Origin of the sequence: Streptomyces atratus (assembly GCF_040655115.1) — a bacterium.
GTDB lineage: Bacteria > Actinomycetota > Actinomycetes > Streptomycetales > Streptomycetaceae > Streptomyces > Streptomyces atratus_D.
In genome coordinates, this window is the sequence record NZ_JBFAJH010000001.1 from 338,493 (window position 1) to 396,163 (window position 57,671).

The window sequence follows — 57,671 nt, forward strand, 5'->3', positions numbered from 1 at the left end:
CGTGCTCAAGGCGCTCGGTGCCAACGCCCCGTTCCTGGGCCCGGACCACGCCCTCGCCGCCGCGTACGACATGGCGATGCTGGACTTCTTCTACGGCAGCATGGCGGGACTGGTCCATGCCTTCGCGCTGGCCAGGGCCGAGAACATCCCCGCTGCCGCCCTTGCCCCGTATCTGCAGACCATCGTGGGCATCCTGCCGCCGATCGTGACCGGGACGGCGGCCGACATCGACGCGCGGAAGTACGACGGCGTGGGTGCCAACCTCGCCATGATGACCGCCAGTGTCGACCACCTTCTGCACGCCGCTCGTGACAAGGGACTGGACACGTCGCAGCTCCAGGCGATCAAGTCCGTCTCCGACCGCGCGATCGCACAGGGGCACGGCGCCGACTCCTGGGCCAGCACGGTCGAGGCACTTGGCGGCTGAGGCATCCGGTCGGCGGCGGCGCCGGGCTCGCGGGACATCCCCCCGCAAGCCCGGCGGCTGCGTCACACCGGCTGCAGCCACACCGTCGCCAGCGGCGGCAGGGTCAGAAGAATGCTGCTCGGCCTGGAGTGCGCGCCCGCCGATTGGGGCTTCAGCGGCCCGGCGCTGTGGATGTCGCTGCCGCCGTACCTGGCCCTGTCCGTGTTGAGGACCTCTGCCCACGCCACCGGATCACCGAGCACGTCCGGGACCCCGATCCGGTAGTCGTGGCGCACCACCGGGCCGGTATGGTCAACGCCATCACCGGGTCCGACGAAGCGGCCATGTTCGGCGGGTACATGCGGAACGGCGCCTTCTTCATGCCGTCGGCGGCGGAGGCCAACCTCGTCAAGGTCGCGCAGAACGGCGGCCTCGCGAACGCCGCGAAGGCCGCCGGATGGATTCGGGGCGCGGGTGTCGTCGGCGGTGTCGCGGCGACCGCCTACGGCGTGGCGAATATGGCCACGTACGACGCGGTCATGATCAAGGCCAATCCCTCGAAGTTCGCCACAGACCTCAGCGGAACGGCGTTCAGCGCGTCGATGACCGCGCTGACCGTGGCGCCAAACCCGGTCACGGCCGGACTGGCCATCGGCACAGGCGTGTTTCCAGTCGGCTTGTTCGGCGGTGAGGCTGGTGACGGCGTGGACGGTCGGCAGCCGTTGACGTGGTTGTCAGGTTTCAGACACTGCCGGTTCCGGTCAGCCGGAAGGTATTCACAGCCTGCAACGGGGCTTACACACTGGGTTTGCCCGCGGATACACCTGCGGGTGCCTCGAAAAGGAGCCCCTGTGAAGAAGACCCTCTCCCTGGCGGCCAGTCTGGCAGTCGCCGCGACCTGTGCGCTCGGTGCGGCGCTTCCTGTGCACGCCGCCGACAGGATCCCGACGACGAGCGTCGCCAGCCAGGCACTTCAGTCGGCCATCGACAGCTCCACGGCGACCCCGCGGGCCAAAGCCCTTGCCGAGCAGATCCTGGCCGAACTGCCGGCCGACTGGGAGTCCCGCGCCCAGGCAGCCGCTGCGAAGTACGGCATCGACGACTCGCGGTGGAGCGCGATCCGCGACAGCGTGATCAACCCCGACGACCACCAGTGCCAGTCGACGGAGCTCAAGACCTGGGCTCGCAGCCTTCTCATGGGCGCCGAAGACCCGTTCACCATCTTTATGCTCTCGATCTTCGACGGCTTCAACCTCCCGACCTACGACGCGCTGATCTTCGGCGAGGAGTCAAGCTCGAACACCTTCGGTGTCAACGGCGAGTACACCCAGAAGCTCCCCACCGAGATGAAGAACCTCAAGCGCTTCTGGGACATCAACTCGGCGGACATCCAGCTGGTACCTCTGCACGGGGCCGATATCTTCTCCAGCCCCGAGCGGGTCGCCCGTACGCTCGCCGTGCTGTACGGCGGGACCCCCGAGGACAAGCTCGACCTTGCCAACATGTTCATCGAACTGGTCAACATGGAACCGATCCTCAAGGGCGGCGCCAACCCGATCTTCAGCTTCAACGCATTCGCCTACACCGAGGAGCGCGAGCCGGAGCCGACCGGCATCTCCGACCGGATCATCGTGGGCGACGGCATCCTGCAGGGCATGGACGCCGTGGGACTGGGCGATGTCGCGCCGCGGGCGATCGTGGGCCACGAGTTCGGCCACCACGTGCAGTATGAGGACGACCTCTTCGCGGGCGACCTCAACGGCCCCGAGGCCACCCGCCGTACCGAGCTCATGGCAGATGCCTTCGGGACGTACTACGTGACCCACGCCCGCGGCGAGGCGCTCAACACCGACCGCGTCCTGAAGGCCCAGAAGTCCTTCTATCAGGTCGGGGACTGCGGCTTCGACAACCCGGGCCACCATGGCACGCCGAACCAGCGGCTCGCCGCGTCCACCTGGGCGGCTGACGTGGTCAAGGACGCCCCGAACCAGGGCCACATCCTGCCGTCGCTCAAGTTCGCCGGGATGTTCGATGCCAAGCTTCCCGACCTGGTCAAGCCGGACGCCGTCGGCTGACGCACGGTCCGGCGGCAGTACAGCGGGGCACTCGTCCGAGTGCCCCGCCACCCGCCCGGGGCGGGTCGGCCCGCCCCGGGCGGGTGGCGGGCGAGAGCGGCATGCCGGCACAGAATGCGAGGGAGCGCTTCGCCAGGGCTGCGGTCCCTGGACAGGGCTGCAGTTCAGAACCAGCCGCGGCGGCCGGCCTGGACACCGAGCTGGAACCGGGTCTGGGCGCCGAACACCTCCTGCAGTCGGGCGATGCGTCGGGACACGGTCCGCTCGCTCACCCCGAGCTCACGGGCGATCGACTCATCGGTCAGCCCGGCACCGAGGTAGTTCAAGAGCTGTCGCGCGTCGTTTCTCCGACTGGTCTCGAGGTCGACGACCTCGCGGACGGAAGGAAGCGGGACGGCCATCCGCCAGTACGACTCGAAGACTCCGATAAGCCCGTCCAACAGGCCCGACCGGTGGACGATCACGCTGTGGTGTCCCACCCGGTCCGGTGCGGTGACGGACAGCACGGCCAGACGGTCGTCGCAGACCAGTGCGTTCAGCGCGACATCGTGGAAGACCCGTGCCTGCTCCCCGCGGGCGACGCACGCGTGTGCCGCCTCCAGCGCCTTGGGCACCTGCAGGATGTTGGCGCTGTATACCACCCGGTAGACGATCCCGCGGGACATGGCGTCCAACGCTTCCGTGTCCACCTCCGGTACACGCTCGCCTCCACCCGCCGGCCCGATTGACAGAGCGCGCACCTCCGACGCGGCCTCGCGGTGGATCCGCCGCTGGATCGCATCGGGTCTGGAGGAGGTGTCGACGACCTCCACGTAGTCCGATCCCGAGGTGTGGTCGAACCAGAACCGCGACAGGAGCGTCGCACTCTCGTAGGCGTTCCGGGCTTCGCGTGCGCGCCGTTCGGCGACGGCCTCGAGCGTCGCGCGCGGTGGCTGCGCGGTCAGTCTGTCGCCGGCGCGCGACACCAGGCCGATGCGGGTGAGTTCGTCGATCGCCTGCGGGAGCTCTTCGACGGGCGACCCGACCGGTCCCCACCGTCCGACGAGCTCGGCCAGGGTCTGCGGACCGTACTCCACGAGCGCGAGGTAGGCGGCTTCGGCGGTCGCGGAGAGTCCGAGGGACTGCAGTGGGCGCATCCTGAGTATGTCGCCGTGCGCCCCAGGGGCAGTGACGGACACGCAGCCTCCCACGGGCCGGTCGGCGGTCTCTTACGGATCCGCACGGGGCGGATCGCCGGAAGGCCCGCCGCCAACGTTCAGCGGATCAGGGCGAACCGTGACGATGAACGGCCGCGACACGCACCCCCACTGGCCCATCCCAAGGCGCTCCGCGCATCCGCTGAGGCGCCGCCAGCGTAGCACCGTGTGATCATGCGACCGGGAAGGGCTCCTGCCGCCCATCGTGGCCGGGACGGCGGCCGACATCGAAGCGAAGCAGTACAACGGCGCCGGCGCCAACCTCGCCGTGACGACCGCCGACGTCGATCACGTGCTTCACGCGACCCGCAGCAGAGGATTGGACACCTCCCAGCTGGAGGCGATCAAGGCCGTCTCCGACCGTGCGATCGCCAAGGGCCACGGTGCCGACTCCTGGGCGAGTGCGATCGAGGCGCTCGGCGGCTGAGCGGGCATGGTGCGGGGCCCGCAACCTGGAGCCGGCCGCGGGTCCCGGGGGTGGACTCAGACCGGCTTGAACCAGACCGTCGCCAGCGGCGGCAGCGTCAGCAGGATGCTGCCGGGCCGGCCGTGCGCGGCCACCGGATCGGGCTTCAGCGGACCGGGATGGTGTACGTCGCTGCCTCCGTACCGTGCGGCGTCCGTGTTGAGGACTTCCACCCATGCGACCTGATCACCGAGGACGTCCGGGACGCCGATGCGGTAGTCGTGCCGCACCACCGGGGAGAAATTGCTGACGGCGAGAAGCGGCGAGCCATGCGCGTCGTAGCGCAGGAAAGCGAAGGCGTTGTCCTCGGCCGCACCGCCGTCCACCCAGTCGAAGCCTTCCGGGACGGTGTCGCGCTGCCAGAGCGCGGGGGTGCTGCCGTACACCGTGTTCAGGTCGCCGACCAGGGTGCGTACGCCCCGGTGGTCGCTCTCCGCCGCGTACGACGGGTCGAGCAGCCACCAGTCCGGACCGTGCCTCTCCGACCATTCCGCGCCCTGGGCGAACTCCTGCCCCATGAAGAGGAGTTGTTTGCCCGGGTGGGCCCACATGAAACCGAGGTACGCCCGGTGATTGGCGCGCTGCTGCCACCAGTCGCCGGGCATCTTGCTGACCAGCGACTGCTTGCCGTGCACGACCTCGTCGTGCGAGATCGGCAGCACGTAGTTCTCGCTGTACGCGTACACCATCGAGAACGTCATCTCGTTGTGGTGGTACTTGCGGTGCACCGGTTCCTTCGACACGTACTCCAGGGAGTCGTGCATCCAGCCCATGTTCCACTTCAGCCCGAAGCCGAGTCCGCCGAAGCCGCCGGGGCCGACATGATGTGTAGGGCGCGTGACGCCGTCCCAGGCCGTGGACTCCTCGGCGATCGTGACGACGCCCGGATTGCGCCGGTAGACGGTGGCGTTCATCTCCTGGAGGAAGGCGACGGCATCCAGATTCTCCCGGCCGCCGTGCTGGTTCGGAGCCCAATCACCGTTCTCGCGCGAGTAGTCCAGGTAGAGCATCGAGGCGACGGCATCGACCCGCAGCCCGTCGATGTGGAACTCCTCGCACCAGTACGTGGCGTTGGCGACCAGGAAGTTGCGCACCTCGGTGCGGCCGTAGTCGAATTCGAGCGTGCCCCAGTCGGGGTGCGCGGCCCGGGCCGGGTCCGAGTGCTCGTACAGCGGACGGCCGTCGAATTCGGCAAGTGCCCAGTCGTCACGCGGGAAGTGCGCGGGCACCCAGTCGACGATGACGCCGATGCCGGCCCGGTGCAGTGCGTCGACGAGATACCGGAAGTCGTCCGGCGATCCCATCCGCGAGGTCGGGGCGAAGAAACCGGTGACCTGATAGCCCCAGGAGCCGCCGAACGGATGCTCGGAGACCGGCATCAGCTCCACATGCGTGAATCCCAGATCCCTTACATAGGCGGGGAGCTGCTCGGCCAGCTGGCGGTAGGTGAGACCCGGCCGCCAGGACGGAAGATGCACCTCGTACACCGAGAACGGCGCCTCATGCAGGGGTACGTCCCCGCGGTGCGCCATCCAGTCCTGATCCCGCCACTCATGGTGCGAGGCCGTCACGATCGAGGCGGTGGCGGGCGGGACCTCGGCGCGGCGGGCCATCGGGTCGGAGCGCACCGTGTGGGAACCGTCCGGCCGGCAGATGTCGAACTTGTAGAGCGCGCCTTCCCCGATGGCGGGAAGGAACAACTCCCAGACGCCGGTCGAACCGAGCGAACGCATCGGGAAGCCCGTGCCGTCCCAGTAGTTGAAGTCCCCGACGACCCGGACCCCGCGGGCATTGGGCGCCCAGACGGTGAACCGTGTTCCGGTGACCCCCTGGTGCTCCATGGGCCGCGCACCGAGGGCCGTCCACAGCTCCTCGTGCCGCCCCTCGCCGATCAGATGCAGATCGAGATCGCCGAGCGCGGGCAGGAAGCGGTACGGGTCCTGGACCTCGATCTCGTTGTCCTCGTAGCCGACCAGGAGCTGGTACTCGGGGACGGCGGGCATCGGCAGCAGCCCGGAGAACAGCCCGTCGCCGTCGTCGTGAAGCTCCGCCCGCAGCCCCTTGGCGAGCACGGTCACGGAACGCGCGAACGGACGCAGCACCCGCAGCGCCACACCGCCGCGGACCATGTGCGCGCCGAGCAGATCGTGCGGTGCGTGGTGCTCACCGGCGAGCAGCCGACCGCGGTCCCCGTCGTCGAGGGCACGCACCGGCCGGACCCCGCGGCCCCCACCGCCGGCGCGCCGCGGACGGGGCGGTGCGGCAGCGGTCCGCTTCTCCGTGGTCTTCTTCCGCTTGGTGGGGGCAGCCGTTGACGCCGAAGGGCCCGCAGATGCTGACGGTGCCGCGGGCGCCTGAGTCGCTTCCGGTGTCGATGGGGTCGCGGCGGCCGCGGCGGGGGCAGAAGTCACGGCGGCTGCGGGTGTCGCGACGGGCTCCGGCGGCGCGGGCTCGACGGGCGGGGGCGCCGCGGCCGCGGCGGGATCGGGCGCGTTGTGGGACGGCTTGCGGGCGGTCACAGGGACAGCCTCCTCGGGGGGTGTGGGTGAATCGGGGCGGGCGGGGCGTGACGGGTGGGGGAACGCCGCAGTGGCCGGAAGCGGGCGGTGTGTGGCGCATCAGTCGACGGCGGCGGCCAGACGTTGGATCGCGGCCATCGGCACCGGCAGCCAGTCGGGCCGGTGCCGGGCCTCGTACAGCACCTCGTACACGGCCTTGTCCGTCTCATGGGCCCGCAACAACTCCGGTTCGCTGCGCGGATCGACGCCCGCGGCCTCCGCGTACCCGTCGCAGTAGGCAGTCCGGCAGTGTGCCGCCCACTCGGCGTTCCAGGGCCGGTGGGAGCGGGCCGCGTAGTCGAAGGAACGGAGCATGCCCGCGATGTCGCGCACCGGAGGCTGCGGACGGCGGCGCTCCATAAGGGGGCGCGTCGGTTCGCCCTCGAAGTCGATCAGTGACCAGAAGCCGTCGGCCGCGCGCAGGGTCTGGCCGAGATGCAGATCGCCGTGCACACGCTGTGCGGCCCAGTCGCGGCCCCTGTGCCCCGGTGCGGCAACGGCGTCGAACGCCGTACGCAGTCCGGGAACGTACGGCATCAGCGCCGGTACGGCGTGGGCAGCCGCCTCCAGCCGCTCCATCATCCCGGCGGCGAGATGCTCGGTCTGGGAGCGGCGCAGCACGGGCGTCGGCAGCGCGGTGGCGAGTGCCGTGTGCACCTCGGCGGTGGCGCGTCCGAGTGCGCGTGCCTCACGGGTGAAGTCATGGCCCGTGGCCAGGGCCCGCAGCGCGAGCTGCCAGCCGTCCTCCGCGCCCCGCAGGAACGGCTGGAGAACGCCGAGGGTGAGCGGCTCCGATGCTGTCGCCTCGAACCAGGCGACGGGTTCCGGCACCCGACCGCAGCCCTCCCGGGAGAGGGCGAGCGGCAGTTCCAGATCGGGATTGGTCCCCGGGAAGACCCTGCGGAAGATCTTCAGGATGTAGGCGTTGCCGTAGACGAGCGAGGAGTTGGACTGCTCCGCATCGAGCACCCGCGGGGCGAGCCCGGCGGGGATGGGGGCGGCGCCCCGGTCGAAACGGAGGGGGCCGAGGGTCCCGGGGGTGCGCAACCGTTCCAGCAGAAGTTCGGCGAGCCGCGGATCGTGCAGCCCCTCGTAGACCGCCAGGCCGGCCAGTGGACCTCCCTTCACATGGCCGATGAGGGCGGGGGCGAGCCGTGGTGGCAGCGTGGCCCGCACCCCGAGCAGCATCTGGTAGCAGTCGTCGGGGGGCTGGGTCGGCACGGACGGCTGATGGACCCGGACCAGCAGATGGAGCAGCCCGGGCCCGCTGCCGGAGCTGTTCCCTGCGGATTCGGTATCCACCGGCAGTATTTCGGTCGCCGAGACGAGGGAGAAGGCCGTGACCGGCCGTCCCTTGCCTGCGAACCACCGCTGCCGGGGCAGCCACTCATGCAGCAGTGGGGCGAGTGACGGGAGTAGTGCTGTGCTGTTGGCGAGGGCGACCCGAGTGGATGCAGCCTTCGACATGGCATCGCGTCCTTTCCCCGGGCACACCACAGGATGCGAAGAGTGTCCCGGATTGCGGCAATAGCTGTCCGGCTGTGCGGGACGTGTCGGGTCAGGAAGATTTGTACGGACTCGACGTGCAGGGCTCCAGAACCCCCGAAGCCCCCTGAGGCCCCCGTCGGACTCCGAAGAACTCCGACGAACTTTGAAGCGCCTTGGCGCATTCGGGGAGAGAATCCCTGAAGAGCTCGATGTGGGGGAGATTGCCCCGTGCGGGGCGGCGGAAACCGCCCCGCTGGGTATGCGCGAAAGTGCCGCCGCATCAGATCGGTGGCGTGTCCTTCCGCAACCTGAACCAGTAGAACCCGTGTCCGGCGAGAGTCAGCAGGTAGGGCCACTGACCGATGGCGGGGAAGCGCACCCCGCCGATCAGCTCCACCGGATGACGCCCGTTGAACGACCGCAGATCGAGCTCCGTCGGCTGCGCGAACCGCGAGAAGTTGTGCACGCACAGCACGAGATCGTCCTTGTACTCACGGGTGAAGGCGAGCACCGCGGGGTTCGAGGAGGGCAGTTCGTTGTACGACCCCAGACCGAAGGCCCGATTCTGCTTACGGATCTCGATCATCCGCCGTGTCCAGTGCAGCAGCGACGACGGCGAGGCCATCGCCGCCTCGACGTTGGTCACCTGGTAGCCGTAGACCGGGTCCATGATCGTGGGGAGGTAGAGCCGCCCCGGATCGCTGGAGGAGAATCCCGCGTTCCGGTCGGGCGTCCACTGCATCGGGGTGCGTACGGCATCCCGGTCGCCCAGCCAGATGTTGTCGCCCATTCCGATCTCGTCCCCGTAGTACAGAATCGGGGAACCCGGCAGCGACAGGAGCAGGGCTGTGAACAGCTCGATCTGGTTGCGGTCGTTGTCCAGGAGGGATGCGAGCCGCCGCCGGATGCCGATGTTGGCCCGCATCCGTGGATCCTTGGCGTACTCCGCGTACATGTAGTCGCGCTCTTCGTCCGTGACCATCTCGAGCGTGAGCTCGTCGTGGTTGCGCAGGAAGATGCCCCATTGGCAACCGGAGGGAATCGCCGGGGTCTTCGCCAGGATTTCCGAGACCGGATAGCGGCTCTCGCGGCGCACGGCCATGAAGATGCGCGGCATCACCGGGAAATGGAACGCCATATGGCACTCGTCGCCGCCGGCCGGGAAGTCACCGAAGTAGTCGACGACGTCTTCCGGCCACTGATTGGCCTCGGCGAGCAGCACGGTGTCCGGGTAGTTCGCGTCGATCTCCTTGCGCACCCGCTTGAGGAACTCGTGGGTCTCCGGCAGGTTCTCGCAGTTGGTGCCCTCCCGCTGGTACAGATACGGCACGGCGTCGAGGCGGAAGCCGTCGATACCGAGATCCAGCCAGAACCGGAGGGCGGAGATGACCTCCTCCTGCACCGCCGGGTTCTCGTAGTTGAGATCCGGCTGGTGGGAGAAGAACCGGTGCCAGTAGTACTGCTTGCGCACCGGGTCGAAGGTCCAGTTGGACGTCTCCGTGTCGACGAAGATGATCCGCGCGTCCGGGAACTGCTTGTCGTCGTCGGCCCAGACGTAGTAGTCGCCGTACGGCCCGTCGGGATCGCTGCGCGACTGCTGGAACCAGTCGTGCTGATCGCTCGTGTGGTTCATGACGAAGTCGATGATCACGCGCATCCCGCGTTGGTGAGCGGCATCGACGAACTCCACGAAGTCGGCGAGATCGCCGAACTCCGGCAGCACGGCGGTGTAGTCGGAGACGTCGTATCCGCCGTCGCGCAAAGGCGACTTGAAGAACGGCGGCAGCCAGAGGCAGTCGACGCCGAGCCACTGCAGATAGTCCAACTTGGCGGTGAGGCCTTTGAGATCGCCGATGCCGTCGCCGTTGGAGTCCTGGAAGGACCGGACGAGGACCTCGTAGAAGACGGCGCGTTTGAACCAGTCGGGATCGCGGTCCTTGGCCGGGGTGTCCTCGAACAGGTCGTGGACGGGCTCATTGACAATCATGGTGTGGGTGACCCTCCGGTCGGCGGGGACGGTCGCAGGACGACGATGTGCGCGGGCGTGACGCCCGGCTCCAGACGCACATAGCAGGTCCTGCCCCAGTGATAGGTGTGGCCGGTGAGCTCGTCGCGCACCGGCACGGTCTCGTGCCAGTCGAGGCCGAGGTGCGGCATGTCCAACGAGACCGTGGCCTCCTGGGTGTGGTGAGGGTCGAGGTTGACGACCACCAGAACGATGTTCGAACCCGAACGCTTGCTGTACACGATCAGCGCGTCGTTGTCGGCGGCGTGGAAGTGCACGTCGCGCAGCTGCTGCAGTGCGGGGTGACGGCGCCTGATCCGGTTGAGCGAGGTGATGAGCGGAGCCAGGGAACGGCCCTCGCGCTCCGCCGACTCCCAGTCCCTGGGCCGGATTTCGTACTTCTCCGAGTTCAGGTACTCCTCGCTGCCGGCCCGCACCGGGGTGTTCTCGCACAGCTCGTACCCCGCGTACACGCCCCAGGACGGCGAGAGTGTCGCGGCGAGCACGGCCCGCGCCTCGAAGGCCGGGCGTCCGCCGCCCTGGAGATAGCCCGGCAGGATGTCCGGGGTGTTCACGAAGAAGTTGGGCCGCATGTAGGAGGCCGCGTCACCGGCCAGCTCGGTGACGTACTCCGTGAGCTCCTGCCTGGTATTGCGCCAGGTGAAGTACGTGTACGACTGCTGGAAACCGACCGTGGCGAGCGCGTGCATCATCGCGGGGCGGGTGAACGCCTCGGCCAGGAAGATCACGTCGGGGTCGGTGCGGTTGATGTCGGCGATCACCTTCTCCCAGAAGATCACCGGCTTGGTGTGCGGATTGTCGACGCGGAAGATCCGTACCCCGTGGTCCATCCAGAACCGCAGGACGCGGACGGTCTCCGCGACCAGCCCCCGCGGATCCTTGTCGAAGGCGATCGGATAGATGTCCTGGTACTTCTTGGGCGGGTTCTCCGCGTGCGCGATGGTGCCGTCCGGGCGGTGGTGGAACCACTCGGGATGTTTCTCCACCCACGGATGGTCGGGGGAGCACTGGAGCGCGAAGTCCAGCGCGATCTCCATGCGGAGGGCGCGGGCGGTTTCGACGAAGTGGTCGAAGTCGTCGAGCGTGCCGAGTTCGGGGTGGACGGCATCGTGACCGCCCTCGGCCGAGCCGATCGCCCACGGCACCCCCACGTCGTGGGCATCGGCTGACAACGAGTTGTTCGGGCCCTTGCGATGGGTGGTCCCGATGGGGTGGATGGGTGGCAGATAGACGACGTCGAACCCCATGGCGGCAACCGCGGGAAGCCGCTCGGCGGCAGTACGGAACGTGCCGCTGACCATCCTGCCCCGGTGCCCCTGCGGATGCTCCGCCGCCTTCCCCGCCCTGCCCTTCTTCGTCGCTCTCACCGGCTCGGCCGGCTCGAACCTGGCGCCCTCCGACCGCGGGAACAGTTCGTACCAGGAACCGAACAGGGCCCGTCGGCGCTCGACGACGAGAGGGAGCGGGCGAGCCGCGGTCACCAGCTCGCGCAGAGGGTGGCGGGCGAGCGCGGCGGTGGCCTCGTGAGCGAGCGCGGCGGCCAGCCGGGCGGCGGCCGGACGTGACTCGTCGCGCAACGCGTCGGCCGCGGCCAGCACCGCCTCACGCCCGTCCCGTTTGGGTACGCCCCCGGCGGCCCGCTCGTACAGCTCGGCGCCCTCCGCCAGGACGAGCGTGGTGTCGATCCCCGCAGGGATCTTGATCTGTGCGTGCCGGTGCCAGGTGGTCACCGGATCGCTCCAGGCCTCGACCGTGTACGTCCAGCGCCCTTCGGAGTCCGGCGTGACATCGGCGCCCCAGCGGTCGGTGCCGGGAGCGAGCTCACGCATCGGCGTCCACGGACCCGGGCGGCCGCTCGGATCCCGCAGAACGGCATTGGCGGCGACCGCCTCATGCCCCTCACGGAAGACGGTGGCCGTGACCTGGAAGGTCTCACCGGCAACGGCCTTGGCGGGCCTTCTGCCGCAATCGACGAGAGGACGGACGTCGAGGACGGGAATGCGACCGATCATGGAATCACCTGGGGACTGGAGCTCGGGCTGCACGGGGCGCGGTGCGGGCGTGGAGAGATGAGTGCGTACGCCGCGTCTGTGGGGGTCCGTCCTTTCTAGCTGCTCCGTTGACGGCTGATGGGGTGTGAGCATGGCCGCTCCTGTCCGCGTTCACTCGAATGGCACTCGAATGGCTGGGGTGCGGGTGTGGTGCGCGGGTGAGTACCGGATGCACACCGGACGTGTACGGACTGCGTACGAGCCGCTGCCGGATCGCAGATGATCCGCATTCGTGCCGGATTCGGGCTGTGTACCGCAGAAGCCTTCCCACGGTTGTCGGGGGGCCAATCCGGTGGTTTGTTAACTACTCGGGCGTAGCGGTGAAGGTCTGAAGGCGCCGGGCTCCGCCCCGTGCGCGGAGGCTCGTGGAGACCGTCCTCACCCGTCTTCGAGGCAGCGCCAGGGCGCCTCGACTGTGCCTGTCCGCATCGTCCTGTGCCGGTCGTGGGCGTTGCCGTGGCGGGCCCATGAACCGAAACCTCCTCCTCGACGTGGTGCGCGTCGCGTGGAGTCGCGTCGAAGGCCGGCCGGTCCTTCCCCGACCCGACCCCCGTACACGCCACTGGGCAGCCTTCCCTGTGCCGTGAAGGGCCACAAGGCTGCCCGAGGGGGTGGAATCGGCCATAACGCCCGTGGCGGATGAGCACCGATCTACCGAGAGGGGGCGGTGGGGCGGACGGTACGCAGGGGGCCGCTGATCCGGCGCCGGAGCCGCGGTGGGCGACGGCGCCGGAACCAACGGTGGGGGACGGAGCCGGGGGCGGGCGGCTCACCGGGTGCCGATCGCTGTGAGCCGGTCGCGCGCCGTGGTTGCGGAGCAGGGCACACCGTTACCGTCGAGGGTGACGGAGCGGCGCACACCGTGGTGCGTCCCCTCGGATTCGCAACTCCCCTGCAAAGGTGGAATACGTGAAGGCCATTCGTCGATTCACCGTGCGTCCTGTCCTCCCCGATCCCCTTCAACCGCTCAGCGACCTCGCCCGCAACCTGCGCTGGTCCTGGCACACCGAGACACGTGAGCTCTTCCAAGCCGTCGACCCGGAGGGCGGGCGGGCGGCGGACTCCGACCCCGTACGTCTGCTCGGCGCCGTTTCCGCCGGGCGCCTCGCCGAGCTGGCCCGGGACCAGCAGTTTCTGCACCGGCTGACCGAGGCGTCCGCCGCCCTCCAGGAGTATCTCGACGGTCCGCGGTGGTACCAGGAGCAACTGGCGCGGGGTGCGGAACTGCCCGCCGCCGTGGCGTACTTCTCGCCCGAATTCGGCGTGACCGCAGCCCTTCCGCAGTACTCCGGCGGACTCGGCATCCTCGCCGGGGACCATCTGAAGGCCGCCAGCGACCTGGGCGTGCCCCTCGTCGGGGTCGGCCTGCTCTACCGGCACGGCTACTTCCGGCAGAGCCTGTCGCGCGACGGCTGGCAGCAGGAGCACTATCCCCTCCTCGACCCGAACGAACTGCCGCTCACCCTGGTGCGCGAGGCAGACGGATCACCGAGCCGAGTGGTACTGACCCTTCCCGGCGGCCGCTCGCTCCACGCCCACATCTGGCAGGCCCAGGTCGGCCGCGTCCCGCTCCTCCTGCTCGACTCCGACGTGGAGGAGAACGCGCCCGGCGAGCGCGAGGTCACCGACCGGCTGTACGGCGGTGGCAGCGAACACCGGCTGCTGCAGGAGATACTGCTCGGCATCGGCGGCGTACGAGCGGTGCGGACCTACTGCCGGCTCACCGGGCACGCGGCCCCGGAGGTCTTCCACACCAACGAGGGGCACGCCGGTTTCCTCGGTCTCGAACGCATCCGTGAACTCTCCGGAACCGGGCTGGATTTCGACTCCTCGGTCGAGGCGGTCCGGGCCGGCACGGTGTTCACCACCCACACCCCGGTGCCTGCCGGAATCGATCGCTTCGACCGGGAGCTCATCGCCCGTCACTTCGGCGACGACGGCGAACTGCCGGGTGTCGGGGTCGAGCGGATCCTGCAGCTCGGTATGGAGACGTATCCCGGCGGCGAGCCCACCCTCTTCAACATGGCGGTCATGGGCCTGCGGCTCGCTCAGCGGGCCAACGGCGTCTCCACCCTGCACGGGGCGGTCAGCCGGAGGATGTTCGCCGGACTGTGGCCGGGCTTCGACGCCGCGGAGGTGCCGATCACCTCGGTGACCAACGGTGTTCACGCACCCACCTGGGTCGCCCCCGAGATCTTCGGGCTGCGAGCCCGGTACGGCGGCACGCCGGGACGCTGGGACGCGGCGGCCGGAATCCCGGACCGCGAAATCTGGGATCTGCGGCGGACGCTGCGCGAACAGCTGGTGACCGAGGTCCGCACGAGGCTTGCCGCCTCCTGGCGCACGCGTGGTGCGGAGCCGGCCGAACTCGGGTGGATCGACGGCGTGCTGGACCCGGATGTGCTGACGATCGGCTTCGCCCGCCGCGTGCCCTCGTACAAGCGGCTGACCCTGATGCTTCGTGACCGCGACCGGCTGATGGAACTGCTCCTCCACCCGACGCGGCCGATCCAGATCGTCGTCGCAGGCAAGGCGCACCCCGCCGACGACAGCGGAAAACGGCTGGTCCAGGAATTGGTCCGGTTCACCGACGACCCCAGGGTCCGCCACCGCATCGTCTTCCTGCCCGACTACGGGATGGCCATGGCGCAGAAGCTCTACCCCGGCTGCGACGTCTGGCTCAACAACCCGCTGCGGCCTCTGGAGGCGTGCGGCACGAGCGGCATGAAGGCCGCGCTCAACGGCTGTCTCAACCTGTCCGTGCTCGACGGCTGGTGGGACGAGTGGTTCGAACCCGACTTCGGCTGGGCGATCCCGACCGCCGACGGGTCCGCGACGGACGAGGACCGTCGTGACGAGCTGGAGGCGAATGCCCTCTACGAGCTGCTCGAGGAATGGGTGGCACCGCGCTTCTACGACCGGGGGGACGACGGACTTCCCGGGCGCTGGGTCGAGATGGTCCGCCGCACCGTGGGCACGCTCGGCCCCAAGGTCCTCGCAGGACGCATGGTGCGTGAGTACGTCGAGCGGCTGTACGCCCCCGCCGCGCTCGCCCATCGCTCCCTGGACGCCGCCACGGCGCGGGAGCTCGCGGACTGGAAGGCCAGGGTCCGTGCCGCCTGGCCACGGGTCGCAGTCGACCACGTGGAGGCCGTGGCGCCCAGTACGGTCGGCGGTTCGGCCGAGCTGGGGGCGACGCTGTCGCTGCGTGTCCGGATCGCTCTCGGAGCACTGGAGCCGGACGATGTGGAGGTGCAGGCGGTGGCCGGGCGGGTCGACTCCGCCGACGCGATCTCGGACGCGCAGGTCTTCCCGCTGAAGCCGGCCGGAGGCCAGGACCTGGAGGGCCGCTGGCTGTACGAGGGACTGCTCGCCCTCGACCGGACGGGCCCCTACGGCTACACGGTGCGGGTGCTTCCCGCTCACCCGCTCCTGGCAACGAGCGCGGAGCTCGGCCTGGTCGCGCTGCCGACGGAGGCGACGGGCGACGGCGCGGGCGTACTGATGCGCTGACCACCCGTCCTTTTCCGGGGCCCGGCAACCTGCGAGGTGCCGGGCCTCTTCGTCCTCCGAACGCACGCGTTGTCGTGTTCATGAGGTGAATGGAGGTTTCTCACCCATTGCGGAGACCACACGCAGCTCACCGCACGGCGAACCGCCCGGGAGGAATGGGGGCTCCTCCCGGGCGGGACTACCGCATCACGTGCGCGGAACGCGGTGCTGGGTTCAGAAGGTCAGCTTGAAGCTGTTGATGGTGCCGGTGTCACCCGCGTAGACGTCCTGGACCTTCAGCTTCCAGGTGCCGTTGGCGACCTCGGACGACGCGTTGACGGTGTACGTCGTCTGGACGTTGTCCGCAGAATCGGAGATCGAGGAGTTCTTCAGCCGGTAGGCCGTGCCGTCCGGTGCGACGAGGTCGATGACGAGGTCACCGCGCCAGGTGTGGGTGATGTCCACACCGACCTGCAGGGTGCTGGGTGCGTTGCCCGTGACGCCGGTGACGTTGACCGAGCTGGTGACGGCCGCGCCGCCGTCCGGGATGGCGATGCGGGTGGTGTTCTCGAAGACCGTGCCACCGGTGCCACCACCGGAGCGCGAGCCGACGCTGACGCCGGCCCAGGCATCGGCGACCGCCTTGTACTCGGCGCTCGTCGTGCCGTACAGGTCACCGGCCGCGGCGAGGGTACCGGTACGAGCGGCCGCGTAGTTCGTCGTGGAGCTGAACTTGGTGGTGAGCGCCTTGAACCAGATCAGCGCCGCCTTGTCGCGGCCGATGCCGGTCACCGGCAGGCCGTCGGAGGTCGGGGAGTTGTACGAGACGCCGTTGACGGTCTTGGCGCCGCTGCCCTCGGAGAGGAGGTAGAAGAAGTGGTTCGCCGGACCCGAGGAGTAGTGGACGTCCACACTGCCGATGCCGGAGTACCAGGCGTCCTTGGACGCGCCGTCCTTGCTCGGCTTGTCCATGTAACGCAGCGGGGTGCCGTTGCCGTTGATGTCGATCTTCTCACCGATCAGGTAGTCGCCCTTGTCGGTGGTGTTGTTGGCGTAGAACTCGACCGCGCTGGCCATGATGTCACTGGTCGCCTCGTTGAGACCGCCGGACTCCCCGCTGTAGACCAGGCCGGCGGTGACCGAGGTGACACCGTGCGTCATCTCGTGCGCGGCCACGTCGAGGGAGGTCAGCGGCTTGGCGTTGCCGCTGCCGTCTCCGTAGGTCATGCAGAAGCAGCTGTCGCTCCAGAACGCGTTGACGTAGTTGTTGCCGTAGTGGACGCGGGAGTACGCGCCGACGCCGTCGCCCCGGATACCGGTGCGGCCCTGCACGTTCTTGTAGTAGTCCCAGGTCAAGGCCGCGCCGTAGTGCGCGTCCGCTCCGGCGGTCTCGACGTTCTGCGGAGTGCCGTCGCCCCAGACGTCGTCGGAGCCGGAGAAGAGCGTTCCGGTGCCGGACGTGCCGTGGTTCAGGTTGTACGTCTTGTGGTTGCCGCGTCCGGTGTCGGTCAGCGTGTACGACGGCGCGGTGCCGAGCGTGACCTGACCGCTGTACTGGGTGTTGCCGGTACCGGTCTCGATGGCCTGCCACTCGTAGAGCTTCGCACCGGTGGACGCGTCCGTGACGACGTGCAGCTCGTTGGGGGTGCCGTCGTCCTGGAGCCCGCCGACGACGGTCTCGTAGGCGAGCTGCGGCTTGCCCTGGGCCATCCAGACCACCTTGCGCGGTGCCCGGTCGGCGACGGTCTTCTTGGAACCGGCGGCCTTGGCCGCGCCGAGAGCCTGCGTCTCGGCCTTGGCCGGGGCGATGTCGGCCGCGGTGCCGACGGCCTTCAGCTGCGCAGAGGTGACCTTGGACGCCTTGGTGACGCTCTCGGTCCTACCGGCCTTGGACTCCTGGACGATCAGGTCGCCACCGAGGACCGGAAGCCCGCTGAAGGTCCGCTCGTAGCGCGTGTGCGTGGTGCCGTCGTTGTCCTGGATGACATCCCGGACGACGAGCTGCTCCTGAGAGCCGAGACCGAGCTCCTTGGCCGTGGCCGCCTTGCTCGCGTTGGCCTCGCGGATCAGTTCGGCACGCGCGGAGGGGGAGAGCTGCTTGGCCAGCGCGCCATGCTTGGCGTTGGTGGCGACCGGGGCGGGAGCGGCGGAGCCGCCGGCTGTGGCAGTTGCCGTGCCCGTCTGGACTCCTACGGCGAGGAGGGCTGCTACGGCTATCAGAGCGCCGGTCGCGGTGGCGCGACGGCTGGGCGTGGAACTCACGCGGACTCCTTCTGCGAGGGGGGTACCGGCGGCTGGGTGGGCCGACCGGGCAGAGCAGGCGGTGCGCAGAACGGGGGAAGAGTGGCAGCAGATGGACTCTCCTGTCAGGACCGCGTCAACAAGTTGGCCAGAATTCGTCCGTTGCCAGAAAGGTCATGTCCGTTAAGCGGACGTTTCATCGGTTGTCACCGTGGAGGTGTCCAGGGCCCGGAGCGGCCGATTTCGGGGAGCAGGCCCGAGTTGAGCACGAACGCACGGGGTTCGAACGGCCAGTTCGGCACGGGGTCGTGGCCACCGGCCGAAAGTGTCTTGAAATGTGGCTTGTTCTGAACGGTCCAGTCCGTGTCGTGCAGTAAAGGCCAAGTAAAGCGCCGCGCGGTGGCCGAGTCGCGGCAGCTTCCGACCGGTTCGCAAGGACGGGAAGGAGGAAGCGGAAGCGGCTCGCCGTGCGAGGGATGCCGGAGGGCGGTGCGGGTGCCGTCGGGCGCCACCGGGTTGTCGTGGCGGCCGAGTTCGGTGACGCGGCCGTCCGGCATGACGGCCACGCGGGCCGCGTCGGAGGCGGCGCGCGACGGTGGGGACGCTGCACCCTTCGGGGTCGGCCGATCCGCACAGCCACCGGCGGGCGACGTCGGTCAGTTACTGCCCGGAGTCATGGCGCAGCACATCCTGGAATTGCGCATCGTGTGCGCATCAGGCCAGGCTTTCCCGCCAGGCGCGGTGGAGTCCGGCGAACCGGCCCGTACCGCCGATGAGTTCGGACGGGGAGCCGTCCTCCACGATCCGGCCGTACTCCATCACCAGCACCCGGTCCGCGATCTCCACGGTCGACAGCCGGTGGGCGATCACGACCGCGGTGCGGCCGTGCAGCACCGTGTCCATGGCCCGCTGCACGGCGCGTTCGCCGGGGATATCGAGGGAGCTCGTCGCTTCATCGAGGATCAGCACCGCCGGATCCGCGAGCAGGGCGCGGGCGAAGGCGACCAGTTGGCGCTGGCCCGCCGAGATCCGCCCGCCCCTCTTGCGTACATCCGTGTCGTACCCGTCGGGCAGTCCGCTGATGAAGTCGTGCGCGCCGATCGCCTTCGCGGCCCGCTCGATCTCGTCGCGAGAGGCCTCCGGGCGGCCGATGGCGATGTTCTCGGCGACCGTCCCCGAGAAGAGGAACGCCTCCTGGGTCACCATCACGACACCGCGCCGCAGTTCGGGCGTGGCCAGATCACGCAGATCCGTCCCGTCCAGCAGCACCCGGCCGTCGGTCGGGTCGTAGAACCGGGCCAGCAGCTTGGCGAGCGTCGACTTCCCGGCGCCCGTGGAGCCGACCACGGCCACGGTCTGCCCGGCCGGGATCTCGAGATCGAAGCGGGGCAGCACTTCGCCGCCCGTGCGGTAGGCGAATCTCACCGAGTCGAAGACGACATCCCGCCCTGGGTACTGACCCGTGCGGGCAGGCAGCTCCCGCGGGTTCGTCGCCTCGGGGACGGTGGGGGTCTGGGCCAGCAGCCCCGCGATCTTCTCCAGCGAAGCCGCAGCCGACTGATAGGAGTTGAGGAACATGCCGAGCCGGTCGATCGGGTCGTACAGCCGTCGCAGGTAGAGCACGGCCGCGGCCAGCACGCCGAGCGCGAGTGTCCCGGAGGCGACTCGGTACGCACCCCACAGCACGATTCCGGCGACGGCCGTGTTGGCGACCAGCCGGGAACCGACCACGTAGCGCGCCATCTCCAGCAAGGCGGCGCCGTTCGTCCGGCAGTGCTGCTGATTGAGCCGCTCGAATTCTGTGTCGTTGATGCGCTCGCGACGGAACGCCTGGACGGGACGGATCCCGTTGATCGTCTCCGCGAACTTCACGATGACCGCTGCGATTGCTGTCGACCGGGCGGCGTAGATCACCCCGGCGCGCCGCTGGTAGAGCCGCACCAGCAGATAGAGCGGCACGAACGAGAGGACGGCGACCGCACCGAGACCGACGTCCAGCCACAGCAGCATCAACGAGATGGAGAGGAAGGAGAGCACGACGCCGATCAGTTCCTGCAGCCCCTCGCTGAGCAGCTCCCGCAGCGACTCCACATCCGTGGTGGACCGGGAGATCAGCCGGCCCGAGGTGTAGCGCTCATGGAAGTCCACGCTCAGCGCCTGCGCATGACGGAAGATCCGCCCCCGGAGATCGAGCAGCACGTCCTGGTTGATCCGGGCGGAGGCCTGGATGAACGCGTACTGCATGCTTCCCGCGCCCGCCGAACACAGTGCGTACCCGATGGCCACGGCGATCAGCGGTCCGTAGTCCTTGTCGCGGAACGCGGGTACGCCGCTGTCGATCGCGTACGCGACGAGCAGCGGGCCCGCCTGGACCGCGGCCTGCTGGATCAGCAGGAACAGCGCGGCCACCACCACCCTGCCCCTGAGCGGGCCGAGCAGGGACAGCAGCAGGGCGCGGGTCGCGCCACGCGGAGTGGGCAGGCTGTCCTGGTCGAAGGGGTCCTGGGCGCCGGAGCCGGGTTCGGGAGCGGCCCCGGGCGCCTTCCGTGTGGTGCCGTCCGGTCCTGTTGCCGGCCGGTCGCGGGTCAGGGTGTCCGTGCCCCTGGCCGCGTCCGCAGTGCCGGTGGTTGCGTCGGAGCCGCTCAGGGGCTCGTTCTCGTCGCTGCCGCCTGCTTCCGCGGGGCGTCCGGTCGTCGCATCGGTCATCGGGTGCTGCCCTTCTCGGCAGGGACGTCCATGGCAGGCATGCCGTCGGTGGAGACGAATCCGGGCGCGTCCCCGGCGCCGGACATCAGCCAGGCGTACTCGGCGTTGCTGCGCAGCAGTTCCTGGTGGGTGCCGACGGCGCTGATCCGGCCCTCGGACAGCAACGCCACCCGGTCCGCGAGCATCACGGTGGACGGCCGGTGGGCGACCACGATGGCCGTGGTCGACTCGAGCACGCGCCGCAGGGCGGCCTCCACCAGCGCCTCCGTATGTACGTCCAGGGCCGAGAGCGGGTCGTCGAGCACCAGGAAGCGCGGCTGCCCGACGACGGCACGGGCCAGCGCGAGGCGCTGCCGCTGACCGCCGGAGAGACTGAGCCCCTGCTCGCCGACCTGGGTGTGGATGCCTTCCGGCAGGTCGTACACGAAGTCGGCCTGGGCGATCGAGAGCGCCCGCCGCAGCTCGTCCTCGCCGGCGCCGTCGGCCCCCATGAGGACGTTCTCCCCGACGCTCGCCGAGAAGAGCGTCGGCTCCTCGAACGCCACGGACACCAGCTCACGCAGCTGTTCGCGCCGCAGGGTGGTGATGTCGGTGCCGTCCAGCGTGATCCGCCCGGCGGTGGCGTCGTGCAGCCTCGGTACGAGGGCGGTGAGCGTCGTCTTCCCCGATCCCGTGGCCCCGACCAGAGCCATCGTCTCGCCGGACCGGATCCGCAGATCGATCCGGGTGAGTACGGGTACGGAGTCCGGCTCCGCGTCGGGGTAACGGAACTCGACGCCTTCGAAGACCATTCCGCCGTCCGCGTGCTGCTGCGAGGTCGCCGGGGAAGACCCCGCGGCGGTCTCGCGCTCCTCCTCCACATCCATCACCTCGAAGAACCGCTCGGTCGCCGTCGCCGACTCCTGGCTCATCGCCAGAAGGAAGCCGATCGACTCGACCGGCCAGCGCAGCGCGAGCGCGGTCGACAGGAACGCCACCAGCGTGCCCGCCGAGAGATCCCCGTCGGCGACCTGGATCGTGCCGAGAACCAGCGCCGCACCGATCGCCAGCTCCGGGATCGTGGTGATGAGGGCCCAGATGCCGGCCAGCAGCCTGGCCTTGTCGAGTTCGGTGCCACGCAGTCGCTGGGAGAGGCCGCGGAAGGCCAGCGCCTGGCTTCGGTGCCTCCCGAAGCCCTTGATGATCCGGATGCCGAGGACGCTCTCCTCGACGACCGTTGTCAGATCGCCGACCTGGTCCTGGGCCTTGCGCGCCACCACCGCGAACTTCGTCTCGAAGACGGAGCAGAGAATCACCAGCGGCACGACCGGGACGAGCAGCACCAGGCCCAGCGTCCACTGCTGCGCCAGCAAAATGATGAAACCGACCAGGATGGTGCTGGCGTTGACCAGGAGAAACGTCAGTGGGAATGCCAGGAACATGCGCAGCAGCATCAGGTCCGTGGTTCCGCGCGACAGCAGCTGCCCGGACGACCAGCGGTCGTGGAAGGCCACCGGCAGCCGTTGCAGATGCCGGTACAGGTCGGCCCGCATCGATGCCTCGACGCCCGCCAGCGGCCGCGCCACGAGCCATCGCCGCAGCCCGAAGAGCAGTGCCTCGGCGATGCCCAGCAACAACAGGTACAGCGCACCGAGCCAGACTCCGCCCGGGTCACGATGCGCGACCGGACCGTCCACGATCCACTTCAGTACGAGGGGTATCACCAGGCCGAGACAGGAGGCGACGATCGCCACGGCCGCCGCCGCGGACAGGCGGATACGTACAGGCTGCACGTAAGGCCACAGCCGCAGCAGGGAGCGCGCGGCGGACCGGTCCTTGGGCTCTACATGTGTTTCGGGCATCAGGGGCGAGCCTACGGTTCACCACTGACATCGCTCATCCGGTTTTCGTCGCTCTGTCGACATCCCGTCCCCCGATGGCCCGTGACCGCCCGGTCGTACCCCGGAGTCAACCGATCGGCTGATGTCGTTTCGAGCGTGATGGCCGATGCCGCCCGGCCCCGCCCGACGGGACCCTCGTAGCCATGGCAATCATCGAAGTGAACGCGGTGCACAAGGCCTACGCCGGGCGCACCGCGGTGGACGGAGTGACGTTCGCCGTCGACGAGGGGGAGATCTTCGGGATTCTCGGCCCCAACGGCGCGGGCAAGACCACGACCGTCGAATGCGTCGAGGGTCTGCGGATCCCCGACTCCGGTACGGTCCGGGTCGCCGGACTCGACCCCGTCGCCGACCACGGACGAGTGACGCAACTGCTGGGCGCCCAGCTCCAGGAGAGCGAGCTGCAGGCGAAGCTCACGGTCCGCGAGGCGTTGGAGCTGTACAGCGCCTTCCATCCGAACCCCGCCGACTGGCGGACCCTGGCCGAACGGCTCGGTCTGCACACCAAGCTCACCACGCGCTTCGCCAAGCTGTCGGGCGGTCAGAAGCAGCGGCTTTCCATCGCCCTCGCCCTGGTCGGCAACCCACGGGTCGTGGTGCTCGACGAGCTGACCACCGGACTTGATCCGCGGGCCCGCCGTGACACCTGGCAGCTGATCGAAGAGGTACGGGACAGTGGTGTGACCGTCCTCCTCGTCACTCATTTCATGGAGGAGGCGCAACGACTCTGCGACCGGATCGCGGTGATCGACCAGGGGAAGGTCGTGGCCCTCGACACCCCGTCCGGTCTGATCAGCAAGGCGGGCAGCTCCACGGTCATCTCCTTCACGCCGTCTCAGCCGCTCGACGACACCGAGCTGTGCCTGCTGCCCGAGGCGGTCTCCGTCGAGCAGATCGACGGCCGGATCGTCATCAACGGCACCGACGAGACGGTCAACGCGGTCATCTCGCTGCTGGCCCGCCACCGCATCACCGCACACCGACTCCGCGTCACCGAGGCCACTCTGGACGACGCCTTCCTCGACCTCACAGAACAGGCGGCCTGAGATGACCACGGCGAACCCGGCCAAGGCACGGACCGCGACCAGCCCATGGGCAGCGGTACTCAGGACCGAGACACGGCTCTTCCTCCGCGAACCCGGCAGCCTGTTCTGGATCCTCGTCTTCCCGACCGCGCTGCTGACGATCCTCGGCCTGATCCCGTCCTTCCGGGACCCCGACGACGCGCTCGGTGGCCGCCGCGTCGTCGATCTGTACGTACCGGTGTCGGTGCTGCTCGCCATGATCATGGCCGGGATCGGGGCCATGCCGCCCATTCTCACCGGCTACCGCGAGCGCGGGATCCTGCGCCGGATGTCGACCACTCCGGTGCCGCCGTCCGCCCTGCTCACCGCGCAGATCGCCCTGCACGGCGCCGCGGCCCTCGGCTCCGCCGCGCTGGTGACGGCCGTCGGCCGCACCGTCTTCGGCGTGAGGCTGCCCGGACAGCCTTTCGGCTACGTCCTGGCGCTGCTCCTGGCGACCGCGAGCGTCCTCAGCCTCGGCGCGCTGCTCTGTGCGCTCTCCCGCACCACCAAGGCCTCCGCCGCCATCGGCTCGGTCGCCAACCTCGTGATGATGTTCACCGCCGGGGTCTGGATCCCGGTGCAGACCATGCCCGACACCCTTCGGCGCATCGTTCAGGTCACCCCGTTCGGCGCGGCCTCCCAGGCGCTGGACCGGGCGGCGTCCGGCGGCTGGCCCGGCTGGGCCCAGCTGGGCGTGATGGCGCTGTGGGCGGCCCTGGTGACCCTGCTCGCGACCCGTCTGTTCCGATGGGAGTGACCGGTTCCGGGGGAGACTTCACCCATGAACGCGGGGGACATGGCTGAGGCGACCACAACCGGACCGACGACGGCCGCGCAGTTGGGGGATCGGTTCTTCCGGTACGGGCCGTACGGTCTGCTCGGCCTGGGCACCGCGGTCTCGGCCGTGGCCGCCGACCTCATCATGTCCCGCGCGGACGTGTACGCCGTCGCGGTACTGGTTCCGGTGGCGCTCGTCCTCCAGCTCTGGTGGGGGCGGGTGCGGCCGGGTGTTACCCCGAAGTCGCGGGCGGCGCAGTTCTACTTTGTCGCCCGCACCCTGCTCGCCTTCGCCCTGACCTGGTGCAACCCGTTCTTCTCGATGTTCGCGGTGCTCGGCTACTTCGACGCGGGCCGGCTGCTCCCGGATCGGGCCGTCCGGGCCGGCCTGCTCGCCACCGCCGTCATCATGGCGGGCTCGCAGTGCGGCAGTGGTCTCCCGCCGGACACTCTCATGAACTGGATTGCCTTCGGCATCCTCCTTGCCCTGCATGGGACTCTCACGATGGTGTTCGCCCAGATCGGCGACCGGGAGGCCGAGCACGCCCGCAACCAGGTCGACACCATCGCCGATCTGGAGTCCGCCAACGCCCGTCTCGAACAGGCCCTCGCGGAGAACGCGGGCCTGCACGCCCAACTTCTCGTCCAGGCGCGCGAGGCGGGCGTCGCCGACGAGCGGCGCCGCCTCGCCGTCGAGATCCACGACACGCTCGCCCAGGGCCTGACCGGCATCATCGCCCAGCTCCAGGTGGTGACCTCGGTCGCCGACACCGATCCCGCTCTGGCCAGGCAGCACCTCGACCGTGCCGCCGCACTGGCCCGGCACAGCCTGGGCGAGGCGCGTCGCTCGGTGCACGATCTGGTCCCCGCCGCACTGGAGCACGACGACCTTCCGGGCGCGCTGAAGAAGACGGTCACCGGCTGGGCCGAACGCCACGGGGTCCGGGCCGAGTTCACGGTCACCGGTACCGCCGAGCCGGTCCACGACGAGATAGCCGCCACCTTGCTCCGTATCGCAGAGGAAGCCCTCGCCAACGCCGGCCGCCATGCCCGGGCCGCACGGGTCGGCATCACCCTGTCCTTCATGGGCGACGAACTGACCCTGGACGTACGGGACGACGGCTGCGGCTTCGACCCGGCCGCCCTGCCGCCGTACAGCGGCGCGGGCGGTTTCGGGCTCGGCGGCATGCGGGCCCGCGCCGAACGCATCGCGGGCACCGTCGAGGTGGAGACGGAGCCGGGCCGCGGCACGGCGGTCTGCGCCCGGGTGCCACTGGTTCAGCACAGCCGATGACCAGTACGGTTGGCCTGCCATGGCTGAGGATTCCGCACGCGTCATCACGCTCGTCGTCGTCGACGACCACCCCGTCGTACGGGACGGTCTGCGCGGCATGTTCGACTCGGCCCCGGGCTTCCGGGTCCTCGGGGAGGCGTCGAACGGGGTGGAGGGCGTCGACCTCGTGGCCCGGCTCGACCCCGATGTCGTTCTGATGGACCTGCGTATGCCGGGCGGGGGCGGAGTCGCCGCGATCGCCGAACTGACCGGGCGCGGCACCCGGTCCAAGGTGCTCGTTCTGACCACGTACGACACCGACTCCGACACGCTGCCCGCGATCGAGGCGGGCGCGACCGGCTATCTGCTCAAGGACGCGCCCCGCGACGAGTTGTTCAACGCCGTTCGCGCCGCCGCCGACGGACGTACCGTGCTGTCGCCCGCAGTCGCCTCCCGGCTCGTCTCGCGGGTACGTGCCCCCGGGACCGCGGGCCACGAGGCGCTGTCCGCTCGCGAGCGCGAGGTGCTCGAACTGGTCGCCAAGGGCACCTCGAACCGGGAGATCGCCGCCGAACTGTTCATCAGCGAGGCAACGGTGAAGACCCATCTCACGCACATCTTCGCGAAACTGGGGGCCAAGGACCGCGCCGCCGCCGTCGCGACCGCATACGAGCGCGGCATCCTCGGCTGACCCCGGCCGTCCGCCCTGTTCCGCATCACTCCCTGACGCGCAGCAGCACCACCGCCCTCGCCGGCACCGTCAGCATCTCGGAGCCGCGGTGCACGGTCCCCGGAGCGGTGGACTGGTCCTCCCGCGAGGTGTCCAGCACCAGTTCGTACGCCTGCGCCCACGGCGGCCCGGGAAGCCGGAAGCCGATCGGGTGGTCGGCGGCGTGCAGGATGGCCAGGAAGCTGTCGTCCGTGACCTGTTCGCCGCGCGCGTCCCGGCCCGGGATGTCGCGCCCGGAGAGATAGAGGCCGACCGTCGCGGCCGGTGCGTACCAGTCCGCCTCCGTCATCTCCGTACCCTGCCGGGTGAACCACGCGAGGTCCCGCAGCCCGTCCTCGGCCTGTGCCCGGCCGGAGAAGAACGCCCGGCGGCGCAGCACCGGATGGGTGTGGCGCAGTGCGAGCAGCCGGGCCGTCAGTTCGGTCAGCTCCCGCCACTGGGGCTGGTCGCGCAGGGACCAGTCCAGCCAGCTCACCTCGTTGTCCTGGCAGTACGCGTTGTTGTTGCCGCCTTGCGTACGCCCCATCTCGTCGCCCGCGACCAGCATCGGCACCCCGGTCGACAGCAGCAGCGTGGTGAGCATGTTGCGCAACTGGCGGCGGCGCAGCGCGTTGATGCCGGGGGCGTCGGTCGCGCCCTCGGCGCCGCAGTTCCAGGCCCGGTTGTCCGACGTGCCGTCCCGGTTGCCCTCGCCGTTGGCCTCGTTGTGCTTCTGCTCGTAACTGACCAGATCGCGCAGTGTGAAGCCGTCGTGCGCGGTGATGAAGTTGACCGAGGCGTACGGGCGGCGGCCGCCCCACGCGTAGAGATCACTGGATCCGGTCAGCCGGTAGCCGAGATCCCGTACGTCGGGCAGGGCGCCGCGCCAGAAGTCCCGCACGGCGTCCCGGTAGCGGTCGTTCCACTCCGTCCACAGCGGGGGGAAGGCGCCGACCTGGTAGCCGCCGTTGCCGACGTCCCACGGCTCCGCGATCAGCTTCACCCGGCGCAGCACCGGGTCCTGGGCGATCACCGCGAGGAACGGGGACAGCATGTCGACGTCGTGCATCGAGCGGGCCAGCGCCGCCGCCAGATCGAAGCGGAAGCCGTCGACGCCCATCTCGGTGACCCAGTACCGCAGCGAGTCCGTGATCAGCCGCAGCACATGCGGCTGCACCACATGCAGGGTGTTTCCGCAGCCGGTGTAGTCGGTGTACCGCCGGGCGTCGGACTGGAGCCGGTAGTAGCCGCGGTTGTCGATGCCGCGCAGGGACAGCATCGGGCCCAGCTCACCCGCCTCCGCCGTGTGGTTGTAGACCACGTCGAGGATGACCTCGATCCCGGCGTCGTGCAGCGCCCGCACCATCCGTTTGAACTCGCCGACCTGCTGGCCTCCCGTCCCGCTCGCCGAGTAGTCCGCGTGCGGGGCGAAGTAGCCGATGGAGTTGTAGCCCCAGTAGTTGCGCAGGCCGCGCCGCAGCAGATGGTCCTCGTGGGCGAATTGATGCACCGGCAGCAGCTCCACCGCCGTCACGCCGAGCCGCGTCAGATGGCCGATGGCCGCCGGGTGGGCGAGTCCGGCGTACGTACCCCGGAGCTCCTCCGGGATCCCCGGGTGCCGCTTGGTGAAGCCACGCACATGCAGTTCGTAGATGACGGAGTCGGCCCACGGGGTCTTGGGCCGCCGGTCCTCCGCCCAGTCGTCGTCATCGTGGACGACGACACCCTTCGGTACGTACGGAGCGGAGTCCCGTTCGTCCCGGACGGTGTCGGCGACATGCTGCTGCGGCCAGTCCCTCACATGGCCGTAGACCTCGGCCGGCAGGGTGAACGAGCCGTCCACCGCACGTGCGTACGGATCCAGCAGCAGTTTCGCCGCGTTCCAGCGGGCGCCCGTCCACGGGTCCCAGCGGCCGTGCACCCGGTAGCCGTAGCGCTGACCCGGCCGTACGCCCGGCACGAAACCGTGCCAGATCTCATGGGTCAGCTCGGTCAGCGGGAGGCGTGTCTCGTTCCCCTCCTCGTCGAAGAGGCAGAGCTCGACCGCCTCGGCCCCGCCCGCCCAGAGCGCGAAGTTGGTGCCCGCCACCGCGTCCGGACCCACCCGGAAACGGGCTCCGAGCGGCATCGGCGCACCCGGCCACACGGCCGGCGGCCGCTGCCTGTCGGCGAGCGCCCGACGTGCCGCCGGGCCGGTCCCCGCCTCGGCCCCTGTCTCCTCCGATGTCCGTTCCAGCGCTGTCCTGACCGACTGCGGCACTGCCTCCTGCTCGGCTGCGCTCGACACCTCTCAGCCTCCCGCGGCTCATCCGGACCCGGCGCCGAAGAGGAGCGCGCGGCGTCCCGGCCGCGGCTCCCCGAATGTGGTCCTCCCTTCTGTTCTGCCCACGGCGGGGCCCGCACTCACGTTTCCCCCGACCGGCCCTGGTCGTCGGGGGGACATGAACCACAACGCCAAGAAGGCAGGGGCGAGCGCGGTCACCACGCTGAGACGGGGAGGACCGCTCGCTGTACTGGCCGTGCTGTCCGTACTGACCGGCTGCACCCATGCGGAATCCTTCACCGCGGGAAGCCGAGGTCGCCGCGGGACGCGATCAGGATCACCCCCGCAGGACCGGGCCAAGAACATCGGTCCGGATGCCCGGATCGTGGTGAAGGTCCCCGACGGTCGGCTGGAGCGCGTCACGGTGACGCAGACCGAGGACGCACGGGAGCGGGAGGTGCCGGGCCGGATCGCGCGGGACGCTATGTCCTGGAGCCCGCGTGGCGCCTCGGGGCGGCTCGGCCCGGCTGCGAAGTACACCGGCCGGATGGTTCTTCGGGCGGACGCCCGTCGGGGATGTCATCGAGGTCGTCAACTCCAAGGACAGGCACGTGGCGCCGGACAACGGGCTCGGCGGCCGGAACCTGAACCGGACCCGGTGGAAGGCGGGCTCCGCGCTCCGCTGAAACACGTCTGCGCCGATGTTCCCCGGGACCTCCGAGGGTGTCCGGAACAGGGCCGGGCCGACCGGCACCTTCACGCCCTACCAGGCGTCACCTGGTGAAGTCCTGGGACAACTTGGGACTGAACGGTGACATCCACGGGGGGATCTCTCAAAGGTCCGTGTGATTATCTTTCGCTAGCGTGCGTGTGCAGCGCGCGGGGGTAGGAGCCTGCAGGCTCCCAGGGCCATGGCGGGGCCAGGCCGTGTGAGGGGAGACAACCACATTGAACGGGCAGCCGATATCGGGGACATCGGCCGGGGCGGACAGCGGGCGGCGTGGTCGGGGGACCACCGGACTGCTGGCTCTGGTACTGGGTGCGCTGCTGTTGCTGGTGACGGCGTGCGGCGGGGGAGACACCGACGCCGGGGACAAGGGCGGGAACAGCGGCGGGGGCAGGAGCGCGGACACGACCGCCTCGCAGGCGGTGGTGACCGTCGCGCCCAAGGACGGTGCCGACTCGGTCGCCACCAGCGGAGCGCTGAAGATCTCCGCCGAGCAGGGCAAGCTGACCACGGTCAAGGTCGCGGACCCCAAGGGTGCCGAGGTCGAGGGCAAGATCGCGGCGGACGGCGCGAGCTGGGAGCCCGAGCAGCACCTGGCCGCGGCGACGAAGTACACGGTCCACGCGATCGCCAAGGACACCAAGGGCCGTGAGTCGGCCAAGGACACCACGTTCACCACGCTGGTTCCGAAGAACACCTTCATCGGGCAGTACACGCCGGAGGACGGTTCCACGGTCGGCGTCGGCATGCCGGTCTCGATCCACTTCACCCGCGGTATCACCGCCCCCGACGCGGTCGAGAGGGCCATCAAGGTGACGGCGGAGCCGGCGGTACAGATCGAGGGCCACTGGTTCGGCAACGACCGCCTGGACTTCCGCCCGGAGAAGTACTGGGCCGCGGGCACCAAGGTGACCGTGAAGCTCAACCTCGACGGCGTCGAGGGACGTCCGGGGGTCTACGGCAAGCAGGCCAAGACGGTCTCGTTCACCATCGGCCGCAGCCAGGTCAGCCATGTCGACGCGAGCACACACCGGATGAAGGTCGTCCGTGACGGCAAGCAGATCAAGAACATCCCGATCTCCGCGGGCGCCCCTGCGACCACCACGTACAACGGCCAGATGGTCATCAGCGAGAAGCTCAAGGTGACCCGGATGAACGGCGACACCGTCGGCTTCGGCGGCGAGTACGACATCAAGGACGTGCCGCACGCGATGCGTCTGTCCACGTCGGGCACCTTCATCCACGGCAACTACTGGGGCGCGTCCTACGTCTTCGGTTCGACCAACACCAGCCACGGCTGCGTCGGTCTGCAGGACGTGCGCGGCGCCTGGAGCAAGAAGACCCCGGCTGCCTGGTTCTTCGACCACTCGCTCATCGGCGACGTCGTGATCGTGAAGAACTCCCACGACAAGACCATCCAGCCGGACAACGGCCTCAACGGCTGGAACATGGACTGGGCGGAGTGGACCAAGTAGTTCGCGAAGCACGACATGACGGCGGGCCCGGTGCTGTGACCAACAGCACCGGGCCCGCCGTCGTTAGCGACGGTTAACCTGCCTCTCATGACCGTAACCCTCGAAGCAAGCGACGGCGTCGGCACGATCCGGCTGGACCGTCCGCCCATGAACGCCCTGGACGTCGCCACCCAGGACCGGCTGCGTGAACTCGCCGAAGAGGCGACCCGGCGCGACGATGTGCGCGCCGTCGTCCTCTACGGTGGCGAGAAGGTGTTCGCGGCGGGCGCGGACATCAAGGAGATGCAGGCGATGGACCACACGGCGATGGTGGTGCGGTCCAAGGCGCTGCAGGACTCCTTCACCGTGGTGGCCCGCATCCCCAAGCCCGTCGTCGCCGCCGTCACCGGTTATGCGCTCGGCGGCGGCTGCGAGCTGGCGCTCTGCGCCGACTTCCGGATCGCCGCCGACAACGCGAAGCTGGGCCAGCCCGAGATCCTGCTCGGCCTGATTCCCGGCGCGGGCGGCACTCAGCGGCTGGCCCGGCTGATCGGCCCGTCCAAGGCCAAGGACCTGATCTTCACCGGCCGTCATGTGAAGGCACAGGAGGCGCTGGCGATCGGCCTGGTGGACCGCGTGGTGCCCGCGGCCGAGGTGTACGAGCAGGCGCACGCCTGGGCCGCCCGGCTGGCCAAGGGGCCGGCTCTCGCGCTGCGCGCGGCGAAGGAGTCGGTCGACGCTGGGCTGGAGACGGACATCGACACCGGTCTCACGATCGAGCGGAATTGGTTCGCCGGTCTGTTCGCCACCGAGGACCGTGAGCGCGGTATGCGCAGCTTTGTCGAAGAAGGACCGGGCAAGGCCAAGTTCCTCTGACCGAATGCCAGTTGGGCACAGACCGCCGCGGATTCATCCGTGCGGGCGGATTGGCTGAGCCTTGAGAGAACCTTGAGGCCCAGCGCTCGGATGACCCGGGCAACCCCGCGAGGACGGGGCATACGCGCAGGTCAGCGGCGATATCGAGCGTCACATTCTGCCACTGGCATATGCCTACCGACCACTACGGAATGTCCTATTCCGGGTAGGGATTCCCTCGGAACGGCCCCGGAGTGCCCGCCGTGCAGCCATGATGGTGGGCATGGCGGGCCTGGAGGGTGTGGAACAGCCGCGACAACGCAGCGGTGCGACTGCGGCACGCTGGATGCCGGCCGTCGAGGACGAACAGGCGTTCAAGGCAATGGAGTTGTTCGGGAATCCCGCAGAGGGCGAAGTCCGGCTGCCCTCCCGTCCGGAGTCCGCGGCCACCGCTCGGCGGCTCACCTCCTGCGTGGTGCTGCGTCAGTGGGTGCTTTCCCCGCAGACCGCCGAGCATGCCGTTCTGCTCGTCTCGGAACTCGTCGGCAATGCGGTACGGCACACGGGCGCGCGCGTTTTCGGGCTGCGGTTGCTGCGTCGTCGAGGCTGGATCCGGATCGAGGTGCGCGACCCCTCGCGTGGGCTGCCGTGCCTCATGCCGGTCCAGGAGACGGACATCAGTGGCCGCGGGCTCTTTCTCGTCGACAAACTCTCCGACCGCTGGGGCGTGGATCTGTTGCCGCGCGGCAAGACCACCTGGTTCGAGATGCGGATCTCCGACCGCTGAGCCGATCCGGCGCCCCCGCTCCCGCACCCTCTGTGACGCCGCCCCGGCACGACACGCAGAAGCCCCCGGTCTGCCGTGGTACGGCGCTGCGGGGGCTTCTGTGTGGGGACCGTGAAATGGGGGGTGTGTTCACGGCCGCTCTGGACGACCTGGCCCGGGTCAATGGGGGTCGTGGAACCGACTATGGCAGATGGGCGACTCGGGATCCAAAGGAACTAATCGGATAAATATGGTCACATTGTGACTCTTTGCCGGTGAATCGCAGGTGTGATGGGTCACTGGCCTGGCAATGCGTGAATGATTATGTGGTTCGGTGGGTGAATCATCGAGTAATCGAGCCATTGGTGGCACTCCCCTCGCGGTCCGGAGAAGGGCGTGAACATGGGCGCTTGTTATCTTTCTGACATTTCGCACCTACTGTTCTGCCCATGAAGGCCTCCGAGACGCCGGTGCACCGCCGCAGCACACTGCGCGCGGGCGCAGGGGCAGCCCTGGCCGGTGTTCTTGCGGTGGGATGTACGGACGAACGCGGCGCCGTCAGCACTTCGGCGACGACGCCGGCCACCACCTCCGCGACGACCCCCATGGGTGCGAGGCGCCCCGCCCCGCACCCCGCGCCCGCCCCGCACCGCTTCCCCGGGCAGCCGGTCCAGATCGACCACGGTCCTCGCAACCGGGCCCGCGTCGCCCTCACCTTCCACGGCCAGGGTGACCCCGCCATCGCCCGGACCGTGCTCGCCGAGGCGGAACGGGCCCATGCCCGGATCACCGTCCTCGCCGTCGGCAGCTGGCTCGACGAGCACCCCGACATGGCCCGCCGGATCCTCGACGGCGGCCATGACCTCGGCAACCACACCCAGCACCATGTCGACATCTCGGCGATGGGCGAGGCCGAGGCGTATGCGGAGATCACCGGCTGCGCCCAACGGCTGCGCCGGCTCACCGGCTCCATCGGCACCTGGTTCCGTCCCTCGCGCACCCGGTCCGCCACCCCGCTCGTCCAGCGCCTCGCGCAGCGGGCGGGCTACCCGCACGTCCTCTCGTACGACGTGGACTCCCTCGACTTCACCTCTCCCGGCGCCGCGGCCGTCACCCGCAAGGTCACCGGGGAGATCCGGAACGGATCGGTGGTGAGCCTGCATTTCGGCTACGCGGACACGGTCGCCGCACTGCCGGTCCTCCTCACCGAAATCGACCGCCGCGGACTGCGCGCGGTGACGACCACGGAGCTGCTGACCTGATGCTCACCACCACCAAGCGCACCGCGGCCCTGCTCGGCGGCATCCTCATCGCCGTCCTCACGGGCTGTGGCACCCCTGCCGAGAAGGGGAAGGCCGAGGCCGCCGACACCGAGGCCGCCGCGCCCCCACCCGGCGCGGGGAAGGCCACCCCGGAGCAAGCCGCCCCCGGACGCGCCACGCCGCCCGGACTCGCCGGGATGCCGCCGGTGCTCGATCCCAAGGACGTGTACGCGGCCGACCGGCCCGGAAAGATGTCGCCGGCCGTCAAGGACTTCCCGGCACGGATCTACGTGCCCAACACCAACTCCAACACGGTGTCGGTGATCGACCCGAAGACGTACAAGGTCATCAAGACCATCCCGGTCGGACACCAGCCGCAGCACGTCGTCCCGTCCTGGGACCTGAAGACGCTCTGGGTCAACAACGACCTCGGCGACAGTCTCACGCCCATCGACCCGGCCACCGGGAAGACCGGCAAGAAGGTCCCCGTCTCCGACCCGTACAACCTGTACTTCACGCCGGACGGCAAGTACGCCGTGGTCATGGCCTCGATGGACCGTGAGCTTGTCTTCCGCGATGCCCGCACCATGAAGACGGACCGGACCGTCCCGGTCGACTGCGCGGGCGTCAACCACGCCGACTTCTCGATGGACGGCCGGTACTTCATCGTCTCCTGCGAGTTCTCCGGCGAACTCCTCAAGGTCGACACGGCGAAGATGAAGGTTGTCGACCAGCAGAAGCTGCCGTTCAAGGGCGCCATGCCACAGGACGTGAAGCTGTCGCCGGACGGCAGCAGGTTCTACATCGCGGACATGGTCGCCAACGGCATGTGGGTGCTGGACGGGAAGAGGTTCACCACCCCGAAGCTGCTGCCCACCGGCAAGGGGGCCCACGGACTGTACGTCAGCCGGGACTCCAAGGTGATGTACATCTCCAACCGCGGCGAAGGATCCATCTCCATCTTCGACTTCGCCAAGAACAAGCTCACGAAGAAGTGGCACCTGCCGAACGGCGGCAGCCCGGACATGGGCGGTGTCTCGTCGGACGGCAAGGTCCTCTGGCTGTCAGGGCGTTACAACGCCGAGGTGTACGCGATCGACACGGCCACCGGAAAGCAGCTCGCCCGGATCCCGGTGGGCAGCGGGCCGCACGGCCTCGCCGTCTATCCGCAGCCGGGCCGCTACTCGCTCGGCCACACCGGCGTCTTCCGCTGACCCGTCGCAGAGTCCGTGACTCAGAGCCTGCCGTCCGATCGAAGGTCGCCCGACAGGCTCTCAGCCCGCGACCAGCAGCGCCTCCGAGCCCACCGGCCGGTAGCCCGCTGCCTGGAACGTCCGCACACTGCGGGCGTTCCCCGGCGACTGCTGCGCCCACACCACCTCGTCCGGCACCAGGTGCCGGGCCGCCCGCGCCAGCCGCTCCCCGAGCCGCAGGCCGCGCGCCTCCTGCGCCACCTCGATCGCCGTCTCCCAGCGCCCGGCGACCCCACGGCCGAGGATCAGCACCCCGCCGTCGGCGGCCCAGACCCGGACCTCGTCGCGGAACTTCATCGCCCGCGCCACCCGCGGGTGTTCCGGGTCCTCGATCTCGCGGAGTCCGATCTCCGGCTCGCCCGGCAGCGCGCCCGCGACCGTGAGCAGATCGATGGTGTTCATGTGCCGTCCGGTGCGGGCCAGGAGCGCGCCCAGGAAGTGCGGGTTCATCGTCGCGGCGAGCGCATCGCCCGGGGTGGCGGCCAGCGTGGCCCGCACCCAGTCCGGATCCTCGTCGGTGAACACCACCGAGTGCGCGGTGAATGCCAGCACCCCGGCGTCCCGTGCGTTCGGCTGTGCCACGACGGTCGTGGACCCGTCCGGCGGCGGGAACCGCCCGTGTGCGGCAGCCGTCAGGATCTGTGCGAGCGCGTCGGTCATGAAGTGTTCCCTTCCCGGATTCCCGGTCCTGTCCGCCGTCCGCGGACACCCCACCCATGATCGACGACCGGCCGCCGCAATCGGTCCCCCTCGCGCCCGTTAATCTGACCCCCGTCAGTTGGGCATTACGAAGGGGCAGAAAAGTGGCGGACATCGAGTCGGCACGCAAGGCGTTCGAGCGGTACGACCTGAACGGCGACGGTCTGATATCGGCCGCCGAGTACAAGAGCGTGATGGCTCAGCTGGGTGACCCCTACGTCACCGAGCCGGTGGCCCAGGCCGTCATCAACTCCCACGACGCGAACGGTGACGGTCTCCTCACCTTCGACGAGTTCTGGGCTGCCCAGAACAAGGGCTGATCGCCGGGAGGACCCCCGGCCCTGCCCGGCCGGGGGCCGTCGGACCAACGACCGCTCAACCTCTGGAGCGCGGCCGAGGGAAGCCGCGGGCATGGCGCGCAGCCCCGGCCAGCTCTCCGGCTTCGCCGGGCAGTCCTCCGCCAGTTGTCCCGGTCCAGGCGGCGCTCCCGTACAGCCTCCGGGTCCGGCAGCACGTCGTCCAGCACCCCAGTAGTCCCGCCGGCGCGTCGGCCTGCGGTAGGGAAGCACCGGGAGGGAAACAGGAGGTGAGGGCATGGGAGGGAACGTAGCGGCGCCTCGTCCGGCCTCTCGCCACGGAAGGGGTCGACCTTCTGCCCAGAATGCCCCATGCGCAGGACCCTGCGAGGGCGGTCCTCGGCTCCTCAGGAACTCCGGGGCCGGTACACGTCGGCCAGGGTGCGGGCCGCTTCGTACAGCCCGTCCCGCAGCTGGGGCGGCTCCAGCACCTCGACGTCCGGGCCCAGAGCGAGAAACACCCCGATCGCGTGCTCGAGGGACTCCGTGGGCAGCACCGCCCGCGACCAGCCGTCCCGCTCGGGCACTGCTGTCTCGGCAAAGGCCCGCGCGGCGGCCCCGGTGAACCGGGAGGAAGCGCCGGGAGCCACCCGCACGACTGCCTCGCCCTGGTGCAGCCGGGTGTGGAAGTCCTCCTGCGCCAGGCACCAGTGCTCGGACAGATCGAACCCGTCCGGTATCTCGAATGTGTCGTCCGAGACGCGCAGTTCCAGGATCTGGTCGACCCGGAAGGTGCGCGGGCCGGGCCCCGCGACCAGATACCAGCGCCCGGCCTTGAGTACCAGCCCGTACGGGTCCAGCGTGCGGTCGACCTCGGTCGGGGCCTTCCACCGCCGGTAGCGGACCATCAGCCTCCGCCCGGTCCACACGGCCTCCGCGACCTCGGGAAGATGGCGCAGGTCGTCCACCTCCGCGTACCAGCCGGGCGCGTCCAGATGGAATCGGGCCCGCATCCGGTCGGCCTCGGCGCGCAGGTCGGGCGGCAGCGCGGCACGCAGCTTGAGCTGGGAGGAGGCGAGCGCGGACCCAAGACCCAGCGCGGCGGCCGGCCCGGGCATCCCGCCGAGGAACAGGCTCTGCGCCTCGTGCTCGGTCAGCCCGGTGAGCTTCGTGCGGTACCCGCCGAGGAGCCGGTAGCCGCCGTGATGCCCGGCGTCGCCGTAGAGCGGGACACCTGCGGCGTGGAGAGCCTCGATGTCCCGGTACACGGTCCGTACGGAGACCTCGAACTCCCGCGCGAGCTCGTCGGCGGTGACCCGGCCCCTGGTCTGGAGCAGGAGGAGGATCGCGAGCAGGCGGCTGGACTTCACTGACACAGGATGTCAGTGAAGTGCGCCTAGTTTCCTGGTGTCGGCACACCCCGGACACGGAAGGCCCCGCTCATGACCATCTCCACCCGCACCGCCACCTCCGTACCGACGGACTTCGACTTCCTGGTGGGCGACTGGGACGTCGCCAACCGCCGGCGGACCGACTTCCTGGACGAGGCGAGCGAGTGGGAAGAATTCCCGGCCGTCAGCCATGGCACACGGCACTTCGACGGTGGTGCCAACTTCGACGAGATCGAGTTCCCGACGAAGGGCTTCGCGGGTCTCACCCTGCGTCTCTTCGACCGGGAGACACAGCTCTGGGCGCTCCACTGGGCCGACCGCCGCACGGGCCGGCTCTTTCCACCGGTGGTCGGCGGCTTCGTGGACGGCCGGGGCGAGTTCTACGGTGACGACACGCACGAGGGCAAGCCCGTACGCGTCCGCTTCATCTGGTCCGGCATCACAGCGGATTCGGCCCACTGGGAGCAGGCGTTCTCCGTGGACGACGGCGGCATCTGGGTCACCAACTGGCACATGGATCTCACCCGGCGCTGAGGCGAGCGATGCCGTCGCTGCCCGCAACCCGGGCCGCCGCGCCGGGACTCCGACGCCCACCTCGACCACACGTGTCCGCGGCGAGCGGTAAAGCGCCCGACCGGATCAGGTCATCTCAGGTGGAGCTTGAGCTGATGGTTGTGGTCTGTGTGCTCGACTACGACGCCGGTGACCGCCTCACCCAACTCGGGCCGGATCACCGTAGAGCCATCGGCACCGCCGTGGCGCATTCCCGCCACATCCGCGAAAGCACAACTCAGGTGCACACCCTCGACCGAAATGAAGATTCCGAAGGGAGCGACCTCGTCCACGGTGCCGTGCACCGTGGACCCGCAGGGGAACCTCCGCTTGACGGCAACCCATTCTTCACTTGTCATCTGTGCCAATCCCTGTCGTACGGCTGGAGGACCGTGGACGATCCTCCCGACGCCTGGGTCGGCCGATCAGCGAGGGCGTTTCCTTCCCACGGTGATCCAGGGTAGGGGCATGACAGTGCTGGGTGGCTGCTCCACCCTGGGGGCATGGGCGGGTGTCGTGCTCACGTGAATCGGCAGATCACCGTCGCGGAGCCGGCGCCCGCTGCGGCCGTTCTCCACGGCGACGAGTTCGGCGAGGATGGACAGGGCTGTTTCGGCGGGTGAGATTCCTCCGAGGTCAAGACCGGCGGGGCCGGAAAGCCGATCGATCCCCGCCGTGGCGGCCAGGCGTCGTAGGCGTTGGGCGTGGGTGGCTCGGCTGCCCAGCACGGCGATGTGACCGACGTTGCCGACGAGTGCGGCGCGGATGGCGGGGTCGTCGATGCGTGGGTCGTGGCTCAGGATCACGACGGCGTCGTGGGCGTCGAGGGGGTGTCGACTGATCCATTCGTCGGGCCAGGCACGGACGACGGTGGAGGTGGATGGGAAGGCTCCGGATGTGGCGTGTCCGGGCCGGGGGTCGAGGACGACGACTCTGCGGTGCAACGGCTCAGCCATGGCCGCCACGGCCGCGGCGAGGTCCGTGGCGCCGACGAGCACGAGCCGCCGGCGTCGTGGTAGTTCCTCTATGAAGCCGGGGCCGGCGCCTTGCAGTTGGCCGGTACTGGTGGCAACAGTCCATGTGTAGGGCGGCTGCAGGCCGACCCGGACTGCTATCGAAAGGTCATCGGCCAGCGCCGCGGTGATCGCGGAATGGACCGGATCGGCCGGCGCGGAGGTTATCAGCACGCGCAGCTCGTCTGTGCATGCAGGTGTCTCCTCCCAGGGCAGGAGGTGTTCCCCGGGCATCACAGATGTCAGGTGTGGCCCGGCGCCGTCAAGCACGCGGCGGGCTGCGTCGAGGATGGTTCCTTCGACGCATCCGCCGGACAGCGAGCCTCGCCATGTGCCGTCAGCGGCCACGGCCATGGTGGCGCCCAGTGGTCTTGAGCCTGGGCCATCGCGGCCCACCAGGCGGGCCAGAACGACGGGCTGGCCGGAACGGTGGTGCGCGTCGACGAATGGCCAGACCTCGCCCAGCACGATTGCTCCTCTACCTGGCATAAGGATCGATGCGCTTCAATCGGCGCTGTTGTGGCGTCACTTCAGTGGGTGTTCTTCGAGTACGCGGTCCAGTCGGATCGGGAGTGTTCGTTGACGGAGTCCGGTGGCGTGCCAGACGGCGTTCGCGATCGCGGCGGCGGTGCCGACGGTGCCGATTTCGCCGACGCCTTTGATGCCCGATGGGTCGCCGGGTTCGTAGTCGGGTACGAAGTCGGCTTCGATGTCGGGTACGTCGGCGTGCGCGGCGATGTGGTAGCCGGCGAAGTCGGCGTTGACATGACGGCCGGTGGCCGGATCACGGACGCCTTCTTCGTGCAGGGCCATCGACAGCCCCATGATCATGCCACCGACGATCTGGCTGCGTGCGAGCAGCGGGTTGATCACGCGGCCCACGGCGTACATTCCCAGGAGGCGCCGCACACGCACCTCGCCGGTCGCCGGGTCGACGGTCACTTCGCTGAACACGGCGCTGTAGGAGTGCCGTTCCATGAGGGGCAGCTCACCGAGCGATTCTGTGGTGTCGAATGAGACGGTCAGTGGCGGTGTGGCGCCACCCAGCTGGGAGCGCAGTTTCGCCGCGGCCTCGGTGATCGCCCAGGACCAGGAGGCCGTCCCCCGGGATCCGCCGGCGCCCCACGCGGGGCCGAGGTCGCTGTCCGCGATCAGCAGCCGTATCCGTTCGGGATGTACGCGCAGTGCCTCGGCCGCGACTGCGGTCAAGGCGGTGCGTGCGCCCGTGCCGATGTCGCTGGCGCCGATGGCGACGGTGAAGGTCCCGTCGGTCTCGGCAGTGATCGATGCCGTCGAGGGCAGCGCCCCGGCGCCGAAGGACGTGGCCGCCATCCCGGTGCCGACGAGCAGGTGCCCCTCGCTCCGTGTCCGCGGGTGGCGGTCGCGTGTGGCCCAGCCAAACCGGCGAGCGCCCTCCCTCAGACACGCGACGAGATTGCGGCGGCTGAACGGCAGGCCGGACACGGGGCCAACGGAAGGCTCGTTGCGCAGCCGAAGCTCAAGGGGGTCCATGTCCAACCGTTCCGCCACCTCGTCCATGGCGGATTCAAGCGCGAACGAACCGGGTGTCGCGCCGGGCCCGCGCACTGAGTACGGCGGCAGGATGTCGACCGGGACCGCGGTGCGCCGTGTACGGATCGCCCGTGCCGCATAGAGCGTGTTGGAGAGCTCGGTGCAGTTCTCGAGGTAATCCGCGAGCTTCGAGACCTCGAAGGCCGCTGTGTGGTCGATGGCGCGTAGTCGGCCGTCGGCATCGGCCCCGATCCGCACTCGCTGGTCGGTCGCCGGACGCATCGAGACCGTCTGGAACACCTGACTGCGGGTCAGGGTGACGCGTACGGGACGGTCGAACACCGTCGTGGCCATCACCGCCAGGACCAACTGGGGGCCGCATCCTCCTGATTTGGACCCGAAGCCGCCACCGACGTGCGGAGACCGGACGCGCACCTGCTTGGGGTCGAGGTGGAACAGCGTGGCCACCGTCATGGCGACCAGGAAGGGCCCCTGGTTGGAGTCGACGACCTGCAGGCGCTCGCCTTCCCACCAGGCGGTCGCGGAGTGCGGCTCCATGGCGGCGCCGTGCGCCTCGGGGGTGACGTAGTGCTCGTCGACGACCACCGCGCTCGCAGCCAGCTCTATGTCCACGTCACCGACGGTGGCGTCCTCTCCGAAGAACGACGTCGCCGGCCGGGCGGCCGGGTGCTCAAGTGAGAAGTTGACGTCGTACGGTTCCTCGTCATACGTCACCCGCAGCGCCGTGGCCGCCGACCGGGCCTGCTCCGCTGTCTCTGCCACTACCAGCGCAATCGGCCGGCCGGAGTGAGGGATTTCATCGCTCTGCAGCAGGTGCATGCCGCCGTCGGGCCCGAAGAACGATCCTGCATCCAGGTTCAGCCGGGGCGCGTTGCGGTGGTCGATCACACCCAGCACGCCGGGTATGGCCAGCGCGGCGGAGGTGTCGATGTCGCGGATGCGTCCGCGGGTCACCGTGGAGGTGACGACCCAGCCGTGGGCCAGGTCGCCCGTCGGCTCGTCCGCGGCGTAGCGCACCGAGCCGGTGACCTTGGCCGGACCCTCTATACGGGGCCGCGCCGTGCCAACGGCTCCCAGGGGCGGTTTCCTCGTGCCGGCCGGTGGGGCGGGGGTGCCGGCGGAGCCCGGGTGTGGGGCCGGTGCCGGGGGCGGACTGGTCGAGGAGGCGGTCATGTGGTGATCTCCTTCAGGACGCGTGAGGGGACCGGTTCGTCATTCGGACCGGTCGGCGAGCTCGGTCAGGACCGCCTTGATGAGGTTGCGGGCGAGCGTGACCTTGTACGCGTTGTCGCGCAGCGGCCGGGCGGCGGACAGTTCCGCATCCGCAGCGACGCCGAACCGGTCGGCGGTGGCGGGGGCGTCCCGTAGGGCGGACTCGGCGAGGTGGGCGCGCCAGGGCCCGGAGGCGAGGCCGCCGAGCGTGATCCGGGCGCCTTGGACGATGCCCTCGTGGACGTCCAGCGCGGCTGCGACGGACACGTTGGCGAAGGCGTAGGACGCGCGCTCGCGGACCTTGCGGTAGCGCGATCGCGGGCTTGCCGCGGAGGCCGGCAGGGTGACCGCGGTGATCAGGGCACCCGCGGGGAGTACGGTTTCCCGCTGGGGACTCTCGCCGACCGGCAGGTAGAAGGCGGACAGCGGGACCTCGTGTGTCCCGTCCAGGGTCTCGTAGTGCACGACCGCGTCGAACGTGGCCAGGGCCACGGTCATGTCCGAGGGATGAGTGGCCACGCAGTGGTCGGACCAGCCGAGGATCGCGTGGTTGTGGTGCTCTCCGGTGATCGCGGAACAGCCGCTGCCCGGGTTGCGCTTGTTGCACGGCTGCGAGAGGTCCGCGAAGTAGCCGCACCGGGTCCGCTGCAGCAGGTTGCCGCCCACCGTGGCCATGTTGCGCAGTTGCCCTGACGCGCCCGCCAGCACGGCCTGGCTGAGCGCCGGATACCGGCGGCGCACCTCGGGATGGGCCGCCAGGTCGCTGTTGGTTGTCGTCGCGCCGATGACGAGTCCGCCGTCGGATGCCTCGCGGACGCCGTCCAGCGGCAGCCGGCTCACGTCCACCAGCCGGGTGGGTGTCTCGATGCCGTCTTTCATCAGGTCGACGAGATTGGTACCGCCGCCGAGGAACCGGGCGCCGTCGTCGCCGTCGACCAGGGCGAGGGCCTCACGGACACGGCTGGGCCGCTGGTAGCTGAACTCCTTCATCGCGCCACCTCTTCGCGGGACGCCGTCTCCAGCACGGCGCGCACGATCGACGGGTACGCGCCGCAGCGGCACAGGTTGCCGCTCAGGCGCTCGCGTACCTCCTCGGTGTCCAACTCCGGTGCCGGTCCCTCGGGGAAGACGTCGGCGGTGACTGCGCTGGGCCAGCCCGCCGCGTGCTCGGCCAGCATCCCGACCGCGGAGCAGAGCTGGCCGGGTGTGCAGTACCCGCACTGGAACCCGTCGAGCTGTACGAACGCCTGCTGCAGGGGGCGCAGTTCACCGTCCTGTGCCAGGCCCTCGACCGTCGTGACGTCCGAGCCGTCGGCGGCGACCGCCAGCGTCAGGCAGGACACCACACGCCGGCCATCCAGCAACACCGTGCAGGCGCCGCACTGCCCGCGGTCGCAGCCCTTTTTCGGCCCTGTATGGCCTGTGCCCTCGCGGAGCGCGTCGAGCAGTGTCCTGCGATGGTCAACGGTCAGACGGTACGTGCGACCGTTGACGCGAAGAAGTGTCTCACTACGGGTTTCGCCCGTCATATCGCTTGTCCTTCCTCAATGCAGCGAACCCCCGGACAACACAGCTCCAAAGACTCCAGACATTCAATCAGCCCGCCTGGGGATTTGCTTTGCCTAAAAGTGGCGAAGCCTTGCACGATCCTCTTCGCGACCTCGCATGGCCGGGAAAGAATTGCTGGACCGTTTCTCGCCCGTGGTGTTTCAATCGGCACATGCTGCTCGACGAACTCCGGACCCTGCTGGCGCGTCACGCCCGAGCTGACGGAACGACCGCCATCGAGCACGTGCTGATCGGCCGCGAGGAGTCGCAGGCACCCCATGCGTCCATGACCGGCACGGTCATGGCACTGATCGCCCAGGGCGCCAAACGTCTCGCGCTGGGCGAGTACGTGTACGAGTACCGTGCCGGGCAGTATTTGGTCGCATCCGTCGACCTGCCCGTCACCGGCCACTTTGTCGAGGCCACCCCTCAGCGTCCGGCGCTTGGTCTCGGTCTGCTCGTGCAGCCTGCGGACGTCGCCGAAATGATGATGCAGGCCGCTCCCGGCGGCTTTCCGCAGAACGGCGCCGCACCCCCTGCCCTCGCCGTCAGCGACGCCTCCGAGGAGCTCCTCGACGCCGCCGTGCGACTACTGCGCCTGCTCGACCGGCCGCGGGACAGGGACATGCTCGCCCCCCTCGTCAAAAGAGAGATCCTGTGGCGCCTGATCACCAGCGAGCAGGGCGCGGCGGTTCGCCAGATCGGTCTCGCCGACAGCAAGCTCTCCCATGTCGCGAAAGCTGTGCAGTGGATTAGGGAGAATTACCGAGAGCCGTTCCGGGTGGACGAGGTGGCGGAGCTGATCGGGATGAGCACGTCCGCCTTCTACCGGAATTTTCAGGCCGTCACCGGAATGAGTCCCATTCAGTTCCAGAAGAAGATCAGACTCCATGAGGCCCGCCTTCTCCTGGCGGCACATCCAAAAGACATCGCCCACATCGGAAACCTTGTGGGATACGACAGCCCGTCCCAGTTCAGCCGGGAGTACCGGCGCCTGTTCGGCGCGCCACCCAGTCAGGACGCCATCAGATTCATCGCACGAACAGCCGGCGAAAGGGGCTGACCGGCCGGAACGCGCGGCCTGCGGGCGGAATACACCAGGGCGGGAGGCAGGTTGCGGTACACCGTCCTGCCCGCGACCACTTCTTCGAACGACTGACGCAGCTGCGCGTGCCGGTGACGGCTCGGAGGTGCCCAGCGGGCGAAGGTGTAGGCGAATTGCGTGTACACGCCGCTCTCGGACAGAACCGAGGCGATCTTCGGTACGAGAGTGTGGCCGTGCGGGCCGGCGAACGCCGACCAGGGCAGGCTGCTCACCACCACGTCCGCTGTGTACACGCCCCGGTCAGCGAGGATGTTGGGGAGATCCCAGGCGGAGCCGGTGACTATCTCGGTGCGGGGGAACCGCTGAACCAGATGCGTGGCGAGTGTCTCGTTCAGCTCGACCGCGATGTGACGGCCACGGCCTGCCAGCTTGCGCTGGATCGCCTCCGTGGCAGGTCCGGTGCCCGGACCGAGCTCCACCACCACGGGCTCGCCCCGCTCCGGCACGGTGGCGACGAGCCGCTCGACGAGGCGGGCGGAACTCGGGATCAAGGAGGCCGTCCGGAGCGGGCTGCGCAGAAACTCGCGGGCGAAAAGCACTGTTCCACTCATGTTGTGTTCCTTGCGGTGTGGTGGGATTCAGGGGCGGGCAGGCATTTTCCTGCTCCGCGGGAGAACCGGTGATCCCATTGAACCGCTGTGACCTGCGGAGATAGTAGAACTATCCTTCCTGATCCTTGCACGATCCTCCTGCGTGGCCCGCCCGGCTCAGGGAAGGACGCCTGCCGGAGTATGCACGGTCCGACGCAGACGGGCGGCGTCCCGGCTCGGGGGTGCGCCGAACTGGCGGCGGTATTCCCGGCTGAACTGTGACGGGTTGTCGTAGCCGACGCGGTGGCCGACTCCGGTGACGTCGCCGGGGTGGGTGGCGAGCAGCAGCCGGGCCTCCTGCAGCCGGATCTGCTTCTGGAACTGGATGGGGCTCATCGCGGTCACCGCCTGGAAGTTGCGGTAGAAGGCGGAGACGCCCATGCCGGAAAGCCGCGCCACGTCCTCGACCCGGAAGGGCTGCGCGTAGTGCTCGCGGATCCAGCGCACGGCACGCGAGACGTGGCTGAGGCTGCTGTCGGCCAGGCCGAGCTGGCGAACCGTCGCACCTTGCTCGCCGGTGATCAGACGCCACAGGATCTCGCGTTTGACCAGCGGGGCCAGCACGGCCCGGTCGCGGGGCTCGTCGAGCAGGCGCAGCAGCCGGACCACCGCGTCCAGCAGCGCGGCCGGAGCGTCACTGACGGCGATCCCCGACGGCGCGCCCCCGCTGCTGCGGGGGGTGTCTCCGGGCCCGGCCTCAAGCAGCAGCTCGGCAACGGCGGACGGTTCGAGGATGAGGCCGAACCCCAGCGCCGGCTGCTTGGGTTCGGCCTGGGTGAACTGTCCCGTGACGGGCAGATCGACGGATGCGACCAGGTACTGCCCGGGCCCGTACTCGAACACCCTCTCACCCAGGGCGAGGCGTTTGGCGCCCTGGGCGATGACCGCCAGGACCGTGCCGGACATCGAGGGCGCCGGCGGATCAGGGCGGTCGACCTTCGAGATGAGGACGCCGTCGACGGCGGTGGTCCAGTCCGGCCGCGCATGGCGGGCCAGCAGGGTGCGGAGTTCTTCCAGGTACATGTGTCCATTGCAGCACCATTCCGCGCCACAGTTCCCGTATTCGCGAGGATCGTGCAAGTACGAGCGAGCATCGGTCTAACGTTTCCGCAGGTCACGCCGGTTGAATGGAATCACCGCACTCCATCACCGAAGAAAAAGGCAGCCATGATCGCCAACTACGGCTTCAACGCCACCCTGACCGCCAAGCCCGGAATGGGCGACCAGCTCATCGACCTGCTGCTGACCGGACTGAACGAGGGCAGCCCCGGCGCGAGCGAACACTGCATCGTCTACCTCGTCTCCCGCTCCGCGTCCGACCCCGACGTCGTCCACATCACCGAAGGCTGGACCAGCGAGGAGGACCACCACCGCATCTTCGCCGGCGAGACCGCCCGGGCCATCGTGGCGCAGATCGACCCGCTGCTGGCCAAGGACTCCGAGTACACCGACTACGTCCCGGTCCGCGGCAAGGCCGCCTTCTGACCAGCCGAACACCCCACACCCCAGCCGCTGCCGTCTCGGCGCCTGCCGAGGCGGCCCCCTCCTCGCCCGACCGTCCGCCACCACCCACGAAAGGCTTGCCCATGCCGGGCAGGCTGAGGATCACTTCCGCGTGCGGGTGCTCGCGAAACCGGCCCTCGATCAGGGCGTCGATCTCGGCGATCTCCTCATCGAGGGCCATCACCCCCTTCGCGAGGCGGACCACCATGGCGGCGGCCAGCTTCTCGCCGGGCAGGGCCGTGTGCTGGGCTTCAGCGGCCTCCACCGCCGTCCTGGCAAGGTCCGCGGCACCGCGGACCTTGCGGTTGCGCAGCCATGTCTCGACACGCTTGACACCGCTGCGGCGGATCGCCGCCGGGGTCTGGTAGCCCGTCAGCAGCACGACTGGGCCCTTGTTCGTCAGCTCCAGTTCGCGCTCCAACGCCGGGAAGATCTCCAGCAGTTGGGCCCGCAGCCGGTTGATCTGGCGAGTGCGGTCGCACATCAGGTCGGTGCGGCGGCCGGTGAGGGTGCGCAGGTCCACGGCGATCTCGTCGCCGGGCCGCAGTTGACCCAGGTCGCGGCGCATACGAGCCTGGTCGGCGATGACGAAGGCGTCCTTGGCGTCCGTCTTGCCTTCGCCCCGGTACGAGGCCGAAGCACGGTGCACGGTCAGACCGGTGATGTAGACCATCGACTGGTCGTGACTCAGCAGCAACCCGATCAGCAGGGCGGCTCCACCGTGGTTGAGGTCCACCGCCCACAGCACGTCGGTATCGAGGGCCAGGACGTCCCCGATCAGTTTGAGCAGGGCCGTCTCGTCGTTCAAGACCCGGCGGGACAACAGCCGTTCGCCGTCCGCGTTGATCACCACGCAGTGGTGATGTTCCTTGCCGATGTCCACTCCGGCCCATATCTGGGGCACGGCCACCTCCGCCAGCTCGTCGCGCGTTCACTGCCCAGCAGACGACCTCGCCGACGTTGCCCTACACAGCGATCGAGTCGCATCTCCCAATTGGCGGTCGAGTCGTCGCGGGGCTCCGGGCGGCCAAGCCTTTCCAGCCATCTCACGGCGACACCATGACAGCCATACCCAGAGCCCCTGGGTCCCGCTGATCTTACGAGTGACCAGTTCGAACCCACGACAAGAAAGTAGGGCAACGACCATGACCGCAGCACGACCCGCCCTCGACCCCGAACTGCATGAGCTCTTGGCCGACATGCCGCTGATGTCCCAGCTCAGTCCGGAAGTGCTGGCGCAGATACGCCCCTTCTCGTCGATGCCCGTCGAACCCCTCCTCGAAGGTCGCGCGATCGACCGACGCGAGGTCACCGTTCCGAGTCCGGACGGCACCCCGATCCCCTTGTCGGTCTTCAGCCCCGCGCACACCGATCGCACCACCGGCGCACCCTGCGTCTACTGGATGCATGGCGGCGGGATGGTCATGGGCGACCGCTTCTCGCAGATCGACATCCCGCTGGAGTGGCTCGACGAGTTCGGCGCCGTCGTGGTCTCCGTCGACTACCGGCTCGCACCCGAGGCCACCGGCACCGCCCTGGTCGACGACTGCCACCAGGGACTGCTCTGGATCGCCGACCACGCCGCCGAACTGGGCATCGACCCCGCCCGGATCGTCGTCGCAGGCGCCAGCGCGGGCGGCGGCCTCGCCGCCGGCGTCACCCTGCTGGCCCGCGACCTCGGCACCCCGGCGATCGCCGCGCAGATGCTGATCTGCCCCATGCTCGACCATCGCGACATCACCACCTCCAGCCGCCAGTACTCGAACGAGCCCGGCGTCTGGAGCCGCGAGATGAACGAGTTCGGATGGCGCTGCGTCCTCGGCGACCTCACCGACGACGAGGTACCCGCATACGTCTCACCCGCCCTGGCCGACGACCTCTCGGGCCTGCCGACCACCTACATCGACACCGGCTCCGCCGAAGTCTTCCGCGACGAGGACACCGACTACGCCACCCGCATCTGGGCGGCCGGCGGCCAGGCCGAACTCCACGTCTGGGCAGGCGGCTTCCACGGATTCGACGCCCTGTACCCGCAGGCACACATCTCGGCCACAGCCCGCCGAACCCGCACCGACTGGCTCGCCCGAGTCCTGCCTCAAGGCTCCGGCGCATAACGCGGGCAGCCCACCCCACACACGTCAACCGCACCCAGGAGGATCACCATGAACGTCGCCATCGTCACGGGCGCCAGCTCCGGCATCGGACAGAGCGCCGCGATCGAGATCGCCAAACGCGGAACCGGAATCATCCTGACCTACGGCAACAATCCGCAAGGAGGGATGGAGACAGCCGCCGCCATCGAGAAGGAGGGCGGCACGGCCGTCGCACTGCCGCTGGACGTCGGCGAGACCGGCACCTTCGCGGCCTTCCGCGACACTGTGGCCGACGTGCTGCGCGACACCTGGCAACGCGACACCTTCGACTACCTGATCAACAACGCCGGTTTCGCGCAGACATCGTTGATCGAGGACACCACCGAGGAGACGTTCGACAGGCTCATGCGAGTCCTGCTCAAGGGACCCTACTTCCTGACGCAGAAGCTGCTGCCCCTGATGGCAGACGGAGGAGCGATCGTCAACACGAGCAGCAACTCCGTGGCAACAGCCGGCCTGGAGCCCGGCTATTCGGCCTACGCGTCGATGAAGGGCGGCCTGAACGTGCTGACCCGGTACATGGCCAAGGAATTCAGCACGCGAGGCATCCGCGTCAACGCCGTCTCACCGGGGTCGACCCGCACCCGGATCGCCGACGACGCCTTCGCCCGCTTCCCCGAGGTAGTACCAGCCCTCGCCGCGAGAACAGCGCTCGGCCGGGTCGGCGAACCCGAAGACATCGGCGCGATGATCGCCACACTGGTCTCCGACGAGAGCCGTTGGGTCACTGCCCAAAACATCGAGGTATCGGGCGGCTACAACCTCTAGGGGAAAAACGTCACTCAGCAGCACGACCAGGCACCACGCAGCACGAACGCTCACGGTCTCGTCATGCGTAGGTCTCGCCACCTGGCCTGTACCGACTGCACCCACAGCCTGAGACGGCCTCAAGAGCGCCGGGTCGGTCCTGAAGCCGGCCCGTACCCAGCCGCGATCAGCGAAGTGCCTCGGGGACATCCCGGGGACCTTCACGCCTGTCCCAGGGACATTCCGGGGACTTTCCGCCGCGCAAGCAGGGAAGGCCCTGATCAGTGCCGAATGATACGAAGGCGCTGATCAGGGCCTATGCGCTCAGCACTCGATGATGTTCACCGCGAGCCCGCCGCGTGCGGTCTCCTTGTACTTCACGCTCATGTCCGCGCCCGTCTCCTTCATGGTCTTGATGACCTTGTCGAGGGAGACCTTGTGGTTGCCGTCGCCGCGCAGCGCCATCTTCGCCGCGGTGACCGCCTTGACCGCCGCCATGCCGTTGCGCTCGATGCAGGGGATCTGGACGAGACCGCCGACCGGGTCGCAGGTCAGGCCCAGGTTGTGCTCCATGCCGATCTCGGCGGCGTTCTCGACCTGTTCGGCGGAGCCGCCGAGGACCTCGGCGAGCGCTCCCGCGGCCATCGAGCAGGCGGAGCCGACCTCGCCCTGGCAGCCGACCTCGGCGCCGGAGATCGAGGCGTTCTCCTTGAACAGCATGCCGATGGCCCCGGCCGCGAGGAGGAAGCGGACGACGCTGTCGTCCTTCTCGGCCTCGGTGGCGCCGCCCGCGGCGAAGTTCATGTAGTAGTGCAGCACGGCCGGGATGATGCCGGCCGCGCCGTTGGTCGGGGCGGTGACGACGCGGCCGCCCGCGGCGTTCTCCTCGTTGACCGCCATCGCGTAGAGGGTGATCCACTCCATCGCGTGGGCCTGCGGGTCGCCCTCGGCGCGCAGCTGGCGTGCGGTGTTCGCGGCGCGGCGGCGGACCTTCAGGCCGCCGGGGAGGATGCCCTCGCGTGCCATGCCGCGCGCTACGCACGCCTGCATGACCCGCCAGATGTCCAGCAGACCGGAGCGGATCTCCTCCTCCGTCCGCCAGGCCCGCTCGTTCTCCAGCATGAGGGAGGAGATCGACAGGCCGGTGTCGCGGGAGAGCCGCAGCAGTTCGTCACCGGTGCGGAAGGGGTGCTTCAGGACGGTGTCGTCGAGGACGATCCGGTCCTCGCCCGCACCGTCCCCGCCGAGGGCGTCCGTGTCGACGACGAAGCCGCCGCCGACGGAGTAGTAGGTCTTCTCCAGCAGCGGGGCGCCGTCGCGGTCGAACGCGAAGATCGTCATGCCGTTGGCGTGGTACGGGAGCGCCTTGCGGCGGTGCAGGACCAGCTGCTCGTCGGCGTCGAAGTCGATCTCGTGCATGCCCAGCAGGTTGAGCCGGCCCGAGGAGCGGATCGCGGCCACCCGGTCGTCGGCGGATTCCACGTCGACGGTACGGGGGGACTCGCCCTCCAGACCGAGCAGGACGGCCTTGGGCGTGCCGTGGCCGTGGCCGGTGGCGCCGAGCGAGCCGAACAGCTCGGCGCGTATGGAAGCGGTGTGGGCGAGCAGGCCCTCGTTCTTCAGGCGGCGCGCGAACATACGGGACGCGCGCATCGGGCCGACCGTATGGGAGCTGGACGGGCCGATGCCGATCGAGAACAGGTCGAAGACCGAGATGGCCACGGTGTGACTCCTAAGGGGTTGGTAGACGCCGTTGTCTGCCGGGTGGTGCGGTACGGACCCGGTCGGCCCGAAGAGCAGCGGAACAGGGGTTGGGGCACCGCGCTCACTGTCCAGTGTGCGTGGTGCCCCGCCCCAAACGTACGAAAAGTGACCCGGACTACTTCAGGCCGGGGTACAGCGGGAACTTCTCGGCCAGCGCGATCACGCGGGCCTTGAGGTCGTCGGCGTCGTAGGACGGCTTGAGCGCCGACGCGATGATCTCGGCGACCTCGGTGAAGTCCTCGGCCTGGAAGCCGCGGGTGGCCAGGGCCGGCGTACCGATCCGCAGACCCGAGGTGACCATCGGCGGCCGCGGGTCGTTCGGGATGGCGTTCCGGTTGACCGTGATGCCGAGCTCGTGGAGCCGGTCCTCGGCCTGCTGGCCGTCCAGCTCCGAGTTGCGCAGGTCGACGAGGACCAGGTGCACGTCCGTACCGCCGGAGAGGACGGAGACGCCGGCCTCGGTGACGTCCGGCTGGACCAGACGCTCGGCGAGGATGCGGGCGCCGTCCAGGGTGCGCTGCTGGCGCTCCTTGAACTCGTCGGTCGCCGCGATCTTGAACGAGACCGCCTTGGCCGCGATCACGTGCTCCAGCGGACCACCCTGCTGACCGGGGAAGACGGCAGAGTTGATCTTTTTGGCGAGCTCCTGCGTCGACAGGATGACGCCACCACGCGGACCGCCGAGGGTCTTGTGCGTGGTGGTCGTGACGACGTGGGCGTGCGGCACCGGGTTCGGGTGCAGACCCGCGGCCACCAGGCCCGCGAAGTGCGCCATGTCGACCATCAGGTACGCGCCGACCTCGTCCGCGATGCGGCGGAAGGCGGCGAAGTCCAGCTGACGGGGGTACGCGGACCAGCCGGCGACGATCAGCTTCGGCTTGGACTCCTTGGCCAGGCGCTCGACCTCGGCCATGTCCACGACGCCGGTGTCGTCGACGTGGTACGGGACCACGTTGTAGAGCTTGCCCGAGAAGTTGATCTTCATGCCGTGGGTCAGGTGACCGCCGTGGGCCAGGTTCAGACCCATGATCGTGTCGCCCGGCTTCAGCAGCGCGAACATCGCGGCGGCGTTGGCCTGCGCGCCCGAGTGCGGCTGGACGTTGGCGGCCTCGGCGCCGAACAGCGCCTTGATCCGGTCGATGGCGATCTGCTCGACCACGTCGACGTGCTCGCAGCCGCCGTAGTAGCGGCGGCCCGGGTAGCCCTCGGCGTACTTGTTGGTGAGGACGGAGCCCTGGGCCTCCATGACCGCGACCGGAGCGAAGTTCTCCGAGGCGATCATTTCGAGGGTGGACTGCTGACGGTGGAGCTCGGCGTCGACGGCGGCGGCGACGTCCGGGTCCAGCTCGTGGAGGGAGGAGTTGAGAAGCGACATCAGGTGGTCCCTTGGAGTCTTTAGTTGCCGGAGAACTCGGTGTACTCGTCGGCGGAGAGCAGGTCCTTCGGCTCCTCCGCGACGCGTACCTTGAACAGCCAGCCGCCCTCGAAGGGAGCGGAGTTCACCAGCGACGGGTCGTCCACGACGTCCTGGTTGGAGGCGGTGACCTCGCCGGTCACCGGCGAGTACAGGTCGCTGACGGACTTGGTCGACTCCAGCTCGCCGCAGGTCTCGCCCGCGGTCACCGTGTCACCGACCTCCGGGAGCTGGGCGTAGACGACGTCGCCGAGCGCGTTGGCCGCGAACTCGGTGATGCCGACCGTGGCCACACCGTCCTCGAGGGCCGACAGCCACTCGTGCTCCTTGCTGTAACGCAGCTGCTGGGGGTTGCTCATGACCTGAATTCTCCTGTACACGGGGGAGTGCTGATGAACGGTGGTCTTACGGTGTGAGACGCGACTGCGTCACTTCTGGCGCTTGTAGAACGGCAGGGCAACGACCTCGTACGGTTCGTGGCTGCCCCGGATGTCCACTCCGACGCCCGTGGTCCCGGGCGCGGCGTGCGCGGCGTCCACGTACGCGATGGCGATCGGCTTGCCGAGCGTCGGCGACGGGGCGCCGGAGGTGACCTCGCCGATGACCTGGCCCTCGGCGACAACGGGGTAGCCGGCGCGCGGCACCCGGCGGCCCTCGGCGATCAGACCGACGAGCTTGCGCGGCGGGGCGGTCTCGGCGCGCTCGGCGGCGGCCTCCAGGGCCTTGCGGCCGACGAAGTCGCCCTCCTTCTCGAACTTCACGACCCGGCCGAGACCGGCGTCGAACGGGGTCAGGTCGGTGGTCAGCTCGTGCCCGTACAGCGGCATACCCGCCTCCAGGCGCAGCGTGTCGCGGCAGGACAGACCGCACGGGATCAGGCCACGGGAGGCGCCCGCCGCCGTGAGGGCCTGCCAGAGCTGCTCGGCGTGCTCGGGGGCGACGAACAGCTCGAAGCCGTCCTCGCCGGTGTAACCGGTACGGGCGATCAGCGCGGGCACACCGGCGACAGTGCCGGGCAGACCCGCGTAGTACTTCAGACCGTCCAGGTCGGCGTCGGTGACCGAGGCCAGGATGGCGGGGGACTCGGGGCCCTGGACGGCGAGCAGCGCGTACGCGTCGCGGTCGTCGCGCACCTCGGCGTCGAACCCGTCGGCGCGGGCGGTCAGCGCGTCCAGCACGATCTGGGCGTTCCCCGCGTTGGCGACGACCAGATATTCGGGGGCCGCGGCCTCTCCCAGCCGGTAGACGATCAAGTCGTCGAGGATGCCGCCGTCCTCGGCGCAGATCATCGTGTAGCGGGCGCGGCCGACGGCGACGGTGCCGATGTTGCCGACCAGCGCGAAGTTCAGGAACGCCGCGGCCTGCGGACCGGTGACGGTGATCTCACCCATGTGCGACAGGTCGAAGAGACCCGCCTTCGTGCGCACCGCGTTGTGCTCGTCGCGCTCACTGGCGTACCGCAGCGGCATGTCCCAGCCGGCGAAGTCGGTCATGGTCGCGCCCAGCGAGCGGTGCAGGGCGTCGAGGGCGGTGAGACGGGGGGCGTTGCTCATAGGTGTGGCTCCCAGGGCATGACGACGAGGACGATCCCTCCCCATCTGTCATCGGAACCTGAGAGGTTCGCCGAGAGACCCCCGGGGGGTCCGGCTTGCACCTTGGGTGGAGCCGCGGGGCGACTCGCTTTTCAGATCTGCCTCGTCCACGCGGTACGGGGCCTGAGAGATTCAAGGGAGGATCTTGCTCCTTCGGCGCCCGGCACACAGTGTGGCCGGAACTCTCCCGCGCGGATTCAAGCGGCCTTTATGCAGTTGGCCGGGTCATCATCGCACGCATTGCGGAAGAGTGGGGCGTCGGTACCCCATGCGCGAAACGAGTAGTGGGACGGTTGTCTCGCATTACCTTTTCTTTACACTTCTTGGGCAGACGTGGGTGACCCGACAGGGGAGGGCGATGACGTTGCAGCGGTACGCGACGACCGCGGAGGTCGCGCACGGCGCGATGCCCGCGCAGCCGGGCGCACCCGCCCGGGAATTGCTGGGCACGCACGCGCCCGTCGTGCGGGACCTGCGCGAGCGCGCCGGGCGCAGCCCGCGCGAGCTGCATTTCGCGACAGGCGATGTGGTGGTGGTCTCCGGGCTGCCCGGAGGCGGCAAGTCGACACTGATCCGGCGGGCGGTGGCCGTGCGGGCCATCGACTCCCAGGACACCCGGGACCGCTGGGCGCAGCGGGTGCCCCGCTTACTCCCGTACGTCCTCTACCGCCCGCTGGTCCGCGTCGCCCACTACTGGGGGCTGTGGCGGGCGCTGAGTTCCGGTGAGTCCGTTGTCGTCCACGACTGCGGAACCCAGACATGGGTACGGGGCTGGCTGGCCCGGCACGCACGGCGCCGCGGACGCACGCTGCATCTCGTGCTGCTCGACGTGACCCCCCGGGAGGCCAGGGAGGGCCAGCGCGGGCGTGGGCGCGGAGTCTCCGGATACGCCTTCGCCCGGCACCGCAGGGCCGTCGGCCGGCTGCTGCGGGACACCGAGGCGGGCATCCTGCCTCCCGGCTGCTCCTCGGCAGCGCTGCTGGACCGGGAGGCGGCCGGGATGCTGGCACGGATCACGTTCGCCGACGCCTGAGGGACGGGACGGCCGTTGGCTCCCGGTCGTCCGTCAGCGCGGAGGGGCGCGCCGGAGTTACTGTTCTGCGGCAACGCATGAGGGTGAGAAGGGGAAGCAGCGCAGTGGACATTCCGGCACCGGTCCAGAACCAGCCGCAGAGCGGATGGCCGGCCAATGAGCTCGAAGAGGTGCTGGTCGCCTCGCTGGGCAGCCCGGAGGCGGGCGGCAGGCTCGTCGAAGTGCTCAGTCGCAGCCACCTCTGGGTGCCGCTTCCCAACGGCGGAGGCCCCGATGCCCCGTCACTCGATCTGCCGACGGTGGAGATCGAGGGCGCTCCGTACGTTCCCGTCTTCAGCTCCGAACAGCAGTTCCTGCAGTGCGTCGGCACTCATATGTCCTTCACCGTGGCGCCCGCCGTCGAATTCGCCCGCGGGCTGCCCCCGCAGCTCGGCATCGCGGTCAACCCGGGCGGCGCCGTCGGCATGCCGCTGCCGCCGCCCGCCGTCGCCGAGCTCTGCCGCGCCGGGCGCACCTCGCTGGACGGGCCGGCCACCGGCGGCCGGGTCCGGCTGTACGAGCCGGACTGGCAGGAGGAGCCCGTCGACTTCCTCGCGGCCGCGGCCGGGGAATTCGAGGAGAGCGGCGTCGTGCGCACCGCCCGCCGGACCCTGGCCAGCGTCGAGGGTGGCGATCCCGTTCTCTTCATAGGCGTCGAGTTCTCCACGTGGGACGGCGCGGGGCGCAACGCCCCGATGGACGCCCTGGGCCGCGCGCTGGGCCGCGTCGAGGCGCCCTGGCCGGTCAATCTGGTCCTGCTCGATGTGGCGCAGGACCCGGTCGCCGACTGGATGCGGGCCAGGCTCCGGCCGTTCTATCAGCGCGAGGGTTACTAGAACGCGGAATCCCCGACTCCGGGGAGTGCGGGCGTGACACCGTCAGCCTGTGGTGTCAAGTCGGTGTCAGGGGCGCCGCATAAGCTGGTTTGATGGCTAGTGCTTCGGCCGCCGAGCCGCACCCGCGTGCCCCGGGAGCGGCAGGCCGGCACAGTGGATCGAAGAGGGGCGGGACCCAGGGTGAGTGCGTCAGGCACCGCGTCGGCCGGGCAGGTCGAGCACATGCTGCGCCAAGTGACGCCCGGGCGCTACGACGCGTACGAGGCACTGCTCCGAGCGCTCGCCGGCGACCGGATCTGGATGCTGCTCTGGCACGGCCGGGCGGGCTCGCCCGACGCCCAGTACGGGAACATGGAGATCGACGGGCTGGGCTACGCGCCCTGTGTGACCTCCGCCCAGGAACTCTCGGCCAGCGGCTGGAACCGGGCCCATGAGGTGGTCACCGGACTCGACATCGCCCGCGCCCTCTTCCCGGACCGCTGGGGCATCTGGCTCAACCCGCATGCCCCCGGCGGCGGCGTCGGCATCCCGTGGCTGGACCTGCGCCGTATCGCCACCGGCCTCGACCGGATGCCCGCAGGGCCGCTCCGGCTCACCGAGCCGGCCATCGAGATCCCGCAGTTCTACGCCCTGCTCTCGCAGAACGCTCATCACACCCCGGCGATCCGGTCCCTGCGCCGCGCCTGGGTGCAGCCCGCGCTCGGGGTGCCGTACCTCGCCATCGGTCTCGATCTCTACGACACGAGCCAGACCTCGGTGGACGCGGTGCGCGCGATGATGCAGCAGTCGATCGGCGCGGTCCCGGACGGGCTGCCCGTCTCCACCGTCGCGATGTCCGACGAGTACGACCCGGTCGCGATGTGGCTCCGTGCCAACGCGCGCCCGTTCTACGACCGCGAGGCGCACCTCGCGCCCGCTCCTGCCTCTGGTTACGGCTACCCCCCGGCCCACGGCTGACTCGTCCGCGCGCCTGCCAATTAACGCCAGGATGAGCCCCGTTGGGGCACCTGTCCGATCTGGGCGAAGAGTGCGGACTTGGTCCGCTGGGGCGATCGCGGCGTCCGGATAACGGAAGCCGGTAGGCCACATCACGGTTGCGCATCCATTCCCCGTCAGGGCTGGCGGGTGTTCCGGGATGCGATGAAGACTCCCCGGAACGAGAAGCGCTGGTCCCCTGTGCGACCTGCGGCTTCCGGTTGGACCGGTTGTTCTGCTCCACCCGCACTACCTGCTTCTTCCGCACCACCCGCACCAATCGTGCGACGTGCACCTGTGATGTGAACAAGCCGCTACAGCGGCGGGCACGGATCGACCGCAGTCGGTCGAGCCGAGAGGGGTCCCCACAACGATGACGGCACCACTGCACGACAGCGCGGCCGAGACCGCGACCGTCGATGTCACGGCCGATGTCCCGGCCAAGGACATCGAAGGCCGTTCGCCAGGACGCATTGCCTGGACACGGCTGAAGCGCGACAAAGTGGCGCTCGCGGGTGGTGTGGTCGTGCTCCTGCTGATCCTGATCGCGGTGTTCGCACCGCTGATCGTGAGTTTCCTCGGCCACCCACCGAACGACTTCCACGAGGATCTGCTCGACCCGGACCTCGGCATCCCCAAGGGCTCCTTCGGCGGGATGAACTCGGACTACCTGCTGGGCGTCGAA

46 protein-coding genes, 5 pseudogenes and 1 riboswitch (2 of these 52 cut by a window edge) are annotated in these 57,671 nt (G+C 69.4%); of the genes and pseudogenes, 25 read left to right on the forward strand and 26 right to left on the reverse strand.

Annotated elements, in window-relative coordinates; all coding sequences use genetic code 11:
* On the forward strand, positions 1-427 hold the final stretch of the coding sequence (locus AB0I23_RS01600) for an NAD(P)-dependent oxidoreductase (RefSeq protein WP_359105843.1). It extends 452 nt beyond the left edge of the window; only the last 427 of its 879 coding nucleotides appear in the window; its start codon lies beyond the left edge, outside the window; it ends in the stop codon at positions 425-427.
* A gap of 62 nt (positions 428-489) precedes the next feature.
* Here the strand turns inward: AB0I23_RS01600 and AB0I23_RS01605 are convergent.
* Positions 490-723: pseudogene (locus tag AB0I23_RS01605) on the reverse strand (alpha amylase C-terminal domain-containing protein); the annotation flags it as partial.
* Positions 724-908: 185 nt separating this feature from the next.
* Complete coding sequence (locus AB0I23_RS01610; RefSeq protein ID WP_359105849.1) at positions 909-1,043, reverse strand: hypothetical protein; 135 nt, start codon at positions 1,041-1,043, stop codon at positions 909-911.
* A 214-nt stretch (positions 1,044-1,257) separates the two neighbouring features.
* On the opposite strand from AB0I23_RS01610, the gene AB0I23_RS01615 reads away from it, so the two are divergent.
* Positions 1,258-2,481 (forward strand): hypothetical protein, encoded by a 1,224-nt coding sequence (locus AB0I23_RS01615; protein WP_359105852.1) that lies wholly within the window; start codon positions 1,258-1,260, stop codon positions 2,479-2,481.
* Positions 2,482-2,645: 164 nt separating this feature from the next.
* On the opposite strand, the gene AB0I23_RS01620 is transcribed toward AB0I23_RS01615, so the two are convergent.
* The gene (locus AB0I23_RS01620; RefSeq protein ID WP_359105855.1) at positions 2,646-3,617 is read right to left on the reverse strand and encodes a helix-turn-helix transcriptional regulator; all 972 of its coding nucleotides are present in this window, start codon (positions 3,615-3,617) and stop codon (positions 2,646-2,648) included.
* Between the two features lie 262 nt (positions 3,618-3,879).
* On the opposite strand from AB0I23_RS01620, the gene AB0I23_RS01625 reads away from it, so the two are divergent.
* Positions 3,880-4,104 (forward strand): hypothetical protein, encoded by a 225-nt coding sequence (locus tag AB0I23_RS01625; RefSeq protein ID WP_359106231.1) that lies wholly within the window; start codon positions 3,880-3,882, stop codon positions 4,102-4,104.
* A 56-nt stretch (positions 4,105-4,160) separates the two neighbouring features.
* Here AB0I23_RS01625 and glgB read toward each other — a convergent pair whose 3' ends face one another.
* From glgB to AB0I23_RS01645, 4 genes are all read right to left on the reverse strand, one after another.
* Positions 4,161-6,662 (reverse strand): 1,4-alpha-glucan branching enzyme, encoded by a 2,502-nt coding sequence (glgB, locus tag AB0I23_RS01630; protein WP_359105857.1) that lies wholly within the window; start codon positions 6,660-6,662, stop codon positions 4,161-4,163.
* A 99-nt stretch (positions 6,663-6,761) separates the two neighbouring features.
* Positions 6,762-8,168: a maltokinase N-terminal cap-like domain-containing protein gene (locus AB0I23_RS01635; RefSeq protein ID WP_359105860.1), complete on the reverse strand. Its 1,407-nt coding sequence runs from the start codon at positions 8,166-8,168 to the stop codon at positions 6,762-6,764.
* 301 nt (positions 8,169-8,469) lie between these two features.
* Positions 8,470-10,176 carry a maltose alpha-D-glucosyltransferase gene (treS, locus tag AB0I23_RS01640; RefSeq protein ID WP_359105862.1) on the reverse strand — a complete coding sequence of 569 codons (1,707 nt, stop codon included), beginning with the start codon at positions 10,174-10,176 and terminating at the stop codon, positions 8,470-8,472.
* Positions 10,173-12,227, reverse strand: a complete 2,055-nt coding sequence (locus tag AB0I23_RS01645) for an alpha-1,4-glucan--maltose-1-phosphate maltosyltransferase (RefSeq protein WP_359105865.1) — start codon at positions 12,225-12,227, stop codon at positions 10,173-10,175. The genes treS and AB0I23_RS01645 overlap by 4 nt, the downstream gene beginning before the upstream one ends.
* Positions 12,228-13,175: 948 nt before the next feature.
* On the opposite strand from AB0I23_RS01645, the gene glgP reads away from it, so the two are divergent.
* Positions 13,176-15,779 (forward strand): alpha-glucan family phosphorylase, encoded by a 2,604-nt coding sequence (gene glgP / locus AB0I23_RS01650; RefSeq protein WP_359105868.1) that lies wholly within the window; start codon positions 13,176-13,178, stop codon positions 15,777-15,779.
* A gap of 213 nt (positions 15,780-15,992) precedes the next feature.
* Here glgP and AB0I23_RS01655 read toward each other — a convergent pair whose 3' ends face one another.
* The 3 genes from AB0I23_RS01655 to AB0I23_RS01665 form a co-directional block, all read right to left on the reverse strand.
* Complete coding sequence (locus AB0I23_RS01655) at positions 15,993-18,020, reverse strand: M4 family metallopeptidase (protein WP_359105871.1); 2,028 nt, start codon at positions 18,018-18,020, stop codon at positions 15,993-15,995.
* A 693-nt stretch (positions 18,021-18,713) separates the two neighbouring features.
* Complete coding sequence (locus tag AB0I23_RS01660; RefSeq protein ID WP_359105874.1) at positions 18,714-20,705, reverse strand: ABC transporter ATP-binding protein; 1,992 nt, start codon at positions 20,703-20,705, stop codon at positions 18,714-18,716.
* Positions 20,702-22,546: an ABC transporter ATP-binding protein gene (locus AB0I23_RS01665; protein WP_359105876.1), complete on the reverse strand. Its 1,845-nt coding sequence runs from the start codon at positions 22,544-22,546 to the stop codon at positions 20,702-20,704. Before AB0I23_RS01665 ends, AB0I23_RS01660 begins: the two co-directional genes overlap by 4 nt.
* A 182-nt stretch (positions 22,547-22,728) precedes the next feature.
* Between AB0I23_RS01665 and AB0I23_RS01670 the strand changes: the two genes are divergently transcribed.
* From AB0I23_RS01670 to AB0I23_RS01685, 4 genes are read left to right on the forward strand one after another with little or no spacing between them, the layout of a single operon-like run.
* Positions 22,729-23,631: an ABC transporter ATP-binding protein gene (locus AB0I23_RS01670; protein ID WP_359105878.1), complete on the forward strand. Its 903-nt coding sequence runs from the start codon at positions 22,729-22,731 to the stop codon at positions 23,629-23,631.
* 1 nt (position 23,632) lies between these two features.
* Positions 23,633-24,409, forward strand: a complete 777-nt coding sequence (locus tag AB0I23_RS01675; RefSeq protein WP_359105879.1) for an ABC transporter permease — start codon at positions 23,633-23,635, stop codon at positions 24,407-24,409.
* Between the two features lie 24 nt (positions 24,410-24,433).
* Positions 24,434-25,723, forward strand: a complete 1,290-nt coding sequence (locus AB0I23_RS01680; protein ID WP_436846858.1) for a sensor histidine kinase — start codon at positions 24,434-24,436, stop codon at positions 25,721-25,723.
* Positions 25,724-25,742: 19 nt separating this feature from the next.
* Positions 25,743-26,393: a response regulator transcription factor gene (locus AB0I23_RS01685; protein ID WP_359105881.1), complete on the forward strand. Its 651-nt coding sequence runs from the start codon at positions 25,743-25,745 to the stop codon at positions 26,391-26,393.
* Positions 26,394-26,418: 25 nt separating this feature from the next.
* On the opposite strand, the gene glgX is transcribed toward AB0I23_RS01685, so the two are convergent.
* Positions 26,419-28,698 carry a glycogen debranching protein GlgX gene (glgX, locus tag AB0I23_RS01690; RefSeq protein WP_359105883.1) on the reverse strand — a complete coding sequence of 760 codons (2,280 nt, stop codon included), beginning with the start codon at positions 28,696-28,698 and terminating at the stop codon, positions 26,419-26,421.
* A 154-nt stretch (positions 28,699-28,852) separates the two neighbouring features.
* Here glgX and AB0I23_RS01695 point away from each other — a divergent pair.
* The 7 genes and pseudogenes from AB0I23_RS01695 to AB0I23_RS01725 all read left to right on the forward strand — a co-directional run.
* Positions 28,853-29,164, forward strand: a pseudogene (locus AB0I23_RS01695) (hypothetical protein); the annotation flags it as partial.
* Positions 29,160-29,360, forward strand: a pseudogene (locus AB0I23_RS01700) (hypothetical protein); the annotation flags it as partial. The pseudogenes AB0I23_RS01695 and AB0I23_RS01700, both read left to right, overlap by 5 nt.
* A 262-nt stretch (positions 29,361-29,622) precedes the next feature.
* Positions 29,623-30,876, forward strand: coding sequence for a L,D-transpeptidase (locus AB0I23_RS01705; RefSeq protein WP_359105885.1), 1,254 nt, complete (start codon positions 29,623-29,625; stop codon positions 30,874-30,876).
* 87 nt (positions 30,877-30,963) lie between these two features.
* Positions 30,964-31,731 carry an enoyl-CoA hydratase/isomerase family protein gene (locus AB0I23_RS01710; protein WP_359105887.1) on the forward strand — a complete coding sequence of 256 codons (768 nt, stop codon included), beginning with the start codon at positions 30,964-30,966 and terminating at the stop codon, positions 31,729-31,731.
* Between the two features lie 250 nt (positions 31,732-31,981).
* Entirely contained in the window at positions 31,982-32,497 is a 516-nt protein-coding gene (locus tag AB0I23_RS01715) for an ATP-binding protein (protein WP_359105889.1), read from the forward strand.
* Positions 32,498-32,925: 428 nt separating this feature from the next.
* The gene (locus tag AB0I23_RS01720; protein WP_359105891.1) at positions 32,926-33,738 is read left to right on the forward strand and encodes a polysaccharide deacetylase family protein; all 813 of its coding nucleotides are present in this window, start codon (positions 32,926-32,928) and stop codon (positions 33,736-33,738) included.
* Positions 33,738-34,952, forward strand: coding sequence for a YncE family protein (locus AB0I23_RS01725; protein WP_359105893.1), 1,215 nt, complete (start codon positions 33,738-33,740; stop codon positions 34,950-34,952). Before AB0I23_RS01720 ends, AB0I23_RS01725 begins: the two co-directional genes overlap by 1 nt.
* Before the next feature lie 60 nt (positions 34,953-35,012).
* Here AB0I23_RS01725 and AB0I23_RS01730 read toward each other — a convergent pair whose 3' ends face one another.
* Entirely contained in the window at positions 35,013-35,651 is a 639-nt protein-coding gene (locus tag AB0I23_RS01730) for a GNAT family N-acetyltransferase (protein ID WP_359105895.1), read from the reverse strand.
* Positions 35,652-35,794: 143 nt separating this feature from the next.
* On the opposite strand from AB0I23_RS01730, the gene AB0I23_RS01735 reads away from it, so the two are divergent.
* Positions 35,795-36,010, forward strand: a complete 216-nt coding sequence (locus tag AB0I23_RS01735) for an EF-hand domain-containing protein (protein WP_018102550.1) — start codon at positions 35,795-35,797, stop codon at positions 36,008-36,010.
* A 383-nt stretch (positions 36,011-36,393) separates the two neighbouring features.
* On the opposite strand, the gene AB0I23_RS01740 is transcribed toward AB0I23_RS01735, so the two are convergent.
* Complete coding sequence (locus tag AB0I23_RS01740) at positions 36,394-37,356, reverse strand: helix-turn-helix transcriptional regulator (protein WP_359105897.1); 963 nt, start codon at positions 37,354-37,356, stop codon at positions 36,394-36,396.
* 72 nt (positions 37,357-37,428) lie between these two features.
* Between AB0I23_RS01740 and AB0I23_RS01745 the strand changes: the two genes are divergently transcribed.
* Positions 37,429-37,911, forward strand: coding sequence for a hypothetical protein (locus AB0I23_RS01745; protein WP_359105899.1), 483 nt, complete (start codon positions 37,429-37,431; stop codon positions 37,909-37,911).
* Between the two features lie 110 nt (positions 37,912-38,021).
* Here the strand turns inward: AB0I23_RS01745 and AB0I23_RS01750 are convergent, their stop codons facing one another.
* The 6 genes and pseudogenes from AB0I23_RS01750 to AB0I23_RS01775 all read right to left on the reverse strand — a co-directional run bounded on the left by AB0I23_RS01750 (position 38,022) and on the right by AB0I23_RS01775 (position 43,216).
* A complete protein-coding gene (locus tag AB0I23_RS01750) occupies positions 38,022-38,222 on the reverse strand; it encodes a hypothetical protein (protein ID WP_359105901.1) in 201 nt (66 codons plus the stop codon).
* A 132-nt stretch (positions 38,223-38,354) separates the two neighbouring features.
* Positions 38,355-39,116, reverse strand: coding sequence for an XdhC family protein (locus AB0I23_RS01755; RefSeq protein ID WP_359106235.1), 762 nt, complete (start codon positions 39,114-39,116; stop codon positions 38,355-38,357).
* Between the two features lie 81 nt (positions 39,117-39,197).
* A pseudogene (locus AB0I23_RS01760) lies at positions 39,198-39,431 on the reverse strand (XdhC family protein); the annotation flags it as partial.
* A gap of 36 nt (positions 39,432-39,467) precedes the next feature.
* Positions 39,468-41,648, reverse strand: a complete 2,181-nt coding sequence (locus AB0I23_RS01765) for a xanthine dehydrogenase family protein molybdopterin-binding subunit (protein ID WP_359105903.1) — start codon at positions 41,646-41,648, stop codon at positions 39,468-39,470.
* Between the two features lie 39 nt (positions 41,649-41,687).
* The gene (locus AB0I23_RS01770) at positions 41,688-42,677 is read right to left on the reverse strand and encodes an FAD binding domain-containing protein (protein ID WP_359105905.1); all 990 of its coding nucleotides are present in this window, start codon (positions 42,675-42,677) and stop codon (positions 41,688-41,690) included.
* Positions 42,674-43,216, reverse strand: a complete 543-nt coding sequence (locus AB0I23_RS01775) for a (2Fe-2S)-binding protein (RefSeq protein WP_359105907.1) — start codon at positions 43,214-43,216, stop codon at positions 42,674-42,676. The genes AB0I23_RS01770 and AB0I23_RS01775 overlap by 4 nt, the downstream gene beginning before the upstream one ends.
* Positions 43,217-43,407: 191 nt before the next feature.
* Between AB0I23_RS01775 and AB0I23_RS01780 the strand changes: the two genes are divergently transcribed.
* The gene (locus AB0I23_RS01780) at positions 43,408-44,298 is read left to right on the forward strand and encodes an AraC family transcriptional regulator (protein WP_359106237.1); all 891 of its coding nucleotides are present in this window, start codon (positions 43,408-43,410) and stop codon (positions 44,296-44,298) included.
* Here the strand turns inward: AB0I23_RS01780 and AB0I23_RS01785 are convergent.
* Together AB0I23_RS01785 and AB0I23_RS01790 are read right to left on the reverse strand one after the other, a co-directional pair.
* Positions 44,250-44,891 carry a class I SAM-dependent methyltransferase gene (locus AB0I23_RS01785; RefSeq protein ID WP_359105909.1) on the reverse strand — a complete coding sequence of 214 codons (642 nt, stop codon included), beginning with the start codon at positions 44,889-44,891 and terminating at the stop codon, positions 44,250-44,252. The two genes, AB0I23_RS01780 and AB0I23_RS01785, sit on opposite strands and share 49 nt — an antisense overlap.
* Before the next feature lie 156 nt (positions 44,892-45,047).
* Positions 45,048-45,953, reverse strand: coding sequence for an AraC family transcriptional regulator (locus tag AB0I23_RS01790; protein WP_359105911.1), 906 nt, complete (start codon positions 45,951-45,953; stop codon positions 45,048-45,050).
* 144 nt (positions 45,954-46,097) lie between these two features.
* Between AB0I23_RS01790 and AB0I23_RS01795 the strand changes: the two genes are divergently transcribed.
* A complete protein-coding gene (locus AB0I23_RS01795) occupies positions 46,098-46,415 on the forward strand; it encodes a putative quinol monooxygenase (RefSeq protein ID WP_359105913.1) in 318 nt (105 codons plus the stop codon).
* Positions 46,416-46,434: 19 nt separating this feature from the next.
* Here the strand turns inward: AB0I23_RS01795 and AB0I23_RS01800 are convergent.
* Positions 46,435-47,337, reverse strand: a pseudogene (locus AB0I23_RS01800) (IS110 family transposase); the annotation flags it as partial.
* Between the two features lie 241 nt (positions 47,338-47,578).
* Here AB0I23_RS01800 and AB0I23_RS01805 point away from each other — a divergent pair.
* Together AB0I23_RS01805 and AB0I23_RS01810 are read left to right on the forward strand one after the other, a co-directional pair.
* On the forward strand, positions 47,579-48,547 hold the full coding sequence (locus AB0I23_RS01805) for an alpha/beta hydrolase (protein ID WP_359105915.1): 969 nt from the start codon (positions 47,579-47,581) through the stop codon (positions 48,545-48,547).
* A gap of 48 nt (positions 48,548-48,595) precedes the next feature.
* Positions 48,596-49,354 (forward strand): SDR family NAD(P)-dependent oxidoreductase, encoded by a 759-nt coding sequence (locus AB0I23_RS01810; RefSeq protein WP_359105917.1) that lies wholly within the window; start codon positions 48,596-48,598, stop codon positions 49,352-49,354.
* A gap of 303 nt (positions 49,355-49,657) precedes the next feature.
* Here the strand turns inward: AB0I23_RS01810 and AB0I23_RS01815 are convergent, their stop codons facing one another.
* The 4 genes from AB0I23_RS01815 to gcvT form a co-directional block, all read right to left on the reverse strand.
* Positions 49,658-51,055, reverse strand: a complete 1,398-nt coding sequence (locus AB0I23_RS01815; protein WP_359105919.1) for an L-serine ammonia-lyase — start codon at positions 51,053-51,055, stop codon at positions 49,658-49,660.
* Between the two features lie 157 nt (positions 51,056-51,212).
* Positions 51,213-52,472 (reverse strand): serine hydroxymethyltransferase, encoded by a 1,260-nt coding sequence (glyA, locus tag AB0I23_RS01820; protein ID WP_359105921.1) that lies wholly within the window; start codon positions 52,470-52,472, stop codon positions 51,213-51,215.
* A gap of 20 nt (positions 52,473-52,492) precedes the next feature.
* The gene (gene gcvH, locus AB0I23_RS01825; protein WP_037690095.1) at positions 52,493-52,870 is read right to left on the reverse strand and encodes a glycine cleavage system protein GcvH; all 378 of its coding nucleotides are present in this window, start codon (positions 52,868-52,870) and stop codon (positions 52,493-52,495) included.
* Positions 52,871-52,939: 69 nt separating this feature from the next.
* The gene (gene gcvT / locus AB0I23_RS01830) at positions 52,940-54,064 is read right to left on the reverse strand and encodes a glycine cleavage system aminomethyltransferase GcvT (protein WP_359105923.1); all 1,125 of its coding nucleotides are present in this window, start codon (positions 54,062-54,064) and stop codon (positions 52,940-52,942) included.
* A gap of 141 nt (positions 54,065-54,205) precedes the next feature.
* Positions 54,206-54,303: riboswitch (glycine riboswitch) on the reverse strand.
* A 158-nt stretch (positions 54,304-54,461) separates the two neighbouring features.
* Here gcvT and AB0I23_RS01835 point away from each other — a divergent pair.
* From AB0I23_RS01835 to AB0I23_RS01850, 4 genes are all read left to right on the forward strand, one after another.
* Positions 54,462-55,136: an AAA family ATPase gene (locus tag AB0I23_RS01835; RefSeq protein WP_359105925.1), complete on the forward strand. Its 675-nt coding sequence runs from the start codon at positions 54,462-54,464 to the stop codon at positions 55,134-55,136.
* A gap of 104 nt (positions 55,137-55,240) precedes the next feature.
* Positions 55,241-56,011, forward strand: coding sequence for an enhanced serine sensitivity protein SseB (locus AB0I23_RS01840; protein ID WP_359105927.1), 771 nt, complete (start codon positions 55,241-55,243; stop codon positions 56,009-56,011).
* 180 nt (positions 56,012-56,191) lie between these two features.
* On the forward strand, positions 56,192-56,968 hold the full coding sequence (locus tag AB0I23_RS01845) for an enhanced serine sensitivity protein SseB C-terminal domain-containing protein (RefSeq protein ID WP_359105929.1): 777 nt from the start codon (positions 56,192-56,194) through the stop codon (positions 56,966-56,968).
* Positions 56,969-57,359: 391 nt separating this feature from the next.
* Positions 57,360-57,671, forward strand: the beginning of a protein-coding gene (locus AB0I23_RS01850; protein WP_359105930.1) for an ABC transporter permease. 681 nt of this gene lie beyond the right edge of the window; only the first 312 of its 993 coding nucleotides appear in the window; it begins with the start codon at positions 57,360-57,362; its stop codon lies beyond the right edge, outside the window.

What these genes read in the sequence shown, in the direction of transcription:
- AB0I23_RS01670 (WP_359105878.1), top strand. Translation starts at nt 22,729, where the DNA reads ATGGCAATCATCGAAGTGAACGCGGTGCACAAGGCCTACGCCGGGCGC.
- AB0I23_RS01765 (WP_359105903.1), bottom strand. Translation starts at nt 41,648, where the DNA reads ATGACCGCCTCCTCGACCAGTCCGCCCCCGGCACCGGCCCCACACCCG.
- AB0I23_RS01725 (WP_359105893.1), top strand. Translation starts at nt 33,738, where the DNA reads ATGCTCACCACCACCAAGCGCACCGCGGCCCTGCTCGGCGGCATCCTC.
- gcvT (WP_359105923.1), bottom strand. Translation starts at nt 54,064, where the DNA reads ATGAGCAACGCCCCCCGTCTCACCGCCCTCGACGCCCTGCACCGCTCG.
- AB0I23_RS01795 (WP_359105913.1), top strand. Translation starts at nt 46,098, where the DNA reads ATGATCGCCAACTACGGCTTCAACGCCACCCTGACCGCCAAGCCCGGA.
- AB0I23_RS01810 (WP_359105917.1), top strand. Translation starts at nt 48,596, where the DNA reads ATGAACGTCGCCATCGTCACGGGCGCCAGCTCCGGCATCGGACAGAGC.
- AB0I23_RS01780 (WP_359106237.1), top strand. Translation starts at nt 43,408, where the DNA reads ATGCTGCTCGACGAACTCCGGACCCTGCTGGCGCGTCACGCCCGAGCT.
- AB0I23_RS01835 (WP_359105925.1), top strand. Translation starts at nt 54,462, where the DNA reads ATGACGTTGCAGCGGTACGCGACGACCGCGGAGGTCGCGCACGGCGCG.
- AB0I23_RS01635 (WP_359105860.1), bottom strand. Translation starts at nt 8,168, where the DNA reads ATGTCGAAGGCTGCATCCACTCGGGTCGCCCTCGCCAACAGCACAGCA.
- AB0I23_RS01785 (WP_359105909.1), bottom strand. Translation starts at nt 44,891, where the DNA reads ATGAGTGGAACAGTGCTTTTCGCCCGCGAGTTTCTGCGCAGCCCGCTC.
- AB0I23_RS01805 (WP_359105915.1), top strand. Translation starts at nt 47,579, where the DNA reads ATGACCGCAGCACGACCCGCCCTCGACCCCGAACTGCATGAGCTCTTG.
- AB0I23_RS01620 (WP_359105855.1), bottom strand. Translation starts at nt 3,617, where the DNA reads ATGCGCCCACTGCAGTCCCTCGGACTCTCCGCGACCGCCGAAGCCGCC.
- AB0I23_RS01715 (WP_359105889.1), top strand. Translation starts at nt 31,982, where the DNA reads ATGATGGTGGGCATGGCGGGCCTGGAGGGTGTGGAACAGCCGCGACAA.
- AB0I23_RS01770 (WP_359105905.1), bottom strand. Translation starts at nt 42,677, where the DNA reads ATGAAGGAGTTCAGCTACCAGCGGCCCAGCCGTGTCCGTGAGGCCCTC.
- AB0I23_RS01685 (WP_359105881.1), top strand. Translation starts at nt 25,743, where the DNA reads ATGGCTGAGGATTCCGCACGCGTCATCACGCTCGTCGTCGTCGACGAC.
- gcvH (WP_037690095.1), bottom strand. Translation starts at nt 52,870, where the DNA reads ATGAGCAACCCCCAGCAGCTGCGTTACAGCAAGGAGCACGAGTGGCTG.
- AB0I23_RS01680 (WP_436846858.1), top strand. Translation starts at nt 24,434, where the DNA reads ATGAACGCGGGGGACATGGCTGAGGCGACCACAACCGGACCGACGACG.
- AB0I23_RS01645 (WP_359105865.1), bottom strand. Translation starts at nt 12,227, where the DNA reads ATGATCGGTCGCATTCCCGTCCTCGACGTCCGTCCTCTCGTCGATTGC.
- AB0I23_RS01790 (WP_359105911.1), bottom strand. Translation starts at nt 45,953, where the DNA reads ATGTACCTGGAAGAACTCCGCACCCTGCTGGCCCGCCATGCGCGGCCG.
- AB0I23_RS01660 (WP_359105874.1), bottom strand. Translation starts at nt 20,705, where the DNA reads ATGACCGATGCGACGACCGGACGCCCCGCGGAAGCAGGCGGCAGCGAC.
- AB0I23_RS01730 (WP_359105895.1), bottom strand. Translation starts at nt 35,651, where the DNA reads ATGACCGACGCGCTCGCACAGATCCTGACGGCTGCCGCACACGGGCGG.
- AB0I23_RS01775 (WP_359105907.1), bottom strand. Translation starts at nt 43,216, where the DNA reads ATGACGGGCGAAACCCGTAGTGAGACACTTCTTCGCGTCAACGGTCGC.
- treS (WP_359105862.1), bottom strand. Translation starts at nt 10,176, where the DNA reads ATGATTGTCAATGAGCCCGTCCACGACCTGTTCGAGGACACCCCGGCC.
- AB0I23_RS01675 (WP_359105879.1), top strand. Translation starts at nt 23,633, where the DNA reads ATGACCACGGCGAACCCGGCCAAGGCACGGACCGCGACCAGCCCATGG.
- glyA (WP_359105921.1), bottom strand. Translation starts at nt 52,472, where the DNA reads ATGTCGCTTCTCAACTCCTCCCTCCACGAGCTGGACCCGGACGTCGCC.
- AB0I23_RS01665 (WP_359105876.1), bottom strand. Translation starts at nt 22,546, where the DNA reads ATGCCCGAAACACATGTAGAGCCCAAGGACCGGTCCGCCGCGCGCTCC.
- AB0I23_RS01720 (WP_359105891.1), top strand. Translation starts at nt 32,926, where the DNA reads ATGAAGGCCTCCGAGACGCCGGTGCACCGCCGCAGCACACTGCGCGCG.
- AB0I23_RS01745 (WP_359105899.1), top strand. Translation starts at nt 37,429, where the DNA reads ATGACCATCTCCACCCGCACCGCCACCTCCGTACCGACGGACTTCGAC.
- AB0I23_RS01710 (WP_359105887.1), top strand. Translation starts at nt 30,964, where the DNA reads ATGACCGTAACCCTCGAAGCAAGCGACGGCGTCGGCACGATCCGGCTG.